Consider the following 57671-nt stretch of genomic DNA (forward strand, 5'->3'; position numbering starts at 1 on the left):
TCGACCTCCCGGAACGACCCCGCATCCAGCAACAGCTCGATCCGCTCACGCGCGGTCAGCTTGCCCTTGGCATGCTGCGCCTCGGTCGCACGGTCGCTGGGCCCGCGCCGCGCCTGCTCACGAAGGGCGTGCAGCTCGGCCACTCGCCCTCGTGCGTCTGTCGGCTCGCCTGCGGTCTCGTCCAAAACGGTCATGTACGAACCCTACGGAGCCGACTATAAAAAACCTGCCGTTGACTTCGTACAGTCTCGCGCCGGTTCTGCTGTCAGCCCCGAACAGAACCTTTCCGTACTGCAGGCGAAGTGCCAGTTGGAGACCGCATCGAATTGTCGGTATCCAACAAGAACGTCAACCGGTGGTCATCTCACAGCCATGTACGGCTCCAGACGTGCCCGGAGTGACCCGAAGCCGCAGCGTACGCCCGGTGGCGAGCACCTCGACGGACGGATCGTGACGGACGACCCGGCGGACCGGCCGGTCCCAGGTCAGCTCCAGGGGCTGCCCGGAACGCATGGGTTCAGCGATGCGGATCGCAGCGGTCCGGTCGCGCCGGCGCACCAGCACGCTCGCCGGAGCGGTGACAGTGAGCGCACCCACCGTACCGGCCTGCCAGAAGTTCGCGGCGGTGAGGCCGAGGGCGCGCACGGAGACGGACTGGCACACCGCGGAGTTGTCGAGGACCTCCAGCCACCGGAGGTCGGCGGCACGGGCCGCGATGGTCCGCCGGGAGGCCCCGGGCATCAGGACATACACATAGGAACAGTTCACCGGATCGGTCCCGTGGTCGAGCCACAGGGTCTGGTAGTGACGGGTCCGCCGTTCCGTGGTGCTGGTGGTGTTGATGTCCCTCCAGGCTCCGGTGCGGGCCTCGCGCAGGGTGCGCAGCGAGGCGGTCCCGCCGGGGAAGATCCAGCCGCCGTGGCCTTCGAGGTGGGCCCAGCGGGACCGGCGGCCGACGGTGAAGGCGGCCGTCGCGGCCGTCGTGCCCGCTCCGAGGTTGCGGTTGTCGACGATCGTCTCGACGGGTACGCCGTCGGTACTGGTGATGCCGGCCCCGAGACAGATGACCGCGTCGTCGGCGCAGAACCACGACTTGCGCGCTTCCAGCGTCGAGCCGAGCCCCTTGAGATGCTGGCCGACGGCGGCGTACTCGCCGTCGGTCGCCCCGCCGACCCACTTCACGGCGGGCTTCGGCTCACCCCACTCGCCGCCCTCTTTGTCGGCGAGCCGCTTTGTCGACACGGTTGTCCCCGGCAGCCGGTACCAGTCGACGGTCGGCCAGAACCAGTCGGTGTACTGGTCGCCGTGGTCCCTGCCGGGCCACCAGTAGAGCATTCCGGCGCCGGTGTGCCAGCCGCGCGGGTTCTCGCCGTTGCCGCACTCGTAGGACGAGATCCGCTCCGACGCCATCGAGATGTTCGCGGCCCAGTCGGGGCGCCGGTGCACGGCCCGGTCCATGGAGGCGAACAGCTTGTGCGCGACGGGCTCGGGTGCGGCCGGTACGGGCGCCTCCGCGACCGCGTGCAACCGGGCCAGATCGGCCACGCCGAACTGCTTGCCGGTCAGGACCGGAGTGACGGTGTCCCGCTCGATCCAGCCCTTGATCATGGACTGCCAGCGGGTCCGCTCGGCGGTGGAGGCGCCGCCCGCGAGCAGCGCGATCGCCGCGATCAGGCCCTGGCCGTGGAAGTGGTCGCTGCGCATGACCTTGCGGGCGTCGCCGGCGAGCAGGCCGCGGCTGATGGCCCGGCCGTTGACGCTGTCCATCATCAGCCCGTTGTAGATCAGCGGGGCGTAGGCGTTCTCGACGCTGTCGAGGATGATCTGCCGGTTCGGGTCGGTGACGTCCCAGGTGGAGCCCGCGAGGAGGGCGAAGAGCCGGCCGAGCCCGTCGAGCATGACCTGTCCGTACGTACCCGAGTACGCGACCCAGGTGTGCTGGACGAACGAGCCGTCGGCGTAGAGGCCGTCGCCCTTGGTGACGTACGGGAAGACGGGCGAGAGCGCGTCGCGGGCGAGCTCGATCTTGGCGGGTGCGGCGCCGAGGATGCCGCGCAGGACGACGGACCGGCACAGGTCGACGCGGTTGGCGCCGGTGCTCGTCCCCGTGTACGAGCCCAGCATCGAGTCCGGGATGAAATGGTCGACGGCGGCGCACGCCGCCTGGCGCCGGGCGTCGGTGAGCTTGTCGTGGAGGGCGGCGACGATGTCCATGAGGAGGCGGGGGCTGCCGATCTGCCACTCCCACCAGTTGCCGTAGCGGGTGGTGGAGGGGTTGTAGATCCGCGCGGAGAGATGGTCGAGCCCCCGGATGACGTCGGCGAGCAGCGTCTCGTCCCCGGTGAGGCCGGTGCCCGGCTGGCGGTAGGCCTGGGTCATGGTCCACAGCCGGCTGTAGCTGCTGGTGATGCCGGACGGCGGGTCGAAGCGGAGGCCGGGCCAGAGGGAGTCGTCGGCGGGGGCCATGGACGCGCGGACGGTGCGGGCGAGTCGGCCGGTCTCGGCGAGCCGGGTGGCGTAGGGCTCGGTGGCCGGGTCGAAGCCGGTGCCGAGCTGGATCTCCAGCCAGCGCCGGCGCAGCGTGGCGTACTCGTCGTCGGCGGGGGCGGCCGTGGCGCGCGTGTGCTGCGCCAGGGTGAGAGCGCTTGCGCCGAAGGCGAGCAGGAAGGCACGTCGGGACCAGGCGGACAGCAGCACCACGAAAGCCTCCAGAAGGGGTGGCGTGGACCGGCTCGGGTGAACTGAACTGTGCGGGCGCGCCTTTGAAGCCTGCCCGGCGTTCGAGGGCGGACACCCCGGGTGCCCCGACACGGAACGGCATGCCACGCCCGCTCGGCGGTCCGGGGTGCGAGGTGCCGTCGTCGCACCCCGCACCCCGGCCGGTCGTCAGCCTCCGCAGTGGAACCGCGCGTTGCCCCAGTCCGCGTGGTCGTTGCCGTTCCCGTCGCCGCCGTCGGTGACGGTCAGATCGACATACTGGGCGCCGGTGAGCTCCGCGGTCAGCTGCCACGCCGCGTCCGCCGCCCGCAGCACCGGCGACTTCACCTTCTCCGCGCCGTCCGCCACGACGGCGAACTGCACGCTGCCGCGCGACGTCTGGACGTCGTCGACACCCACCTCCGCGGTGAACGAGGTGCACCGGCCGCCCAGGTAGTAGCGGACCTTCGCCGGGGCATGTGTCCCGAGGCCCTTCGCGTACGCCACTCCCCCGATCCTCATCGGGCTGCCGTCGCCGGTGCCCGTCTCACCGTTGGAGAGATCGCGCTCGACCGGACCCCAGCCGTTCTCGGCGGACGTCCAGTCCAGATCGCTCGCCCACGCGTCCGCGGTGGGCGGCGGCGGCAGGGTCCGTACGCTCGTCCCCGCGCCGAGCGTGCGGCTCCCGCCGGCGACGGTGTACGTGGCCGACGCGCCGATCTCGTACGCCTTGTACTCGGCGGCCACGGGCGGCGTCACCTGCCAGGTGGCGGTGGCCTTGTCCCCCGGCGCGACCGACTCGAAGGCGACAGGGCCCGCGGGCTCGGCCGCCCATCCCTGGGGCAGCGCCAGGCTCACCGTCACCCCGGTCGCGGCCGTCGCCTCGTCGTTCGTGAAGACGGCCTTGACCTCGTTCCCACGCCCCGGTTCCAGCGTCTCGGCGGCCGCGGCCACGCTGAGCGTCCCGCATGCGGACCGGGCCGGGGCCTGCCCGAGGTCGGTCACGGTGAAGCCGTCGAGCACGAAGTCCGCCCCTTCCGGAGCGTCGGCACGCTTCCGCAGCCCGGTCCAGGTGTCCCCGCAGCCCGCCGTGACGGTCTCGGTGAAGTGCCCGGTGGTCCGCTGGGCGCCGATCGGGGTACGGCGGGTCTCCACCGAGCCGCCGGTACTCCGGTCGTAGCCCGTGACCCACTCGTACGCACCCGCGTGGCTCGACTGGTAGTCGTACTCGACCCGGTAGCTGTGCCCGTCCTTCATCGGCACGGTCCACGGTGCGGTCCGGTACACCAGTCCGCTGTTCTCGTCGTGCGCCTTCAGGGACTCCGCCCCGCCGAGCACGTCGTCGACGAGCTTGCCGTTCCACCCGGCCTGCGTGTACGGCGCGTGCAACTGGCTCACATGGGTGCGCGGGTCCGTCACGCCCCCCGCGTCGCCCTTGAGGAACGGTCCCCAGCCCTGGTCGACGGCTTCGAAGTCCTCGTACACGACCGTGCCGTCCCTGACCGCGGGCGCGTTCTGCACCAGGCGTACGTCGTCGACCCGTACCGCGGCCGACGGTCCCTGTGCGGCGTCGATCCGGAGGGTCACCGCACCGTCGGCCGGGGCCGTGAAGTTCACCTTGGCGCGCTGGAAGGAGGTGGAGTGCCAGTCGGAGGCCGCGACCTGGTTCCTGGCGGTGGATCGTTCGACGGTGACGGACCGTCCGCCGGCGGAGAGGACCGTACGGCGCGAGGCCCCCGGCTCGACCTCGATCCATGCCGAGGCGGTGTACCGCTTGGCCGCCGTGAGGCCGGTGATCCGCTGCGCGAGCGAGGCCGCGGCGGTGCCGGTCAGCTCGGCGCTGCTCCTCCCCTGGTCGTCGGTGTCGCGTGCGACCGTGCCGGTCTTCGTCCAGGACCCGAGCCGTGCGTCGTTGAAGCCGGGGTCCTTGACCTTGCCGCCCTCACCCCACCGCGGGTCCTGCGGCGCGCGTGCGCGGTCCGGGTGGAGGACGTACGGCTGCCCGGCGTCCGCGGTGAGGGTGATCTTCCCGTCGACGGGCCGCACGGTCCCGGTCTTCACCCGGCCGTTGTCGGTGAGCCTGTACACGGTGTAGGCACTGGTGCCCGGAACGGCCCAACTGCTGCTGCCACCCGTCTTGTTGTAGTGGTACAGCTTCATGCCGCCGTCCCACGGCAGCAGATAGCGGTCACCGTCGAGGACCTTGCGGCCGTCGTCGTAGAACGTACGGCGGCCGTCCTCGACCGTTCCGCGCAGCCCGCCCGTGAACGCGATCTCGTTTCCGTTCCAGCGGGTGATCTTCTCCTGCTGCAGGAACTTCGCGGGCAGGTTCCGCTGCCAGATGTTCGTGTAGAAGGCGTTCCAGTCGGTCTCGCCGGTCCAGCCCTCGAAGTCCTCCAGGGCGGTCTGGCCGAGCACCGGGTGGTTGTTCCAGATGTCCTTCTCGCCGTTCCGGATGAACCGGATGATCTGGGAGTTGAGTCCCTTGTTGGTGGCGCCGCCGTAGTCCAGGTCGTTGGCCCAGTGCGACCAGAGCGAGGCGCGCTCGAACTTGTCGGACCATTCGGTACCGACGTTCCAGCCCTGTCGCTGCACGGCCTGCACGGTCCTGTCGGCGATCCAGCCGTGCGAGTAGTAGACGTCGATGTACAGGAAGCTCAGATTGCGGTCGGTCTCGTCGCGCAGCTGCTGGAATCTGCGGGCGAGATCACCGCTGTTGATGTCGCGCCGCTGGTCGATGTAATAGCTCTGATTGAGCCAGTTCCAGCCGGGTTTGGTCTTGTCGACGAGGGTCTCGCTGAAGTTCTTGGCCTCGGGGTACGACTCGGTGGCGTTGACGTGCACGCCGAAGGTGGCGCCCCACTCCTTTCCCGCCTTCAGCAGCTTGTTGAGGTCCTGGAGCCCGCCGGCGCGCTTGTTGTAGTTGCCGCCGTAGTCGGGGTGGGCGGAGTCGTGCCCCTCGGAGCCGTATCCCTTGAGCACCGCCAGCTGCCCGAGCCCGTCGGTCGCGAGCGAGATCCGCTTGACGTCGTCGAGGGTGCGCAGGAAGGGGTGGGTGGCCTGGCTGGCGAAGTTGAACGGAATGTGGGTGACGACCCGGTCGGGGGTCTCGTCGCTGCCGGGCGCCTTGACCCCGATCGTGCGGAAGGCGAGGGCGCCGTCCTGCCAGTCCGTCTTCCCGTCGGCGTTGGCGTCGGGGGTGACGACGACCTTGGCCCAGGGCAGGTTCGCCCCGCTCTCGGGCTGCGGCGCGCCGGCTCCCCGGTATGTCCACTGCCCCGACCACACCCCGACCCGTACGGACCCGTCGTCCGCCTTGCGGGCCTGGTGCCAGAAGCGGGCGTCGTCGCCACCGGTGGCACCGGAGGGCTTGTCGTAGCTGGAGTTCGACTCGACGGCCGCGGCGAGGGAGCCCGTGTTGACCAGGGCGTACGAGGCCCCGACCGGCGCGGTCCCGGCCGGGGTCGCGTCGGTGACCTGGGCGAAGACGTCGGCGGTCTTCGTCGAGTCGGGATCGAGCCGGGTGAACGCGGTCGCGGCTCCGGCCTCCGTGCTCCCGACCGAGACCAGGTCGTGCCCGGCGATGTCGATGGTCCCGACCCGGAACGTCTCGGTGTCCCGTACCGCCGTCACCTTGAACGTGGTGGCGCGGCCGGACACCGAGAGCGTCGCGTCGATCTCGACGCCCGGGAGACCGGGGAAGGTCAGCGTGTACGCGGCGATCGCGCCCTGGACGACGGGTGCGGCTTTCGCCTTCACGGGGTGCGCGGTGCCGTTGAGGGTGACCTCCGTGACGGGGCTCGTACTGCCGAGCAGGCGGGCACCGGTGGCGCGGTCGGTGTACGAGAGGACGCGCGGGAAGTCGTCGGCGACGGCGACGGCGAGCTGTCCGGAGGTGAGGACGGCGGCGGCTCCCGGGGCGGCGGGCGCGGCGACGTCCGGGGCGGCGGGCGCGGGCCCGGCCGCGTAGGCGAGGCCCGCCAGCGATACGACGACGGCCGTGGCGGCGGCGACCACGCACGCGGTGCGGCTGCGGGGTCCTGTGGTGAGCGACATGGGGACTGGGTAGCCGGGGCGCGTCGGCACCGTCAACGAAGTCGTACGGGAGCGGCACGGCCAGTCCAACAACCCTGTTCCGTAAGTCCAAGTCGGCTCCCGTGGGGCCGACTTCTGAACGCGGAAAGATCCCGAGAGCGCTCTCAGTCACAAGTATTGACGCCTTCTGCGCGCGCTACGAGAGTGGAGCGCACCCCCACATCCCCCACCCCAGGAGTGCTTTCGTGATCTCACGACGCCTCTTCCTCACCGGCACCGCCGCCGCGGCAGCCGTCTCCGCCATGGCGCTGCCGCTCGGCAGCCGCGCTTCAGCAGCTCCCCCCACCTGTGAACTCGCCCTGGAGAACCGCTCCTTGCCGGGCACGGTGCACGCCTATGTCACCGGCCACGAGCAGAGCACCGGCCGATGGATCCTGCTGCGCCCGGACGGCGGCGTGTACCGCCCCGAGTCCCCGTCCGCGCCGCAGACCCCACTCCCGGTCGACTGCGCGATTCCGCTGCGGCCCGCCGGCTCCGGGCCGGTGGTCCTGACTCTTCCTCAGATGTTCGGCGCCCGCGTCTACTTCGTGCGCGACGACAAGCTGGCTTTCTTCCTGAACCCCGGACCCGCGCTCGTGGAGCCGGCCTTCGCGACGCCCACCGATCCCAACTACGGCCGCACCTGGTCGTTCTGCGAGTTCACCTTCGACCCGCAGCAGTTGTTCGCCAACCTCAGCTATGTCGACCTGCTGACCGCTCTGCCCATCGGCATCACGCTCACCGGCGACGCGACGCACACCGTCGCCCCGCTGCCGTCCGGCGCGCTCCAGCGCATCGCCGACGGTCTCACCGCACAGGCCGGCACGGACGGGCAGCCCTGGGACAAGCTGGTGATCCGCGGCTCCGGCGGCGGTGTGCTCCGGGTGATCTCGCCCCAGAACCTGATGGCGCCGTACTTCGACCGGCCGTCCGAGATGCCCTTCCGGAACCACTTCGACAGCTACATCGACCAGGTCTGGCAGAAGTACCGCAGCACCGACCTGCGGATCGATCTCCAGGGCGGGCGCGGTGTGCGCACCGGGCGGGTCAGCGGCGACATCCTCACCTTCACCGGTGGCCACACCTTCACCAGGCCCACCTCGAAGGACATCTTCACCTGCAACCACGGGCCCTTCGCCAACGACCCGGGCGACCCGGACGACAAGAAGGGCCTGCTGGCCCGCCTCGCCGCCGGGTTCAACCGCAGCATCATGCTGACGCACCCGGACCAGCCGAACGGCCTCACCTCCGCCGACTACTACCGCGGCCCGGTGACCAACCACTTCGCGCGTGTGGTGCACGCGAACACGCCGATCGGTTACGCGTTCCCTTACGACGACGTGCGCCCCGACGGGCAGCCCGACGTATCGGGCGCGGCGCACGACGGAAATCCGCGGCGCTTCACGGTGACGGTCGGCTCCTGAGGCAGGCGCCGAGCGACGAGTAACGAGTGACGGGTGCCCTGGCCGAGCCGGCCCGGGGCACCCGTTCTCCATGCGGCCGCCGCGCGTCCGCCGGAGGTGCGCCGGCGCCGTTCGATTGAATCCGGCGAAACCCGCCCCGAAGATGTTGAATCCTTAACGGAATAGGTCTACGGTAGGTCTCGTTGAAGATTCAACGAATGGCGAGGAGCCTCGCCCCCACCTTCGAGGAGTAGCCATGGGCCTGTTCAACCGTAAGAACGACACCGCCACCGCCACCGCCGTGCGCGCCGCCGCCCCCGCGGTCGACCCCACTCTCGCCGCGCTGACCGGCGAATACACCATCGACCCGGCCCACAGCAGCATCGGTTTCACCGTCCGTCACGCGATGGTCACCAATGTGCGCGGCACGTTCGGTGAGCACGAGGGCACGCTGAGCCTGGACGGCTCCGACCCGGGCGCATCCGCCGCGGTCATCGACATCAAGATCGCCAGCATCGACACCGGGATCGCCGACCGCGACGGCCACCTGCGCAGCGGCGACTTCTTCGACGCCGAGAAGTTCCCGCTGATGTCCTTCCGCTCGACGAAGGCCGAGCAGCTGGGCGGCGACAAGTACCGCATCACCGGCGACCTCACCATCAAGGACGTCACCCGCCCGCTCTCCATCGACCTGGAGTTCAACGGCACGGCGACCGACGTCTACGGCAACGAGCGCGTCGGCTTCGAGGGCAGCGCCCAGATCCTGCGCTCCGACTGGGGTCTGACCTGGAACGCGGCGCTGGAGACGGGCGGTGTCATGGTCAGTGACAAGGTGAAGCTGAACTTCGACATCTCCGCGATCAAGGCTGCCGCCTGACCCTCAGCACCTCGGCGCGTCAGCACCTCGGCGCACTCAGCACAGGGAGGCCGGCGAACCCCCGTCCGTGAGGACGGGGGTTCGGCATGTGCTCGGCACATGTTCGGCATGTGCTCTGCATGTGCTCTGCATGTCTGCGACATGGGTGACGAGGTCAGAGCCGCAGCGAAGCAGGGCGCACCGACCGCCACAGTTCGTGGACCTCGGCGGCACTCTCTTCACGGTCTCGGGGGACGCCCCAGACATGCACCGCCCCGGAAGGCTTGGTGAGCGGGGCCCAGCCCGGATCGCCGGTGGCCGCGAATCCGGCCCAGGCGCGGACCATACGCCGGGAGAGCTCCCGGTCCTCCTCGTCGACGGGTCCGGTGAGGAAGTCGACCCCCGCCGCGTCCAGGGTGCCGAAGGCAAAGGGAACATCCGCGGCATGCCACGCCCGCACCGGACGGCCGTCGTCTCGTGTGCGGCGCCGGTCGAACCTGGACAGGTACGTGCGTCCGCCCTCGCGAGCCCGGGCGTGGGGATCGGTGTGGGGATCGGCGTGGGCGTGGGCGTGGGCGTGGGTGTGGGTGTGGGCGTGGGCTTCGGCGAGGCGGACGCTGTGTGTGGTGAAGACCGCATCACTGGCGATGGCGAGAGAGACATCCAGGACCGACGCGTGCGGCATCAGCGCGCGGTAGCCGGCGACGAGTTCCGCCGGAAGCCCGAAGTCGCCGGCGAAGCGGGCCAGACCGTCCTCGGTGGTGACCGGCGGCATGCTGCCCACCTCGCGCATCAGCCAGTACTCCTCCGTGGTGTGGCACACCAGGAGATCCACCGCCCGCCCCGCGCCCCCGGTCACGGCCTCGACCGGGTCGGCCGGCAGCACGTCCCCGTCGAGGACGGGCCCGTAGATGACGGTGTCGTAGTGCAGCGGCCCCGATTCCGGGTCCGTGGCGTACTCCGCGACCACCCGGTCCGACGCGTCGACCAGGGCCTGCGGGGTGGCGGACAGCAGTCCCTCCGCGGTGGGGGCGACGCCGGCGGCCCCGGCCACCTTGCGGGCCAGCCCCGCGGCGAGATCCGGCGGGAAGTAGGCGTCGGGGACGCTGTGCGCGATGGCCCGCCGGAACAGTCCACGAGCCCGCTCGCTCGCCATCAGACAGGCGATCGAACCCGCCCCGGCGGACTGCCCGGCCACGGTGACGTTGTGCGGGTCGCCGCCGAAAGCCGCAACGTTGTCCCGGACCCAGCGCAGCGCGGCGATCTGGTCGAGGAGGCCACGGTTGTCCGGGAACCCGGGAACATGGCCGAAGCCCTCGAAACCGAGCCGGTAGTTGCACGTCACCACCACCAGGCCGGCGCGCGCCAACGCGGATCCGTCGTAGTCGGGCTGGGCCGACGACCCGAAGGTGTAGGCGCCGCCGTGAATCCAGAACAGCACCGGCAGCGGACCGGAAGCGTCCACCGGGGACCAGATGTTGACGCTGAGAACGTCCTCCCGGTCCGGAGACCAGACCGGGGCACCGGGCAGCTCCGCGGACTGCGGCGCGACCGGCCCGAAACGTGTGCAGTCCCGCACACCGTCCCAGGCGGCCGCGGGGCGGGGCGCCCCGAACCGGCCGGCGGCACCGAACGGCGGCGCCGCGTAAGGGATCCCGAGCGTGACGCGGAGCCCATCGACGATCGTGCCCCGTACGCGGCCGCTCTCCGTCGCGACGATCCCGACGGTCACGATCCCGGCGGTCACCGTCCCGACGGTCCCGACGGCTCCAACGATCCCATCGGTCCTGTCGGCCCCGCCGGTCCCATCGGCCCCATCGGCCCCGCCGGTCGCTGAGGCACCCATGGTCAGACCTCCCTGTTCGCGCCGCCGACCTCTCCGGCGGGCAGTACAGGCTCCCACGGTGCCACGGCCCGGCGATCTTCAGGATCCTCCGGCGGTCCGGCTACAGCGGAATGTGAATGTCCAGAACCGGTCCGCCGGCGCAGGTGGGCGGCGCGTCGAGGCTCTCCAGGACGTGCAGCATCGGTGTGTTGCTCGCAACGACCGCCGCCGTCAGGGTGTGGTGTCCGTCCCGGCGGGCCACATCGGCGGCGTGTGCGGCGAGTCCCGTACCCAGCCCCTTGGACTGCCACGCGTCCTCGATCAGCACGGCGAGTTCGCCGACTCCTTGCTGATCCGTGCGCATGACGTTGGTCATGGCGATGATGCGGTCGGTGTGCTGGGCGGTGGTGGTGACCAGGGTGGTGCCGCGCTCCGGGTCGGACAGCACCCGCCATCCGGCCCGGGACAGCTCGGGCTTGCCCGTGTGATAACGCAAGGCCCGGCTGAACGACGAGCATCGACGGTGCAGCTCCTGGATCGGTCCCAGGTCGGCCGGGGTCACTTCCCGGGTCCGAGTGGTCGTACCGTCGATCAGCGTGATCGGGTGTCCGGTGCCTCCAGCGCCGGCGTCCGGCATGCCACGGCCTCCTCACAGTGCGGGCAAACGGGTTGGTGCGCCGCAAAGCCCGGTCCGGGCGTTGCTCCCCGTGGCACACGAGAAGTCTTTTGCCACGCACCGGTCGGCTCAAGAACGGTTCTCGCCAAATCGACTACGCTTCGCGCATTCGGCGTCACCTAAAGTTGCCACCTCGCGTGGTGTCAATAGCGTCCGCACCTCGCCGCGCGGAATACCCCCCGATGCACCGCAGTTGGCTCCTGATGACCGTACGAAGACGATCATCAGGGGGGCACACATGTCAGCACAGGAAGCACAGGCACACAGGCAGGTGCAGGTGCAGGGCACCACGGCGCCGGGCTTCGAGTCCGTACGGGAGGAGTTCGCCGCTGTCGTCGCCGAGGAAGCGCACTCCCCCGAGGCACAGCTCGTCGCGTACGTGGACGGGCAGTTGACGGTCGACCTGTGGGCCGGGGAGGGGACCACAGGTGACACGCTCAGCGGGGTCTATTCCATCACCAAGGGCGCCGCGCATCTGGTCGTGGCGCTGCTCGTACAGGACGGCGTGCTGGATCTCGACCGGGAAGTGGCCTCGTACTGGCCGGAGTTCGCGGCCCAGGGGAAGGACCGGCTGACCCTGCGCGAGCTGCTCGCGCACAAGGCCGGGCTGATCGGCACCGACGAGGGGTTCACCATCGAGGAGCTGGCCGACGACCGGCTCGTCGCCGCGCGGCTGGCGGGGCAGCGGCCGTACTGGGAGCCCGGATCGGCGTACGGCTACCACGCGTTCGTGATCGGCGCGCTGACCGGCGAGGTGGTGCGGCGGGCGACCGGGCGGTCGATCCAGGAGCTGTACGAGGAGCGGATCCGTGCCCCGTACGGCCTGGACTTCCACCTCGGCCTGCCCGAGGCGCTCGAAGCCCGGTACGCCCCGATCCTGCCGATGCTGCCGACGCCCGAGCAGGCCGCGGAGATGGCGGCGGCCCCGCCGGCCCCGGACAGCCTGCTGGCCATCGCCTTCAACTGGCACACCCAGCCGCCGATGGACCTGGTGGAGTTCGCCAACCACCCGCGCGTGAAGGCCCTGGGCTCTGCCTCGGCGGGCGGCGTCGGGAGCGCGCGTGGCGTCGCCCGGATGTACGCGGCGGTCATCAGCGAGCTGGACGGCCGGGCGCCGCTGCTGAAGCCGGACACGGCAGCCGAGTTCGCCCTGCTCCACAGCGCCGGCACCGACCTCGTCACCGGCGGGGAGGACCACTTCGGCATCGGCTTCGAACTCCAGGCCGCCGGTCCGGCCGCCATCGGCCACTGCGGCGCGGCCGGAGCCCAGTCCTGGGCCGACCCCTCGACCGGCGTCGCCTACGCCTACACCCGTCGCCGCTTCGCCTACCCGGGCGGCGCGGCGCCGGAGAACGAGCGTCTGACGGCAGCCGTGATCCGGGCGGCGAAGGCGGTGAGCACGACCGCCTGACAGCCACCCGGCGGCCGCCTCGCAGGACGCGGCGACGCCTCGCCGCACGGACGGCCCGGGGAGAGACGCCTCGCCGCACGGGTGACCCGGGGAGACGCCTCGCCGCACGGGTGACCCGGGGAGACGCCTCGCCGCACGGGTGGCCCTGTGCGGCGACGCGTTGCCTGGCCGCTCGGCTACGCCTCCCGCAGCCGTGCCACCCGGTCGCCCGTCATCGCCTCGATCTCCGCCGCCGCCTCGTGGAGGAGCTCATGGGTCACGCCGCTCAGCGCCCGCGCCACGGCCAGTTCGTCGCCGATGTGGGGGACGTCCGGGTCGGTGCGGTTGCGGTGGGCCGTGCCCTCGCCGACGAAGAGTTCGGCGTTCTGGCCGCGGAGCCGGGCCTCGGCCTGGGTGGTCCGGTCGCTCTCGGTGATGACGATCTCGACGTTCCACTTCTTGGTGCGCATCAGAAACCACCGCCTGCGTCGAAGCCGCCTCCGCCGCCCCAGTCGCCGCCGCCGAAGCCGCCGCCACCGAAGTCGGAGGAGCTGAAGTCGGCGCCGGAGAAGTCGCCGCCGCTGAAGTCGCCGCCGCCGTACTCAGCTGCGTACGCCGGGGTCGAGAGGGCGCTGCCGAGCAGGGTGCCCACCAGCAGGCCGGGCAGCAGGCCGCCGCCGAAGTACCCGCCGGCCCAGGGGCCGTAGGCGGGGCCGGCCTCCCAGTAGGGGCGAGGGCCGGATTCGGTCGCGACGTTGCGGGCGAGCGGGTCCTTGCCTTCCTGGAGGCGGGTGGCGTCGGCGGCGCAGACCGGCACCTCGCGGGGGGTGCCGCCGGACGGGGTCCAGGTCATGTCGGTCGTGGAGGGGCCGTGGCGCGGGTCGAAGAAGCAGGGCGAGCGGCGCTCCGGGAGCGGGGCGTGCTCGCGGCGCGCGGCGAGGACCGCGAGGGAGAAGCGGCCCTCCTCCAGGGCTTCGGTGACCGGGCGGACGTCGTGCGGGCGCTCGGCCGAAGCCATGGCGCTCTTGGCGTCGTCGTACGAGTCCAGGGCTCGTTCGTAGTCGGCGCGCATCGCGTCGTCGGCGCCCGGCTCGGACGGGTGGAAGTCGAGCCTGTCGAGCTCCTCGCCGTACGCGGTGATGTCCTCGTCCACGACGACCCGGAGCTTCTCCAGGGCGGCCCGCTCCTCCTCGACACGCAGCCGGCGCTTGCGGCGGACCACGGCGTACGCGCCCGCGCCGCCCGCGACGAGGACGGTACCGACCGCGATCAGCGAGCCGATGGAGGCGCCGTCGTTCGCGGCGCCGGTGCTCCAGGAGGCCGGGGCAGTGCCGCGGACGGTCGGCAGGGCCTGGTCGACGAAGTTGTTGAGCTGGGTGGCGGCGTCGACGCCGGGGGCCTTCACCCCGGCCACGATGTTCTGCACGGCGTTGGCGGGCATGACCGCCCGGTCCGCGCCCGCGTTGAAGCCGTCACCGAGGCGGATTCCGTACAGCCCGGTGATCCCGGTCGCGGTCCGCAGGTCGCGCAGGACGCTGTCCGCGGGGAATTGCGATCCTGCGGGCAGTACCGCGACGAATACGGGTTTGTCCGCGTCCTCGATCTTCTGCGCGAGGGCCTTCTCGTCGGCCTCGGAGAGCTGGGACCGGGCGCCCGGGTCGACGTAGACCGGACCCTGCTTCAGGGCTTGGGCCGCGTCGGAGATGCCCGTGGCCTTGGCGCCCACGCCAGGAGCCAGGGCCAGCAGCAGGAAGAGCGTCAGCCCGGCGAGGGCAGACAGGAAGGAAAACGGCCTGGTCCTCATAGCATCGAAGCTACCCGAACGGCCCGAAATGGGACATAGTTCCTGGTCGGGAACCCGGCCCCGAGCATGCCGCTGCGGTGCGGACCTCCGTCCGGACTACCACCTCCGTCCGCAGCCCACCCGCTCGTCCGCCCCCGGCGCGCGCGGGCACGGCGCCCGGCAGGACCGCGCGGGAGCCGCCAACCAGAAGTGGCGGCTCCAGAACTGAGACGCCGGGGGTCCGGGCCGGCGGGGCCTACTCCGCCGGCTCGACCCCCGCCCGCAGCAGTCCGTAGGTGTACGCGTCCTCCAGCGCCTGCCACGACGCCGCGATCACGTTGTCCGCGACGCCGACCGTCGACCAGTCGCCGCTGCCGTCGCTCGTCGTGATCAGCACGCGGGTGGTGGACTCGGTGCCGTGGCGGCCTTCGAGGATTCGGACCTTGTAGTCGACCAGCTCCAGCTTCGCGAGCTGCGGATAGATCCGCTCCAGGCCCACCCGCATCGCCAGGTCGAGGGCGTGGACCGGGCCGTTGCCCTCGGCGGTCGCGACGATCCGCTCGCCCTTTGCCCACAGCTTCACCGTGGCCTCGTTGGCATGGGTTCCGTCGGGACGGTCCTCGACGATCGCGCGCCACGACTCGGTACGGAAGTACGTACGCGGCCGGCCCACTTCCTCCCCACGCAGCTCCTGCCGCAGCAGCAGCTCGAACGACGCGTCGGCGGCCTCGTACGTGTAGCCCCTGAGCTCGCGCTCCTTGACCCGCTCGACGACACGGCCGACGAGCTCACGGTCGCCGCCCAGGTCGACACCGAGCTCCTTGCCCTTGAGTTCGATGGAGGCGCGGCCCGCCATGTCGGAGACGAGCATCCGCATGGTGTTGCCGACCTGCTCGGGGTCGATGTGCTGGTACAGGTCCGGGTCGACCTTGATCGCGGAGGCGTGGAGTCCGGCCTTGTGGGCGAAGGCGGAAACACCCACGTACGGCTGATGGGTGGAGGGCGTGAGGTTGACGACCTCGGCGATGGCGTGCGAGATCCGGGTCATCTCCTGGAGGGCGCCCGCGGGCAGCACCTTCCTGCCGTACTTCAGCTCCAGCGCGGCGACGACCGGGAACAGGTTGGCGTTGCCGACACGCTCGCCGTAGCCGTTGGCGGTGCACTGGACATGCGTGGCGCCCGCGTCGACGGCGGCGAGGGTGTTGGCGACGGCGCAGCCCGTGTCGTCCTGGGCGTGGATGCCGAGGCGGGCGCCGGTGTCGGCGAGCACGGTGGCGACGACGGCCTGGACCTGGGCCGGCAGCATGCCGCCGTTGGTGTCGCAGAGGATGACGACATCGGCGCCGGCCTCGGAGGCGGCCCGGACGACGGCCTTCGCGTACTCCGGGTTGGCCCGGTATCCGTCGAAGAAGTGCTCGCAGTCGACGAAGACCCTGCGGCCTTGGGAGCGGAGGTAGGAGACGGTGTCGCGGACCATCTCCAGGTTCTCGTCCAGCGTGGTGCGCAGGGCGAGTTCGACATGGCGGTCGTGGGACTTGGCGACCAGCGTGATGACCGGAGCGCCGGAGTCGAGCAGCGCCCTGACCTGCGGGTCCTCGGCAGCCTTGGCGCCGGCCCGGCGGGTGGCACCGAACGCGACGAGCTTGGCGTTCTTGAGCTCGATCTCCTGTCGGGCCCGGGCGAAGAACTCGGTGTCCCGGGGGTTGGCACCGGGCCAGCCGCCCTCGATGAAGCCCACGCCGAACTCGTCCAGGTGCCGCGCGATGGTCAGCTTGTCCGCGACGGTGAGGTTGATGCCTTCGCGCTGGGCGCCGTCGCGCAGCGTGGTGTCGAAGACGTGGAAGCCGTCGTCGGTGCCGTACCTGTCGGTGTCCGTGGCCTCGGTGGTCATGGCTGTGGTGACTCCTGTCGGATGAGTGGCTCCGGAATGTCTGGATCCACTTGCCCCCATCTTCGCGCGCCTCGCGTCCGGCCGGGGTGGGGCCGTAAAACGAAAAAACCCCTCGCGGGTGCGAGAGGTCTGCGCGCGGGTCTGGGGCACGGTGCCGCTGTCGTGGGGTTTGCCGTCCACGGGTCAGCGGTCACTGCGGACCGGCGCGCCGCTGCCGATAATCATGGCGAATGCGAGCACAGAGGCAGTGTGCCACATGCGTACGTCCGCATGGACATCGGTCTCACCATGCGGGCGCGCTGCGCCGGCTGCCGGAGCCGGCCGGCCGCGGACCGCCTCTGCACCCGATCGGCCTCTGTACCCGATCGGCGGGCGGAGAGCACCGGTGTCCGGTGGTAGGGGAACTGTGTGAGTTCACAGCCCCCTTCAGGACCGCCGTCCGGCCCCCTGTCGTCACCCGGGTCCGGCCAGGGCCCCGAACGCCCTCAGCCGTTCACGGGCCAAGGCCCGTCCCGCAAGCGCCCCAGCCGGAATCAAGTGCTGATCATCAGTGGGGCGGCATTGGCGCTGGCACTCGCGGTCGTGCTGATCGTGGTGCTGCAGGGCGGTGGCGGCAAGGGTGGCAAGGGCGGCGACGGGAGTGCTTCTCCTTCGCCCTCGCCCGCCGATACGGCGACCGATGTGGCGGCGGCCCACGCCGTCGCGACGAAGGTGGCGCTGACCCCCGCGGACTGGGCACCCGGTTATGTGCAGGGCGATCCCTACGAAACCGACCCCTCGCCCGAAGCCGTGGTGCTGCCGACCTGCGAGTACTCCAGCCGCTTCAGTCGGGGCGGCACGCTGGCCGCCCTGCTGCGCAACGTCCAGAACCCGACGACCGGGTTCACCGGATCGTCCGAGGTGAGGGTGTACAACCGCGCCGCCACAGCAGAGCAGTACCTGGGTGACGTGCGGGACGAGATCCACCGCTGTCCGAGCCAGCACAGCGGAAAGGCCCGTTGGAACAACGTGCGCGAGGCGATCCCTCCGAACGTGCCCGGCCTCGACGAGCTGGTGTCCGAGGAGGGACGACAGGTCGTCGCCGACGACGGAACGAAGGTGAACTTCGTGTACGTCCTCCTCACAGGGCGGACGGGCGACACCATTCTGGCTTCCTACGTGATCGGGGAGGCGGCGCAGGAGGCGCAGATCCGCACGACCGCGACGGATGCCCTCAAGAAGATGCAACAGCGCCTCAAGACGCAGTCGGGAGCGATCGCCACCCGGTGACCGCTGTGCACGGCGCACGGCGGTCACCGGCCGCGGGTGCCCTCGTCGGGGGCACCCGGCCGGGACCTTCACCGGCCCGTACTCCCCCGCGGGCGTACGTGCGTGCGTCGCACTCGGGCGCCGCTACAGGAGCGCGTCCTCGATGAACTCCCGTACATGGGCCAGGACCTGGGCGCGGCTCGTGCCGGGTATGCCGACCGCCACATGGACGCTGAAGCCGTCCAGGAGCGCACGCAGCCGGGCCGCGAAACGGTCCGGGTCGACGGCGCGGAACTCGCCGCGCGAGATGCCCGCGGCGAGCAGCGCGACCAGGTCACGGTGCCAGGCCCCCTCGATCGCGGCCTGCCGGGCGCGGGCGTCGTCGTCCGCGTTCTGCGAGCGGTTCCAGACCTCCAGCCAGAGCGTCCAGTGCGGGTCGCGGGGGCCGTCGGGCACGTAGAGGTCGACGTACGCGTCGAGGCATTCGCGGGCCGGCGCCTGGCGGGACAGCAGCGCGCTGCGTTCGGTGCCGAGGCGGCCCTCGCTCCACTCCAGGGTCTGCAGCAGCAGCTCGTCCTTGGTGCGGAAGTAGTAGAGCAGGTGGCCGCTGCTCATCCCGACCTCACGGCCCAGCCCGGCCATGGTGAGCCCGTCGAGCCCGCGCTCGGCGATGGTGGCCATGGCAGCGGCGAGGAGCTCCTCACGGGGCGGGGCGGTGTTGCGGCGGCGGGGGGTGGATGCGGTCACCCGTACGTTGTACCCGATCCGGGTGCCGCCCTGCGGGCGGGCCGCGACGAGCCCGGGACCGTCCGGTTGGCCCGGGTGTCCGTCCTCGAACGCCGGTCGGGCTCCGAAAGGAGCCTCGCCGGCGTTCGAGGCGCGGTGGTCCGGGGGCAGAGACCCCGGACCACCGCCGCAGGCGCCGCCACGGCCCCGGGGCTGCGCCTGCGCAAGGGCCGTCAGACCTTCGGCTGCTGCTGCGTGATGCAGTGGACACCGCCCCCGCCGGCGAAGATCGCGCGCGCGTCCACCAGCGTCACCGTGCGCTCCGGGAAGAGGCGCCGGAAGATGCCGGCCGCGATCTCGTCGTTCGGGTCGTCGAACGCGCACAGCACCACACCGCCGTTGCACAGGTAGTGGTTGATGTACGAGTAGTCGACCCAGTCGCCCTCCTCGTCCTTGAGGACGGTCGGGGCCGGGACCTCGACGACCTCCAGGGCGCGGCCGCGGGCGTCGGTCCGGCCGCGGAGGAGGTCCACGTACATCCGCGAGCGCTCGTAGTCGGGGTGGGCCGGGTCCTGCTGGCTGTGGACGACCACGACGCCCGGCCCGGCGAAGGCGGCGACGATGTCGACATGGCCCTGGGTGCCGTACATGCCGTAGTCGCCGCTCAGGCCGTGCGGCAGCCAGATCGCCTTCTCGGTGCCGAGCTTGGCGTGGATCTCGGCCTCGACCTGCTCACGGGTCCAGTCGGGGTTGCGGCCCGCACCCAGCTGGACGGTGTCGGTCAGCAGGACGGTGCCCTCGCCGTCGACGTGGATCGCGCCGCCCTCGTTGACCAGACCCGAGGAGTGGACGGGGACGTCCACGAGGTCCGCGACATGGCGGGCGATCTTGGAGTCGTGCTCCCAGCGCGCCCAGTCCTGGCCGCCCCAGCCGTTGAAGACCCAGTCGACGGCCGCGAGGCCGCCCTGGCCGTCGGTGACGAAGGTGGGGCCGATGTCACGCATCCACCCGTCGTCGAGCTCCTGCTCCACGATGACGATGTCGTCGCCGAGCAGTTCACGGGCGTCCCTGCTCTGGCCCGGGCCGACGACCATGGTGACCGGCTCGAAGCGGCGTACGGCGCGGGCGACGCCGGCCCAGGCCGCGCGGGCCTCGGCGAGCTCCTCGTCGTTGGTGAAGGTCGGGTTGGGGCCGGGCCAGGCCATCCAGGTGCGCTCGTGGGGGGCCCACTCGGGCGGCATACGGAACGTCATCGCAGGTCCTTGGGTAGGGAGATCAGAGGAAGTAGAGGCGGTTCAGGGACATGGACTCGACCGGGTTCGAGCGGAGCGGATCGCCGTCGAGGGTGACCAGTCCGCTGTGCGCGTCCACGGACACGCTGCCCACCCGGGAGTTGAGGAGCAGGTCCTTGGGGCCGATGCCCCGGGTGCCGCGCACGCCGACCCGGCGGCGCCGCGTGGGCATCTTGTCGTTGCCGAGAGCCGCGGCGGCCTGGGACACGAACGCCACGGAGATGTCAGCGGGGGTCGAGCCGTGGGCGCCGATCTGCGGGCCCAGGACGAGGGGTTCGCAGGTGTCGGTCGCCGCGTTCGGGTCGCCGGTGACTCCGTACGCCGGGAAGCCGGCCTTCAGCACGAGCTGCGGCTTCGCGCCGAAGAACTGCGGCTTCCACAGCACGATGTCGGCGAGCTTGCCGTTCTCGATGGAGCCGATCTCGTGGGCGAGACCATGGGCGATCGCGGGGTTGAGGGTCAGCTTGGCCATGTAGCGCAGCACACGCGCGTTGTCGTCGTGCGCGCCGTCGCCCTCCATGGGGCCCAGCTCGGCCTTCATCTTCCCGGCCATGGCGAAGGTGCGGCGCACGGTCTCACCGGCGCGGCCCATGCCCTGGGCGTCGGAGGAGGTGATGCCGATCGCGCCCAGGTCGTGCAGCACGTCCTCGGCGCCCATCGTGCCGGCGCGGATGCGGTCCCGGGCCATGGCGGCGTCGCCGGGCAGATCGGTCTTGAGGTCGTGGACGGAGACGATCATTCCGTAGTGTTCGGCGACGGCGTCCCGGCCGAAGGGCAGCGTCGGGTTGGTGGACGAGCCGATGACGTTCGGCACGCCCGCCATCTTGAGCACGTTCGGTACGTGTCCGCCGCCGCAGCCTTCGATGTGGAAGGCGTGGATCGTGCGGCCGTCGAGGACCTTCAGGGTGTCCTCGACCGACAGGCACTCGTTGAGGCCGTCGCTGTGCAGCGCGACCTGGACGTCGTACTCCTCGGCGACCCGCAGCGCGGTGTCGAGGGCGCGGGTGTGCGCACCCATGTCCTCGTGGACCTTGAAGCCGGAGGCGCCGCCCTCGGCGAGCGCCTCGACGAGCGGGGCGTCGCCGGAGGACGAGCCACGGGCCAGGAAGCCGATGTTGACGGGCCAGGCGTCGAAGGCGTTGAAGGCATGCTTGAGGGCCCATGGCGAGTTGACGCCAACCCCCCAGACAGGGCCGAACTCCTGCCCGATGATCGTCGTGACGCCCGATGCGAGGGAGGCTTCCATGATGCGGGGGGACAGAAGGTGGACGTGTGTGTCCACGGCGCCGGCGGTGGCGATGAGGCCCTCGCCGGAGACGATCGACGTGCCGGTGCCGACGACGACGTCCACACCGTCGAGGGTGTCCGGGTTCCCCGCGCGCCCGATTCCGGCGATACGGCCCTCGCGAATACCGACGGACACCTTGCGGATGCCCTGAACGGCGTCGATGACCAGGACGTTGCTGATCACGACGTCGCAGGTCTCGCGGACGGCGGAGGCCTTGAGGTGCAGTCCGTCGCGGGCGGTCTTGCCGAAGCCGGCGAGGAACTCGTCGCCGGGCTTCTGCGAGTCGGACTCGACGCGGACGACGAGGCCGGAGTCGCCGAGGACGACACGGTCCCCGGCGCGCGGGCCGTGAACGCTCGCGTACTCGTGCGGATCGATGCCGGTCACTGGTCCTCCTCCGTAGGCGTACGTCCGTGGTCCGTAGGCGCCTGGCCGTCGTCCGTAGGCATCTGGTCCTGACCCGGGACTGCGCGGGCCCCTTCAGCGGCTTCAGCGGCTTCAGCGGCTTCAGCGGCGGCACCGAGGTAGCCGCAGGCAGCGGCCCTGCGCAGCGCCTCCGACCTGGCGCCCGGGGCGTCGAGCGGGCCGTCGACCAGGCCCGCGAAACCGATGGCGACGCGGTCGCCGCCGATGGGCACGAGGCCCACCTCCGCCTCGCCGCCCGGGTCGAAGCGGACGGACGAGCCGGCCGGCACGCACAGGCGCATGCCGTAGGCCGCTGCCCGGTCGAAGTCGAGACGAGGGTTGGCCTCGAAGAAGTGGAAGTGGGAGGTGACGCTGACGGGCACGGCCGCGGTGTTGCGCACGGTCAGGCGCAGTGCGGGCTCGGGCTCGGGGTCCGCGGGTCCGGGCAGTACGGCACCGGGCGCCTGGTCCCCGAGGCCGCCGCCCCCGATGGGGTCGGAGACCACGGCGAGCCGGGATCCGTCGTCGAAGACGGCCTCGACATGGACCTCGGTGACCACGTCGGCGACGCCGGGAAGGACGTCGTCGGGGCCGAGGACGGCGCGGGCCGCTGCGATGGCCTCGGCGAGCCTGCGCCCGTCCCGGGCCGCTTCGCAGACGGTGTCGGCGATCAGCGCGGTCGCCTCGGGGACATTGAGCCTGAGCCCGCGGGCGCGCCGCGCCCGGGCCAGCTCGGCCGCGCCGAACAGCAGCAGCCGGTCCCGCTCGGTCGGGGTCAGTCGCACGTCACCATGCCTCCCTTTACGTACACCGCGGCCTCCCGATGGGTGCACCGCGCCGGAATCTCTGAATCCGATTCCAGATGTTTGAACGACACTCTAACGCTCACTTTCCCTTGCTGGAAGCATTGACGACAGCCAGAAGCTGGGTTCACATAGAGCAGCACTCAAATTGCCGGCGGCGTAACAGGGAGAGCCCGATGCCGATTGAACAGCGCGGAGTCGACACCATCCCCGAAGCGGAACGGACCAGCGGTCCACGCGACCTCTTGGCGATCCTGCTCGGCTCAAACCTCTGCCTCGGCGTGATCGTCTTCGGCTGGCTGCCGGTCTCCTTCGGCCTCGGCCTGTGGGGCGCGGTCACCTCGGTCGTCGCCGGCACCATCGCCGGTGTGATCGTGACGGCACCGCTCGCGCTCGTCTCGTTGCGCACGGCGACCAATCTCTCCACGTCCAGCGGAGCCTTCTTCGGCGTACGCGGACGACTCGTCGGCTCGATCGTCGGCCTCCTGCTGTCGCTCGGCTACACGGCGCTGACCCTGTGGATCGGCGGCGACGTGATGGTCGGCACGCTCGCCCGGATCATCGGCCTGCCGACCGGCGACGCGACCCATGCACTGGTCTACGCCCTGCTGGCCGCCGTCACCGTGATCGGCGCGGTCTTCGGGTACCGGCTGCTGCTGCGCATGAGCAAGGTCCTGGCCCTCGGGATGATCGTGCTGCTCGCGACAGGCCTGGTGGCGTACGCTCCCGACTTCACCACCGCCGCGCCGTCCGACGCCCCGTATCCGCTGGGCTCCTTCTGGCCCACGTGGGCGCTCTCCGCCGTGGCCGCGGGGCTGAGCGGACCGATCGCCTTCATCACCCTGCTCGGTGACTACACCCGCTACATCTCGCCGCAGCGGCACAACCCGCGCGCGGTGCTGAAGGCCACCTGTCTGGGCCTGTTCGCCGGACTGCTCATCCCCCAGCTGTTCGGCACCTTCACCGCGCTCGCCGCCCGTGCCTCGGTCGACTACGCAGGGCCGCTGGTCGACGCGTCCCCCACCTGGTACCTGATACCGCTGCTGCTCGCCGCCGCGGCCGGCTCGGTCGGCAACGCCGGACTGATGCTCTACTCGATGGGCCTGGACCTCGACGCGATCGTGCCCAGGGCCAGCCGGACCGTGGCCACCGTGATCGTCGCGGTCGTGGCCACCGCCTTCGTCTTCCTCGGGCACTTCGCCTGGGACGCCCAGTCGGCGATGACCTCGTTCGTGCTGCTGCTCACCGCGATCGGCACCCCGTGGGCGGTGATCACCCTCATCGGTCATGTGCGGTGTCGCGGCGCGTACGACGCGGAGGCGCTGCAGGTCTACAACCGGCGCGCCCGGGGCGGCATCTACTGGTTCCGGGCGGGCTGGGAGCCGCGCGCCACGGTCGCCTGGGTGCTCGGCGCGGCCGTCGGTCTGGTCTCCGTCTCGACCCCGTTCTACGAAGGCCCGCTGCTCGCCCTGACCGGCGGCGTGGACTGCAGCTTCGTCCTGTCGGGTGTGGTGGGCGGTGTCGTGTACGCCGTACTGACGCCGCGTGGCGCCCGTACGGCCCCCGAGGCCATGGAGACGGTGCAGGCCGCGGCCGGCCGGCAGGAGCCGGAAGCGGCCGTGGTGTCCTGACCCGGCCCGAACACGACGGAACCGCGCGGGTCCCCCGGAAAGGGATCCCGCGCGGTTCCGCGTGGTGCGTATCTGCGTGGTGCTTGCCCGCGTGCTGCGTATCCGGGCCCGGGGTCAGCCGAGCTCGTGCATCCAGCCGTGGGGGTCCTCGGCGACGCCGGTCTGGATGTCCAGCAGCGACTTCCGCAGCTCCATCGTGACCTTGCCGGGCTCGCCGTTCGCCTGCGTCCATTCGCCTGCGGCGGACTTGACCGTGCCGACGGGGGTGATGACGGCGGCGGTGCCGCAGGCGAAGACCTCGGTGAGCGTGCCGTTCTCGGTGTCACGCTTCCACTGGTCGGTGGTGATCCGGCCCTCCTCGGCCTCGTAGCCGAGGTCGCGGGCGAGCTTGAGCAGCGAGTCGCGGGTGATACCGGCGAGAAGCGAGCCGGTGAGCTCGGGCGTGACGATCCTGTCCCCGTACACGAAGTACAGGTTCATGCCGCCCATTTCCTCCACGGTCTTGTGCTCCAGGGCGTCGAGCCAGACGACCTGGTCGCAGCCCTTGGCAGCCGCCTCGGCCTGCGCCAGGAGGGAGGCGGCGTAGTTGCCGCCGGTCTTGGCGAAGCCGATGCCGCCGGGAACGGCGCGGACGTAGTTCTCGGAGAGCCAGACCGAGACGGGCTTGACGCCACCGGGGAAGTACGGGCCGGCCGGGGACGCGATGACGATGAAGAGGTACTCGTTGGCCGGCCTCACACCGAGACCGACCTCGTTGGCGAACATGAACGGGCGCAGATAGAGCGAGGCCTCGCCGCCGTGCGCCGGGACCCATGCCTTGTCCTGCTGGACCAGGGCGTCACACGCCGCGATGAACGTCTCGACCGGAAGCTCGGGCATGGCGAGGCGGCGGGCGGAGATCTGGAAGCGCTTGGCGTTGGCGTCAGGCCGGAACGTGGCGACCGAGCCGTCGGGCCGACGGTAGGCCTTCAGCCCCTCGAAGATCTCCTGCGCGTAGTGCAGCGTCATGTTGGCCGGGTCGATGGACAGCGGCGCGTACGGAGTGAGCTCCGCGTCGTGCCAGCCCCGCCCCTCCGTCCACTTGATCGTCACCATGTGGTCGGTGAAGTGGCGGCCGAATCCGGGGTTGGCCAGGATCGCCTCGCGCTCCGCATCGGACAGCGGGGTCGAGGAGGGCTTGAGCTCGATCGTGGGCGTCGTCATGTCTGCGTGTCCTTCACCGTGTGTTTGTGACGGACCGCGCTCACATCTGAACGTCTGCACGCCCTGAGTACACCTGTACTAGGACGTCCGAGCTTTCCCGCATGATGCGGCCCCACATCCAATTATCGCAGTGCGTGGGAGCCGGAGCAGAACAGTGTGAATTGCGGCCCATGGCTGATGGTGGCACCCGGGGGCCGCATAGGAGAAGCCGCCGGGCGCGGATGCGACCCGGCGGCTTCGAGGTTTCGAGCCTGGGGGTCCCCCCAGGCCTTTGGGCTCTGGGGGAGGGTCAGCCCGCTACTCGTACGGCGAGCGCGTCGCCGATCACGTCGGTCGTGCGGGCGGTGCCGTCCCGCTCCGCCAGATCGGCGGCGACGGCGTCCTCGATGCGGACGGCCTCGGTCTCGTAGCCGAGGTGGCGCAGGAGGAGGGCGACGGACAGGATCGTGGCCGTCGGGTCGGCCTTGCCCTGGCCCGCGATGTCGGGCGCGGAGCCGTGGACGGGCTCGAACATGGACGGGAACTCGCCCGTCGGGTTGATGTTGCCGGAGGCGGCCAGGCCGATGCCGCCGGTCACGGCAGCGGCGAGGTCGGTGAGGATGTCGCCGAAGAGGTTGTCGGTGACGATGACGTCGAAGCGCTCCGGCTGGGTGACGAAGAAGATCGTCGCGGCGTCGACGTGCAGATAGTCGGTGGTGACCTCGGGGTACTCCTGGCCGACCTTGTCGAAGATGTTCTTCCACATGTGGCCCGCGTAGACGAGGACGTTGTTCTTGTGAACCAGCGTCAGCTTCTTGCGGGGGCGGGAGTTGGCTCGCTCGTAGGCGTCACGGACGACCCGCTCCACGCCGTACGCCGTGTTGACGCTGACCTCGGTAGCGACCTCGGCGGGCGTACCGGTGCGCAGGGAACCGCCGTTGCCCGTGTACGGACCCTCGGTGCCTTCGCGGACGACGACGAAGTCGATGTCGGGGCGGCCGGCAAGGGGGGTCGCGGTGTTGGGGAACAGCTTCGACGGACGCAGGTTCACATAGTGGTCGAAGGCGAACCGAAGCTTCAGCAGCAGCCCGCGCTCCAGGACCCCGGACGGCACCGACGGGTCACCGATCGCGCCGAGCAGGATCGCGTCGTGGTTCTTGAGGGAGTCGAGCTCCGCGTCCGGGAGGGTCTCTCCGGTGCGGTGCCAGCGCTGGGCGCCGAGGTCGTACTCCTTGGTCTCCAGCTTCACATCCTGCGGAAGCACGGCGGAGAGGACCTTGAGGCCCTGGGCCACGACCTCCTGGCCGATGCCGTCACCAGGGATTACTGCGAGATTGATGCTGCGAGACATATTCGCACCGTACTCCCCGTCCCAGCGAATGACACTGATTGTCCACCATGCGGACGCGCTTCGCGCCGGAGAGTCACCGGGGTTCGCACGCAGTTTCGTTGAACTTCGTTCATCCGGAGTCTGGCCCTCGGTCGTAAGTTACTGGCAAGTTACCCCGCATGACCGATGACACCCCACGGGTCGGGATCCCCGATCAGCTCGCGCGTGGCATGAGCATGCCCGAGCAGCACGAGTATCTGCGCGCCCGGCATGCACGCCCGAAGATCTCCCGGCGCGGAGCGCTGACCGGAGGGCTCGCGGGCGGTCTCGCCGCGGCCGGCGGCGGCCTGCTGGCCGGGCGGGCGACCGCAGCCCAGGCCTCCCCGACGCTGGTGACGACGCCTGCCACGGCCACGGTCGACGGCTCACTCGTCGCCCCGTTCGGCCGCCATCTCGCATTCGGGGCCGACCCGAAGACACAGATGCGGATCTCCTGGCAGGTGCCGTTCGCGGTACAGCGGCCGTATCTGCGGGTCGGGCTGGAACCGTGGGAGCTCAGCCGGAAGATCGAGGCGGAGGTGCGTCCGCTGCACACGCCCTCGCTGTCGCGGAAGCTGCCCGCCGTCGACCAGTACTACCTGCACGTGGGGCTCGACGGGCTCAAGCCCGGGACGACGTACTACTACGGGGTCGGCCACGACGGCTTCGACCCGGCGGACGCCTCCCGGATGTCGACGATCGGGTCGTTCCGTACGGCGCCGGCCACGCCCGAGAAATTCGTCTTCACGGCCTTCGGTGACCAGGGCGTGAGTTACGACGCCCTCGCCAACGACCAGTTGATCCTCGGTCAGAACCCTTCGTTCCATCTGCACGCGGGCGACATCTGCTACGCCGACAGCAGCGGGCACGGCAAGGAGTCGGACACGTACGACGCTCGGGTGTGGGACCAGTTCCTCGCCCAGACGGAAAGCGTCGCCTCACGGGTGCCGTGGATGGTGACCACCGGAAACCACGACATGGAGGCGTGGTACTCGCCGAACGGCTACGGCGGCCAGTCCGCGCGCTGGTCGCTCCCCGAGAACGGGCCCGACGCCTCGAACGCCCCCGGAATCTACTCGTTCACGTACGGCAACGTGGGCGTCGTGGCGCTGGACGCGAACGACGTCTCGTACGAGATTCCCGCCAACAAGGGCTACACGGGCGGCGCACAGACGGCCTGGCTGGACAAGCGGCTCGGCGAGCTGCGGGCGCGGCCGGAAATCGACTTCGTGGTCGTCTTCTTCCACCACTGCATGTACTCGACGTCGACGCACGCCTCGGACGGCGGTCCGCGCGACGCATGGCTGCCGCTCTTCACCAAGCACCAGGTGGACCTGGTGATCAACGGACACAACCACGTCTACGAGCGCACGGACGCCATCAAGGGCGGCGAGGTCGGCAGGCCCGTACCCATCGGGGCGACGACCGACCCGACGCGGGACGGCATCGTGTACGTCACGGCGGGCGGCGCGGGTGCGGATCTGTACGGCTTCGGGCTCGGGGTGGAGGACAGCTACGAGGGCAACGTCCATGACCACGACCACATCGTGACGTTCCACTGGACGAAGCTGCGGCTGCCCGACCCGGACACGGTCGAATGGTCGCGTGTCCGGTACACCGGCTTCTCCTTCCTCGCGGTGGAGGCGGAGACGGGTGCGGGCGCGAAGCTGAAGGTCTCCGCGCTCGCCGAGAGCGGCGAGCGCATCGACTACTTCGAGATCAAGCGTTCTGCCTAGGGCCGGTCGGACAGGCCCTAGTGGCTGTGGCCGGTCTCGCCGCCGTTGTCCCTGCGGTCGAGGGCTCGCTGCAGGGCGGCGGCGGCGTTCTTCCGGTCGGACTCGCTCGTGCGGGGCGTGTGCCGGACGCGGCGGGGGAGGGTCGTCTCGGGCATGGTGATCGACTCCTTGAGATCTGGTGCCAGGCGGCGAGGCCGCATGACGTATCTACGAGGGGCCGGAAGGGGCGGGGAGCGGGCCGCAGGGGTTGCCTGCTTGGGGCACCGGCTCACAATCGCCATTCGCTGGATCGAGCGAGACGTTCGGCTACTACAAAGTTAAGGGAGCAGGGCCGCGCTGTCTCCACAATTAGTCGGACTTCCTACTATCTGAGACGCGATCTTGGAGCGGCGCTGGTGGGAGCGCTCTGAGCTCGCGGATCAGCGCGCGTACGGCGAGGGTTCCGGCCTGCTCGGGAGTGGTGACGTAGCCGACGGAGCGCGTCGGACGGTCCGGTCCGAGATCGGAGATCTCGACGGTGTCCGGTACTCCGATCAGGGACAGCTGCGGCATGACCGCCATGCCGAAGCCCCTGCTCACCATCGAGAGCACCGCTCCGTCGTCCTCGGTACGGACCGTGGCGGGCGGCAGCCATTCCTGGCGCTTCCACCAGTCGCGCGTGTACGAGGTGCAGTTCTCCGTCCAGTCGACGAGCGGCAGTGAACGCGGCGACGCATGCCCGGCCGGGTGCACCAGGAAGTACCCCTCCTCGACCAGCACTCCTCCGATCAGTTCCGGCGGCACCGGCGAACTCGTCCCGATCGTCGCGATGGCCAGATCCGCCCGCCCGTCCAGGACCTCGCCCGCGGTGCCGCGCCCCACTTCCCGGACGATGCGCACTTCCGGCACGATCTCCGGATGCCGCTCGGCGAGCTTCTTCAGGGCCTGCGGCAGCAGATTGAGCGCGGCGCTGCGGAAGGCCGCGATGCGCAGCGGCCCGCGTACCGTGCCGGTCGCCGCCCCGCGTGCCTCCGTGCCCAGCACGGCGAGCAGCCGCAGGATGCGCCGGGCGTGGGCGACGGCCCGCGCTCCGGCGGCGGTGGGAGTCGCGCCCTTGCGGCCCCGCTCGAAGAGGACGGCCCCGACCTTGCTCTCGCTGACGCGCACCGAATGCGAGACGGCGGACTGGGTCATGCCGAGGGAGGCGGCCGCGGCCGAGAAGCCACCCTCGCGCTCCACGGCGACGATGACGCGTAGTTCGCCGACTTCAAGGTCCGCCATCGGGGCTCCTACCTGGTTGTATGAGGGCCGCTCATGGATACGGCCATTCCATCGACCGAACCCTCTGCCCGGCCTTCGCATTCCTCCGTACGGTCCTGCGCATGACGACTCGTACCTCCCTCACCGTCCAGCAGACTGCGCGTCCCCACGGCTTTCCTTCATCGGATCAGTTCGCCTTCGTCGAGGGCCCCGTTCCGGCTCCCGCGCCCGGCACCGCCCTGGTCGAGAACCTGCTCTGGTCCGTGGACCCCTATCACCGCGGCGCGATGGACAGCGACGAGCTGTGGACGCTCGGCTCCCCCATGGAGGGCCGCACCATCGGCCGCGTCATCGGCTCCCGCGACCCCCGCTTCAAGGACGGCGACCTGGTCTTCCACCGGCACGGCTGGCGCACGCACGCGCTGGTGACGCCCGGCGAGTACGGGACGCGGAAGATCCGTACGTACGCGGGCGTCCCGCTCACCGCCCATCTCAGCATCCTCGGCGGCACCGGCCTGACCGCCTACGCCGCCCTCACGCGGACGCTGCGGCTCCAGGCGGGCGAGGACCTCTTCGTCTCGTCCGCCGCGGGCGGCGTGGGCACGGCGGCCGGCCGCATCGCCCGGCTGCTCGGCGCGGACCGGATCGTCGGCAGCGCGGGATCCCCGGCCAAGGTTGCGTATCTGACCGAACACGTCGGCTACGACGCGGCCTTCGACTACCACGACGGGGCGGTTGAGCAGCTGCTGGCGAAGGCGGCGCCCGACGGCATCGACGCCTACGTCGACAACGTGGGCGGTGACCATCTGGCGGCCGCGATCGCGGCGCTGCGCGATTTCGGGCGGATCGCCTGGGTCGGCGCGGTGGCCCAGTACAACAGCGCCGAGCCCCCGGCCGCGCCGCGCAACCTGTTCGAGATCAACCACAAGAGTCTGCGGCTGGAAGGAGTTCTGGTCCGCAACCACACCGATCTGCAGGAGGAGTTCGAGGACTTCCTCGTACCGCACCTGCAGAGCGGGCGGGTCGGGCAGGACGTGACGGTGGTGGACGGCTTCGAGCGGATCGTGGAGGCGTTCCTCGGAATGCTGCGCGGCGAGAACGTGGGAAAGATGCTGGTGGCCCGGGCGGACGTGCAGACGGCACTTTGAACGACCTGACGGTGCCGGTCGGAGCCCGTCGCCTTCGCGCCGGCGGAGAGCAGCACCCGCACCGGACCGCCCGCGCCTCGCCGGCAACGCACGCACACCGGATCGCTTCACTCGTCGACGACTTCCTGAGCCGGAAACGCAGCGGCCAGGACACAGCGCAACCCCGGGCCTGAAGGGCCGGGGGCACCGCTGACGTCCAACGTGTGTCTAGGCCGTGGCCTCGTCGAGCTTCCTGGCGACCCGGCCCACCCAGTCGGTGAACTCCTCCCGGTGGTGCGCCTCGCCCCCGCACAACGCCGCGACCTGCGGATCCGTGATCCTGTTCGGTCCGGACACGGCCAGCAGACGGCCCATCTCCTTCATCACGGTGGCCAGCCGCTGCGCGTCGAGGTGGTCGATCACGTCGACCCCGTGGCCCGCACCGAGAGTCGTGGAACCAGGCATGTCATCCCTCCTCGCCGGTCTCCCTCACCCAGCCCCCTCCCAGCAGCGTAAGCCCGCCGAACGTGAGCCGCCCCCGGCCGGTCTTGGGGGGACCGGCGGGGGGCGGTGTTCACGGGACGGGCCGTGTGGCCCGGGGAGGGCGTCAGCCCATGTGCGGGTAGCCGTACTCGGTCGGCGGAACCAGCGTCTCCTTGATCGCGCGGGTCAGCGTCCAGCGCATCAGGTTCTGCGGGGCGCCCGCCTTGTCGTTCGTGCCGGACGCGCGGCCGCCGCCGAAGGGCTGCTGGCCGACGACGGCGCCGGTCGACTTGTCGTTGATGTAGAAGTTGCCCGCGGCGTAGCGGAGCTTGTCCATCGTGTACGCGGTCGCCGCGCGGTCACCGGAGATGACCGAGCCGGTCAGCGCGTACGCGGACACCGACTCCATCTGCTCCAGCACGGCCTCGTACTGGTCGTCCTCGTACACGTGCACCGCGAGGATCGGGCCGAAGTACTCGGTCGTGAAGACCTCGTTCTCCGGGTCGGTGCACTCGACGACGGTCGGGCGGACGAAGTAGCCGACCGAGTCGTCGTACGTACCGCCGGCGACGATCGTGCAGGTCGCGTCTTCCTTCGCGCGGTCGATCGCGGCCTTGTTCTTGGCGAAGGCGCGCTCGTCGATGACGGCGCCGATGAAGTTCGTCAGGTCGGTGACGTCACCCATCGTGATGCCGTCGACCTCGGCCGCGAACTCCTCCTTGAAGCCCGAGTTCCAGATGGAGGCCGGGATGTACGCACGCGAGGACGCGGAGCACTTCTGGCCCTGGAACTCGAACGAACCGCGGGTCAGCGCGGTCTTGAGGATCGCGCGGTCGGCGCTCGGGTGGGCGACGACGAAGTCCTTGCCGCCCGTCTCGCCGACGATGCGCGGGTAGGAGCGGTACTTCTCGATGTTGTTGCCGACCGTCTTCCACAGGTGCTGGAAGGTCCTGGTCGAACCGGTGAAGTGGATACCGGCCAGGTCGGGGTGGTTCAGCGCCACCTCGGAGACGGCGATGCCGTCGCCCGTGACCAGGTTGATGACGCCCTTGGGCAGGCCCGCCTCCTCCAGGAGCTGCATCAGCAGGACGGCGGAGTGGGTCTGCGTCGGGGACGGCTTCCAGACCACCACGTTGCCCATGAGGGCGGGGGCGGTGGGCAGGTTGCCCGCGATGGCCGTGAAGTTGAACGGCGTGATCGCGTAGACGAAGCCCTCGAGCGGGCGGTGGTCGAGGCGGTTCCACACACCCGGGGAGTTGGCCGGCGGCTGCTCGGCCAGGATCTGGCGGGCGTAGGAGACGTTGAAGCGCCAGAAGTCGACGAGCTCGCACGGGGTGTCGATCTCGGCCTGCTGCGCGGTCTTCGACTGGCCCAGCATGGTGGAGGCGGCCAGCGTCTCGCGCCAGGGACCGGCCAGCAGCTCGGCGGCGCGCAGGATGATCGCGGCGCGGTCGTCGAACGACATCGCGCGCCACGCCGGGGCGGCGGCGAGGGCAGCGTCGATCGCGTCCTGCGCGTCCTGCTGCGTGGCGCCGGCGAAGGTGCCGATGACGGCCCGGTGGTTGTGCGGCTGTACGACGTCCACGCGCTCGCCGCCGCCCATCCGCTTCACACCGTTGATGGTCATCGGGAGGTCGATGGGGTTCTCGGCCAGCTCCTTGAGCTTGGCCTCGAGGCGGGCACGCTCGGCCGAGCCGGGGGCGTAGCCGTGCACCGGCTCATTGACCGGGGCGGGGACCTGGGTCACAGCATCCATGAGTTACCTCTTCCGAGTGAATCCCTTGCTTCAGCCGACAGGAGCTGAAGTGGTGACGTACGTTGAGCCGTGGTCAGGGCTTGACCGTCACGAGCTCGCTGCGGTGAGTAAGTGAGAAGCCCCAATGGGGCGGAGTCACGAGTTCCTTGACTCCTTTCGGGAGATCGGAACTGGGGCCGACTCAGTCGGCCGAAGGGCGGTGGTTGTCACCACCCAGCATGGGTCTGGGTGGTGACAACCACCGCTCGCCAACCAAGTCAGTTCTTGGTGATCATCGACCGGACGCTGTGCTTGCCCGGGGGACGACCCCCGGACCCCCGGCAGAAGCACCGGGGCAGCCGTAGCGCGTCAGCCACGAGTCACCATGCTCCTCAGGAAGAAGAGCAGGTTGGCCGGCTTCTCGGCGAGGCGGCGCATGAAGTAGCCGTACCAGTCGGTTCCGTACGCGGTGTACACGCGCATCCGGTGGCCCTCGGCCGCCAGCCGCACGTGCTCGTCGCTGCGGATGCCGTACAGCATCTGGAACTCGTACTCATCCAGTTTGCGCCCTGCGCGACGGGCGAGCTCCTGGCTGACGGAGATGAGACGCGGGTCGTGGGACCCGATCATCGGGTAACCCTCGCCCTCCATCAGGATCTTCAGGATGCGGACGTACGCCTTGTCGATCTCGGCCTTGTCCTGGATCGCGACCTCGGCGGGCTCCTTGTAGGCGCCCTTCACGATGCGTACGCGGCTGCCGTTCGCGGCCAGGCGGCGGGCGTCGTCCTCGGTGCGGAACAGATACGCCTGGATCACACATCCGGTCTGCGGGAAGTCCTTCCGCAGCTCCTCGTGGATGGCGAACATCGAGTCGAGGGTGGTGTGGTCCTCCGCGTCCAGAGTCACCGTGGTGCCGATCGCTGCGGCGGCCTCGACGACCGGGCGGACATTGGCGAGCGCCAGCTCGTGACCGCCCGCCCGTCGCCCACCACCACCCTCAACCGAGAGCCCTGCGGGCTCGCCCGCCTCGATCTCCAGCGACTGGCCGAACATCGACAGCTTGACCGACATCTCGGCCTTCGTGCCCAGGCCGAGGTCCTTCAGGTGCTCGATCAGCTCCAGATAGGCGTCGCGGGCCGCGGCGGCCTGCTCGCGCGTGGTGATGTCCTCGCCCACCACGTCCAGGGTGACCTCGAGCCCCTTGCCGATGGTGTCCTCGACGATCGGGATGACCTGGTCGACCGTCTCACCGGCGATGAACCGGGCGACGACCTGCTTCGTCCCCGGAGCGGCCGACACGAAACGGCGCATCTTGTCGCTGCGGGACGCGGCGAGGATCACGGGACCCAGCACGGGGCACCTCCACGGAACACGGGTTGAAGGGGGCCGTAACCGAACGATCCGGGAACAGCACGGAGAACCACCGTGAAACCTAAATATCGCTCCGATGCTCGGCCATCGACAGCTGTCACGCATCCGCGACCACCTCTTCAGACATATGTCTGAAGAGGTGCCCGACCAGTGCGAGAATGTCCGCGTGAAGGGCGATTACCAGGAACTGGTGGACGAGATCTCCGGGCTGCTGGGCGCCCCGGCGACGCTGGAGAACCGGGACTTCGGACTGATCGCCTTCGGCGCGCACGACAGCGAGGACGACAGCGCCATGGACCCGGTCCGTACACGCTCGATCCTGACCAGGAAGTCCACGCCCGCGGTACGCACCTGGTTCGAGGGTTTCGGCATCGCCCGGGCGACCGGCCCGGTGCGGATCCCGGCGGCCCCGGAGGCCGGAGTCTTCCGCGACCGCATCTGCCTTCCGGTCCGCCATCGCGGGGTCGTCCTCGGATACGTATGGCTGCTCGACGCCGACCCGGGTCCCACGCACGCCCAGCTGACCGCGGCCATGGAGGTGGCCGGGCGGATCGGCGGCCTGCTCGCGGACGAGGAGCGCGCGGGCACGGATCTGTCACGGGAGTTCCGCGCGGTGCTCACGGCCGAGCGGGGCTGGCAGTACGACATGGCTCTCGCGGCCCTGCGGACGGCCCTGGGCCCGGCGGCGGACGGGCTGCACGCGGCGGTGTGCGTGGCCCCCTGGCCGTCCGGTGACGCTCCCTCCGCGCGCACGGTCCCCGGGGCGTCGGCGCTGTGCACGCTCCCGTGGACGGGTAACGCGCCGGGCGGGCGTGGCACGGGGAAGGCGGCCGGTACCGGCGCCTCGGACACCGCTCCCCGCGAGGACGCCCCGGACACCGGAGCGCACGCGCTCGCCGTGCTCGTACGGCTCCGGTCGGCCGACGCCCTCGGCCCCGCGCATTCCGCGGCGACACGGCTCGGCGGCGCCGCGGCCGGTGTCGCACTCCCCCGCCGCGGCATCGGCGAGCTCGACGTCTCCTGGCGGGAGGCCACGGCCGCCGCGCGCGCCGCCCTGGCCGAGCCCCGGCTCGGCACGGTGGCCGACTGGTCCTCGATCGGCCCGTACCGGCTGCTGACGTCGCTCGCTCCGGCGCCCTCCCCCGACCCCGCGGCCGCTCCCCTGCTCGCCCCCGCACATGCCGAACTGGCCCGTACCGCGGAGGTGTTCCTGGACTGTGCGGGCCAGGCGGGGCGCGCGGCGTCGGCCCTGGGCATCCACCGTCAGACGCTCTACTACCGGCTGTCCCGCGTCGAGCAGCTGACCGGACTCGACCTGGACGAGGGTGAGGACCGCCTGCTGCTGCACATAGCGCTCAAGGCAGCCCGGCTGTGACCCACCAAGCGGCCACCTCATGGGGCCGTGACCTGCAGAAACGCTCCTTCCGGCAGGTCTCGCACCCCTTCGGGTGAATGACGCATGGCACCGATCGGCGCAGGGCAGCTTGACCGTGCCTTCCCGTCGATCACGAACGGGACCTTCCACCACATCCCGGGAGTCCTCATGCTCCGCAGGCTCGCCATGTCCGCCGCCGTGCTCACCGCCCTCGCCCCCGCCCTCCTGCCCACCCCGGCGGCCGGCGCCGCGCAGTCGGGGTCCGCCACCGGGCGGGGCCCCGGACAGGTGTGCTTCTGGACCGGCACCGGGCAGCACGGAGACGGATGGTGCTACGGCCCACCGGGCTACGCCGACGTCCCCGAGTTCCTCCACGACCGGGCCGCCTCGTTCCGCTCGGACGTGAACCGCGATCTGTACGCGATCGACTGGGGCCGTGACGCCTGTTACCACCGGCTGATCCGGGCGTACGACTTCAGCGACAACTGGTCCTGGGGCTCCCGTATCGACGGGGTCGCCGACACCCCCATGGGCTGCGAGGTCAGCTGAGCGTGCGCGCTCTCCACGCGGCGTGCGTCCTTGTCGCGGCGCTCGTCCTGTCGGGCTGTGCCGCGGCGCCCACGGGACGCGCGCTGCCCACGACCGAGCGATCCAGGGACAACCTCATCCGATCCGCCGAGCAGGCGCTGGTCACCCGGTGTCTCGCGAGCCAGGGGCTCACCACCGCGCCCGAGCCGGCCACCCCCGCCGAGAACAGACGGCTCCAGGCCGCCCTCTTCGGCAGCGGGCCCAGTGAACTGTCCCTGACCCTTCCCACCGGCTACACCGTCACCGCTCACACCGACGGCTGCCTCGCCTCGGCCCAGCGCACCCTCTACGGCGACCAGCGCCGCTGGTTCCGGGCCCAGGTGACCGTCAACAACCTGCGCGCGGAGGCCGGGGCCCGGATGCGGACGGATCCCGCCCACCGCACCGTTTTCGCGCGGTACACCCGTTGCCTGTCCGGCCGTTCGCCTCGGCAGCCGGAGCAGGCCGCCGCCAACCGGTGCGCCCGTGAGAGCGGGCTGACCGCCGTCGAGGCCCGGCTCGAACCGGCCCGGCTGGCCGAGGTGCGCGCCCTGCGGCGCGAACAGCTCACCGCATACGCGCAGTTGCGCACCCGCGCACTGCACCGCGCGGCGGAACTCGCCCCCGCGCGACCTCAGGGGAACACGACAGAGAAAGGCACCCTCACTCCATGACTCCGAAGCGCATCCTTGCCTCCGCCGCGACGGCCGTGCTCCTGCTCACCGGCGGGCTCGCCGCGGCCGCGGCCCCGGCCGGTGCCGCCGACTGTCCGAGCGGCCATTTCTGCACCTGGACGGACGTCGACTACGGCGGCCAGCGGGCCAACTGGTCGGGCGACGACCACTGGTGGGAGAGCTGGATCGCCGATGAGGACTCCTCATGGGCGAACCACGGCATCTCCGGGCCAGGCGTCAAGGACCACGTCCAGGTGTACTCAGCAGCCCAACTGGGTGGGCACATGACGATCTGTCTGGCCCCGGGCCAGGAGGTCAACTACAACGCCGCGGCCAATGACGACGGCGACTCCCACACCTGGACGATGGGCTGCTGACCATCGCCACACCCCGCGGCCCTCGCCCGCCATCACGGCCGCAGGGCCGCACCCTGTCGCCGCCTATTCCATGATCGCCTTGAGGCCGTCGGTGAGATCCTTCGCGGACGGAGCCGTCTCGGGGTCCACCATCCACTGGATCATCACGCCCGCCACCAGCGCCTGGTAGAGCAGCCCCGCCGCGCGGGCCTTCTCCGGATCGGCCTCGGGGTCGATCCCGAGGAAGGCCTCCGCAATGCCGAGCCGCCCCTCCCGTTGGGGCTCCTTGACCGCCTCCCGGAGCACCTCGTCGTCGTCGAGCCGGGTGACCACCTCCAGCTGGAGCTTCCAGACCTTGCGGCTCTCGTCGAAGGCCGCGATGACCTTCTCCCAGACGCCCTCGAAGCGTGCGTACGGATCAGCCGACGCGCCACCCCCGCTCTCGGCCCGAGCGGGTCCGACGGCCTCTCCCCACTCCTCCGTCAGCGCCAGAAAGGCCTGCTGGAGCAGAGCGTCCTTGGAGCCGTAGTGGTAGCCGATGGAGGCCAGGTTCGTACCGGAGGCGGCGACGATGTCACGGGCGGTCGTCCGGCCGTACCCCTTCTCCAGCAGGCAGCGCTTGGCGCCTTCGAGCAGATCTTCGCGGTGTCCCATGAAAGCAGCGTACCCGCCCCTTAGACGCTTGTGTAAGACGAGCGTCTAAGGGGCGGGTACGCGAGAGCGGTCCGCGATACCGGATCAGTCGATCAGGTTCACCGAACGGGCCGACGTCGCGCCGATCTCCTCGGCGATCTCGTTCAGCACGGGCTGCGGCACGGTGTCGTCGACCGTGAGCACGACCAGCGCCTCGCCGCCCTCCTCCTGGCGCGAGACCTGCATGCCCGCGATGTTCAGCCCGGCCTCGCCGAGGATCCGGCCGACGGTGCCGACGACGCCCGGACGGTCCTCGTAGCGCGCCACGACCATGTGGTCGGCGAGCGCCAGGTCGATGTCGTAGTCGCCCACGGCCACGATCTTCTGGAGGTGCTTGGGGCCGGCCAGGGTGCCGGAGACCGCGACCTCCTCGCCGTCGGAGAGCGTGCCGCGCACGGTCACCACATTGCGGTGGTCCGGGGACTCCGAGCTGGTGGTCAGACGGACCTCGACGCCGCGCTCCTGCGCGAACAGCGGCGCGTTCACGTACGACACGGTCTCGTCGACCACGTCTTCGAACACGCCCTTCAGCGCGGACAGTTCGAGCACCTTCACGTCGTGCTGGGTGATCTCGCCGTACACCTCGACATCGAGCCGGACCGCGACCTCGCCCGCCAGCGCGGTGAAGATCCGGCCGAGCTTCTCGGCGAGCGGCAGACCCGGGCGCACGTCCTCGGCGATGACACCGCCCTGGACGTTGACCGCGTCCGGCACCAGCTCGCCGGCGAGCGCGAGGCGCACCGACTTGGCGACCGAGATACCGGCCTTCTCCTGGGCCTCGTCCGTGGACGCGCCGAGGTGCGGGGTGCAGACGACCTGGTCGAACTCGAACAGCGGGGAATCCGTGCAGGGCTCCTTCGCGTACACGTCGAGACCCGCGCCCGCGACCCGGCCCTCCTTGAGGGCGCTGGCCAGCGCGCTCTCGTCGACGATGCCGCCACGCGCGGCGTTGACGATGCGGACGGTCGGCTTGACCTTGTGCAGCGCCTCGTCACCGATCAGGCCGAGCGTCTCCGGGGTCTTCGGGAGGTGGACGGTGATGAAGTCCGAGACCTCCAGCAGCTCGTCCAGCGAGAGCAGCTTGACGCCCATCTGCGCGGCTCGCGCGGGCTGGACGTAGGGGTCGTACGCGACGATCTTCATGCCGAAGGCGGACATCCGCTGGGCGACCAGCACACCGATGCGGCCGAGGCCGACGACGCCGAGGATCTTCTCGCTCAGCTCCACGCCCGTGTACTTGGAGCGCTTCCACTCGCCGTTCTTCAGGGCGGTGTTGGCCTGCGGGATGTTCCGCGCGGTGGCGACGAGCAGACCGCAGGCGAGCTCGGCCGCGGTCACGATGTTGGAGGTCGGGGCGTTGACGACCATCACGCCGGCCTTGGTGGCGGCGGAAACGTCCACGTTGTCCAGGCCGACACCGGCGCGGGCGACGACCTTCAGCTTGCGCGCTGCGGCGATCGCCTCGGCGTCGACCTTGGTGGCGGAACGTACGAGGATCGCGTCCACGTCGGTGATGGCGGGGAGAAGCTCGGCGCGATCCGCGCCGTTGCAGTGCCGGATGTCGAAGTCCGGACCGAGCGCGTCCACGGTCGCGGGCGACAGCTCTTCAGCGATGAGTACAACGGGTTTACGGGGCGCAGTGCTCACGTGAGTCCTCACTGGTCCAATGCGGACGGCCGTCCCGACGGCCGCAGGCGGAGGGGCTAGCCGCGTGGAAGACGCACGACGCTGTGGGCCTGAACGCGAATCTGTTGACCACTCTAGTGGTCTTGGAGGGCTGGTTTTCCGCCTTGGCGGAAGGATCACCCGTCCGTGGTTGGACTTGTTGTCCAACGGAGTGCGGCGGGCCCTTCCGGACCCGCCGCACCGAGGCTTACGCCTCCTCGTTGTCGACCCAGCTCATGAGCTTGCGCAGCTCCTTGCCGGTGGTCTCCAGCAGGTGGTTCTCGTCCTGCGTCTTGTACTCGTTGTACTTCTTCAGACCGCCGTGGTACTCGTCCATCCAGTTCTTGGCGAACGTGCCGTCCTGGATCTCGGCGAGGACCTTCTTCATCTCGGCCTTGGTCTGGTCCGTGATGATGCGCGGACCGGTCACGTAGTCGCCCCACTCGGCGGTCTCGGAGACCGACCAGCGCATCTTCTCCAGGCCGCCCTCGTACATGAGGTCCACGATCAGCTTCAGCTCGTGGAGGCACTCGAAGTACGCGATCTCCGGCTGGTAGCCGGCCTCGACCAGGGTCTCGAAGCCCGCCTTGACGAGCGCCGAGGCACCACCGCACAGCACGGCCTGCTCACCGAACAGGTCGGTCTCGGTCTCCTCGGTGAAGGTCGTCTTGATGACACCGGCGCGGGTGCCGCCGATGGCCTTGGCGTACGAGAGCGCCAGCGCGAAGGCACTGCCGGTCGCGTCCTGCTCGACGGCGGCGATGGCCGGAACGCCGCGGCCCTCCTCGTACTGACGGCGGACCAGGTGGCCCGGGCCCTTGGGAGCGACCAGGGCGACGTCGACACCGGCCGGCGGCTTGATGAGGCCGAAGCGGATGTTGAAACCGTGGGCGAAGAACAGCGCGTCGCCGTCCTTCAGGTTGTCCTTGATGGACTCCTCGTACACCTGGGCCTGGATCGGGTCCGGGATGAGGATCATGATGACGTCGGCCTCGGCGGCGGCCTCCGACGGCGTCACCACGCGCAGGCCCTGCTCCTCGGCCTTGGCCTTGGACTTGGACCCCTCGTGCAGACCGACGCGGACGTCCACACCAGAGTCGCGGAGCGACAGCGCGTGGGCGTGGCCCTGGCTGCCGTAGCCGATGACCGCGACCTTGCGGCCCTGGATGATGGACAGGTCGGCGTCGTCGTCGTAGAACAGCTCGGCCACTGGTTTTCTCCTTGTTGACTGGTCTTGCCGGTGTTGCGTCCCACCGTACGGCGGGGAGCGATGAGGGGCTCGGGGGTCTCGGTATCCGGGCGGAAGTGCCGTTACGCGCTGCGGTCGAGGGCGCGCAGGCTGCGGTCCGTGATGGACCGGGCGCCACGCCCTATGGCGATCGTGCCGGACTGGACCAGCTCCTTGATGCCGAACTGCTCCAGCATCTTCAGCATGGCGTCGAGCTTGTCACTCGATCCGGTGGCCTCGATCGTGACGGCCTCGGGCGAGACGTCGACGGTCTTGGCGCGGAACAGCTGGACGATCTCGACGATCTGGGAGCGGGTCTCGTTGTCGGCGCGGACCTTCACCAGGACGAGCTCGCGCTGGATCGCGGCGCTTGGCTCGAGCTCGACGATCTTCAGGACGTTGACCAGCTTGTTGAGCTGCTTGGTCACCTGCTCCAGCGGCAGGTCCTCGACCTGGACCACGATCGTGATGCGGGAGATGTCGGGGTGCTCGGTGACGCCGACGGCGAGCGAGTCGATGTTGAAACCGCGGCGGGAGAACAGAGCGGCGATCCTGGCCAGGATGCCCGGGGTGTTCTCCACCAGGACGGAGAGCGTGTGCTTGGACATGATTCGTTACGTCTCTCTCTACTCTCGCTGCTCGCTCAGTCGTCTTCGTTGTCGCCGAAGTCCGGGCGGACGCCGCGGGCGGCCATGACCTCGTCGTTGGAGGTGCCTGCGGCGACCATCGGCCACACCATGGCGTCCTCGTGGACGATGAAGTCGATGACGACGGGACGGTCGTTGATCGCGTTGGCCTCGGCGATGACCTTGTCCAGGTCGGCCGGGTCCTCGCAGCGCAGGGCGACACAGCCCATGGCCTCGGACAGCTTCACGAAGTCCGGGACGCGGGTGCCCTTGCGGGGCGCCGTGCTCGCGCCGAGCTGGGAGCCGGTCGTGTGGTGGCCGGTCTCGTCGGCGTGCAGGACGGTGCTGGAGTAACGCTCGTTGTAGAACAGGGTCTGCCACTGACGGACCATGCCCAGCGCGCCGTTGTTGATGATCGCGACCTTGATCGGGATGTTGTTCAGCGCGCAGGTGACCAGCTCCTGGTTGGTCATCTGGAAGCAGCCGTCTCCGTCGATCGCCCAGACGGTACGGTCCGGCATTCCGGCCTTGGCTCCCATGGCGGCCGGGACGGCGTAGCCCATGGTCCCGGCGCCGCCGGAGTTCAGCCAGGTGGCCGGCTTCTCGTAGTCGATGAAGTGGGCGGCCCACATCTGGTGCTGGCCGACACCGGCCGCGAAGATCGTGCCCTCCGGGGCGAGCCGGCCGATCCGCTGGATGACCTGCTGCGGGGCGAGGCTGCCGTCGTCCGGCGTCTCGTAGCCGAGCGGGTAGGTCTCGCGCCAGCGGTTGAGGTCGTTCCACCAGGCGGCGTAGTCGCCGGTGTTGCCCTCGTTGTGCTCGGCCTGGACGGCCTGGACCAGATCGGCGATGACCTCGCGGGCGTCACCGACGATCGGGACGTCGGCGGCGCGGTTCTTGCCGATCTCGGCCGGGTCGATGTCGGCGTGGACGATCTTGGCGTACGGGGCGAAGCTGTCCAGCTTTCCGGTGACGCGGTCGTCGAAACGGGCGCCGAGGGCGACGATCAGGTCGGCCTTCTGCAGCGCGGTGACGGCGGTGACCGCACCGTGCATGCCCGGCATTCCCACGTGCAGCGGGTGGCTGTCGGGGAACGCGCCCAGCGCCATCAGGGTGGTGGTGACGGGGGCGCCCGTGAGCTCCGCCAGGACCTTCAGCTCGGCCGTGGCCCCGGCCTTGAGGACACCGCCTCCGACGTACAGGACGGGGCGCTTGGCCTGCGTGATCAGCTTGGCGGCCTCGCGGATCTGCTTGGCGTGCGGCTTGGTCACCGGGCGGTAGCCGGGCAGTTCGGTCTGCGGCGGCCAGCTGAAGGTGGTCTGTGCCTGCAGGGCGTCCTTGGCGATGTCGACCAGGACCGGTCCCGGGCGGCCGGTGGAGGCGATGTGGAAGGCCTCGGCGATCGTCCTCGGGATGTCGTCGGCCTTGGTGACCAGGAAGTTGTGCTTGGTGATCGGCATCGTGATGCCGCAGATGTCCGCCTCCTGGAAGGCGTCCGTGCCGATGGCCTTGCTGGCCACCTGGCCGGTGATCGCGACCAGCGGGACGGAGTCCATGTGGGCGTCGGCGATCGGCGTGACCAGGTTCGTGGCACCCGGCCCGGAGGTGGCCATGCACACGCCGACCTTGCCGGTGGCCTGCGCGTAGCCGGTGGCGGCGTGGCCCGCGCCCTGCTCGTGGCGGACCAGGATGTGACGGACCCGGGAGGAGTCCATCAGCGGGTCGTACGCGGGGAGGATGGCACCGCCCGGGATGCCGAACACGGTCTCGGCCCCGACTTCCTCGAGAGAGCGGATGAGGGACTGCGCGCCCGTGACGTGCTCAACGGTGGCGGAGGTCTGTCCGCCGGTGCGGGCCCGCGGCTGCGGATGGTGGGCCCCGGTGGCCTGCTCGGTCATCGGCATTCTCTTCTCGAAGCTGAGGGTTTTTGCGGGTCTCGAAGCTGGGTGTTTTGCGGGGATTTAGTAAGTACCAGTGCAACAAAAAACCCCTCGTGCCGTGAGGCAAGCGAGGGGAGCGCGCCGGTGCGGTCTGCAGAGCCCGTGCAGGGCCCTGCTTCAGCCGACGCGCTTTCCAAGTACGAGAATTCGGGTGCGCATGGCACTGACCCTCTCCCCGGCGCACTACCACTGTCAAGTGGGTGGGACAGGCGTCTCATTATTTGAGCGCATCGAGGGATGCCCGAACACCTCCGGTGGGGCCGCCTGGCGCCGCCCGGGCAGGGAACGGCCGGAGAGGACCGGCAGCGCGGCTCCGCCGGGCACCGGATACTCGCCACGCACCAGGGCACGGCGCAGCCGGTACTCGTCGATCGGTCCCGAGAACGCCATCCCCTGGCCGTGGGTGCAGCCCATGGCGCGCAGAGCCAGCACCTGCTCGGGCACGTCCACACCGTCCGCCACGGAGTGCATGCCGAGGTCGCAGGCGATACGGAGCAGCCCGCTGGTGATCTTGTGCAGTCTGGCCGACTCGACGACGCCCTCGACCAGGCCGCGGTCGAGTTTCAGTACGTCGACGGGGAGCCGGCGCAGTGCGTTGATCGCGGCGTAGCCGCTGCCGAAGCCGTCCAGGGCGATCCGTACTCCGAGTCGCCGCAGCGCGACGAGGCGCTGCTCCAGCTCGTCGAAGGAGATCCGCGGGTCGCTGTCGGCGAGCTCGATCACCAGGGAACCGGAGGGCAGCCCATGGCGGGTGAGGAGCCCCTCGATGGAGCCGAGCGGCACGGACCGGTCCAGCAGCCGACGGGCGGGGAGCCGGATGGACACGGGCACCTGGTGTCCGAGTCGGCTGCGCTCCGCGGCCTGCTCGACGGCCTCCTCCAGCAGCCAGCGGCCGAGCTCGGCGGTGCGGTCGCTGTCCTCGGCGACCCGCAGGAATTCGGCGGGCGTGAAGAGGATGCCCTGGGCCGATCTCCAGCGGGCCTGCGCGGCGACGGCGCTGATACGGCCGTCGTCGAGGCCGACGACGGGCTGGTGGAGCAGCGCGAACTCACCGTCGTGGAGCGCGGCGCGCAGCCGGCCGGCCAGCTCGCTGCGACGGACGACCTCTGCCTGCATCTGGGGTGCGTACAGCTCGACCCGGTTCTTGCCGCCCGCCTTGGCCCGGTACATGGCCAGGTCGGCGTTGCGCAGCAGCTCGCCCGCAGTGATGCCGGACTCGGCGAAGGCGACGCCGATGGACGCGGCGACCCGCACCTCGTTGCCCCCCACCCGGTACGGCTGGGAGAGCATGAGCCGCAGCCGGTCGGCGATGTCGTGCACCGTGAACTCGCGGGCGGACTGATCGCGGGAGCCGTCGCCGAGGATGAGGGCGGCGAATTCGTCACCGCCCAGCCGGGCCGCGGTGTCACCCGCGCGTACGGACTCCTGGAGACGGCGGGCGGCCTGGATCAGCAGCTCGTCGCCGGCCTGGTGACCGAGGCGGTCGTTCACCCCCTTGAAGCCGTCCAGGTCGATGAAGAGCACGGCCGTGCCCTGGTCGCCGGCGCGGCGGCCGCCGAGGGCCTGGCGTACCCGCTCGGTGAACAGTGCACGGTTGGGCAGGTCGGTGAGCGGGTCGTGCTCGGCGTTGTGCTGCAGCTGGGCCTGGAGGCGCACCCGCTCGGTGACATCCCTGCTGTTGAAGATCAGCCCGCCCTGGTGGCGGTTGACCGTGGACTCGACATTGAGCCACTGGCCGGTACCGGATCTGAAACGGCACTCGATGCGGGTCGTGGGCTCCTCCGAAGGAGGAGCGGCCAGAAACCGGCGCACTTCGTGGACAACGCGCCCCAGATCCTCGGGGTGGATGAGGGATGCCAGCTCGGAGCCGATGAGCTCGTCCGCGTCGCGGCCGTACACACCGGCGGCGGCCGGGCTGACGTAGCGGAGTATGCCTGTGGGCGCGGCGATCATGATGACGTCACTGGAGCCCTGAACCAGGGATCGGAAGTGGTTCTCCTTCTGGGCCAGTTCATGAGTGAGGGCGATGTTGTCGAGCAGCATGATGCCCTGCCTGACGACCAGGGCGAGGACGACCATGCAGCCGGTGAAGACCACCACCCGGTCGACCCGGCGGTCCTCGATGACGTTGTAGAGGATGCCGAGCGTGCAGACGGCTGCCGCCAGATACGGAGTGAGGGCGGCGAGGGAGCCGGCAATGGGGCGGACCGCGGGCCGGGATCCGCGGGGATGCCCGGCGCTCGCCTCCAGTCGGCGCACTCCCCAGGGCGCGTACGCGAGGAGGAGCGAGCCGGCGAACCATCCGGCGTCCAGCAGCTGCCCGGAGTGGTAGTTGTCCCGCAGCAGCGGTGAGGTGAACAGGGCGTCGCACAGCACGGTCAGGGCGAGCGCGGCGATGGCGGTGTTGATCGCCGACCGGTTCAGGTTCGACCGCCGGAAGTGCAGGGCGAGCACCATGCTGACGAGAACGATGTCAAGCAGCGGATAGGCGAGGGACAGTGCCGCCTCGGCCACGCTCTCGCCCTCGAAGTGCGCGGTGTGCGCGAGGGCGAGGCTCCAGGAGAGCGTGAGCAGGGAGCCGCCGATCAGCCAGGCGTCGAGGGCGAGGCAGACCCAGCCGGCCCGGGTGACGGGCCGCTTGGCCAGGACGAGCAGCCCCACGATGGCCGGCGGCGCGAAGCAGAGGAAGAACAGATCGGCGAGGCACGGGCTCGGCACGGCCTGGCCGAGCACCACCTCGTACCAGCCCCAGACCGCGTTTCCGCACGCCGCCATGGCGGACGAGACCGCGAAGAGCATCCAGGCGGGCCGGAAGCGGTTGCCGCGCGCACGTGCGTAGACGAAGCAGGAGACCGCTGCGAGCAGGGCGGCGAGACTGAGCCCGAAATCACCCATGATCAGCGCCAGTTGCTCGGATCCCCAGCCGAAGGCGGCACCGACGGCATAACCGCCGCTGGCGAGACCGAGCAGGACCTTCGGCATCATCCCCGTCCCGGCGCCGTCCTGGACCGACCGGGGCGCGAGGAGCGCTCCCAGGGCGCTCACCGGACCGCTCCTGACAGCGCTTTCAGCCGACTCCGCCTGCGGGGCCGGCTGTGCGGGCTCCCCGGGCTCCGCCCGCGAGGGCCGGGCGCTGTGCCCGGTCTCGCCGGGGCCGCGGGTCCGGGCATCGGAGCGCGCGAGGGTCGTCGGCGGCGCTCCCGCCGCGTCGGATCGTTGGTCCATTGGCCGTGCATCGCCCGTCGCCCCCCTCGAAGTCTGATCGCTCCGCCACGCCGCTCTCGTACACGACGCAGCCCCCAAGTCGGGACGATACACCAGTCTCGTCACTCAGGGACATAGGTTCTCTACTCACAGTGACCGAGAGGGGGATCATCGACACACGATGCATCCGGACGACTCCGCAGAGTGCCCGGCGCGCTCCAGTGTGGCGTCTACTCGGTCGTGAGGACCACGTTTCGCAGCGGCTCTCCTGCCACGTACCGGGTGAGCTGTCCGGCCAGCAGGCGCTTGGCGCGGGGCAGGAAGGCCGAAGTGGAGCCGCCGACGTGAGGACTGATCAGGACGCCCTGGGCGTGCCAGAGCGGGTGGCCGACGGGCAGCGGCTCGGGGTCGGTGACGTCGAGGGCTGCGGTGATCCGGCCGCTCTCGACCTCCGTGAGCAGCGCTTTAGTGTCGACGACCGGTCCGCGCGCGACGTTCACCAGCAGGGCGCCGTCCTTCATCCGGGCCAGGAAATCGGCGTTGGCGAGATGGTGGGTGGCCGGTGTGAGCGGGGTGGAGAGGATCACCACATCGGATTCGGCGAGCAGCGCCGGGAGTTCGGTGAGTGCGTGCACTTCGCCGCGCTCAGTGGTACGTGCGGAGCGCGCGACGCGCGCCACCCGCGCACATTCAAACGGCACGAGCCGGTCCTCGATGGCGGCGCCGATCGAGCCGTACCCGACGATGAGCACGGACTTGTCGGCGAGCGCCGGATAGAAGCCTGACCTCCACTCCTCCTGACGCTGGCCCTCCACGAAGCGGGGAATGCCGCGCAGGGAGGCGAGGATCAGGGCGAGGGTGAGCTCGGCGGTGCTCGCCTCGTGAACTCCCTGGGCGTTGCAGAGGCGTACGCCGGCATGCAGCGAGCCGAGCCCGGGTTCGACGTGGTCGATTCCGGCCGACAGGGTCTGGACGACCCGGACGTTCCTCATGGCGGCCAGCGGCCGTACCGCGACCCCCGTGCCCTTCATGTACGGGACGACGTAGAAGGCGCAGTCGGCGGGGTCGGCCGGATAGTCCTCGTCGCCGTCCCAGAAGCGGTAGCTGAGCCCGGACTCCGCGGCAGCGGGGAGCCCTTCGATCTCGTCTGCCGGAATGGGAAGCCAAACGTCAGAAGTCATGGTCAGGAGGCTATGCGAAGCGCGGCGGGAGGCAGAGGTTAGTTTGGGGAGCGGCACAGGGAGGGGTACGCGCAGGTGGACCGCAGGACAATCGGTGCGGCGGCGCTCGAAGTGGGCGCGATCGGCCTCGGCTGTATGCCGATGAGCTGGGCGTACACCAGCTCGCAGCAGCGCGGTGACCGCTCGTTGCGCACAGTGCACGCGGCGCTCGACACGGGGGTGAATCTGCTCGACACGGCCGACATGTACGGCCCGTTCACCAATGAACTGCTGCTCGGCAGGGTCCTCAAGGAGCGGCGGGGCGAGGCGTTCGTCTCGACGAAGGTCGGACTGCTCGTCGGCGATCAGCACATCGTCGCCAATGGGCGGCCGGGCTATGTGCGGCGGGCGTGCGACGCGTCGCTGCGGCGGCTCGGGATCGATGTCATCGACCTGTACCAGCTCCACCGCGCGGACCCGGAGGTCCCGGTGGAGGAGACCTGGGGCGCGATGGCGGAGCTCGTGTCCGCGGGAAAGGTGCGCGCGCTGGGGCTTTGCGCGGTGGGGGCGCGGGCGTCGCGCAGAGCGGGTGCGGGGGTGTACGACGGAACGATTCGGCAGCTGGAGCGGGTGCAGCAGGTCTTTCCGGTCAGCGCGGTGGAGGCGGAGCTGTCGGTGTGGTCGCCCGAGTCGCTCGACGCGCTGCTGCCGTGGTGCGAAGCGCGTGGCGTGGGTTTCCTGGCGGCGATGCCGCTGGGCAACGGATTCCTCACGGGCACCCTGACCCCCGGGCAGGGCTTCGAGCCCGATGATCTGCGGGCCAGGCACCCGCGGTTCACGGCGGAGATGATGGCGGCGAACCAGCCGGTGGTCGCGGGACTGCGGCGGGTCGCGGAGCGGCACGGTCCCGGTACGACTCCGGCGCAGGTGGCGCTGGCGTGGGTACTGGGGCGCGGACGTCATGTCGTGCCGGTGCCGGGGGCCAAACGGGAGCGGTGGGCCGTGGAGAACGCGGCGGCGGCGCGGCTGGAGCTGACCGTGCGGGACGTCGCCGAGATCGCGGGACTGCCGCCGGCCAGGGGATCCTGGGACTAGGCCGTGTTTGAGAACTCCCGCCTGGCTCGCGACGCCTGGCACGCACTCCCCCGTAGCCCTTCGGGCACGGGAGGTGCCCCCACGCTGCGTTGTCGGAGTCATCCAAGTACGTCCAGTACGAGGATGATCTCCCCCAGAGCTGCGCCTGGGAGGTGTCCCCACCGCCTTGCGATTGCACGCACCGGACGCCGCGAGCCCCGCCCTACGGGCGGACGGCGCTAGTTCTGAAACACGGCCTAGGGCCTGTCCGGAGCGTGTCCGGGATCCCGGGACCGGTCTGCCCGCGAAATCATCTGCGGAGATCGGGAACCTGGAGCGGGGCTGCGGTGTAAGAACTGTAGACGTGCGGCTCGTACGGCTCACGCGACCCGCTCACCCGGCGAAGGGACATGAATCGTGCAACGTCCAGGTGTAACGGCCGTGCTGGCCGCTGCCGCGCTGCTGTTCGTCGCCGGGTGCTCGTCCGGCGGCGGACAGGAGCGGGCGGACGGGCGCCAAGGCGCCCCCTCGGGCCAGGTCAGCCCCTCAGCCCCGGGCAGCGGTACCTCCCCGGCCGCGCCGCCGGCGAAGGGCTCGGTGAAGGTGACGGCCACGCTGACCCAGGACCTGAAGTCTCCCTGGGGCCTGGCCGCCCTGCCCGACGGCGACCTGCTGGTCTCGTCGCGCGACGAGGGCACGATCACGCGCGTCGCCGCCGACAGCGGCAAGAAGACGGAGATAGGCGCGGTGCCGGGCGTCGCCCCGGCCGGTGAGGGGGGCCTGATGGGCCTCGCCGTCTCCCCGTCGTTCGCCTCGGACCACCTGGTGTATGCGTACTTCACGACCGAGTCGGACAACCGCATCGCCCGCATGCTGTACGACGAGAAGAAGCCGGCCGGGCAGCAGCTCGGCGCTCCCGACACCGTCCTGCGGGGCATCCCCAAGGGCCGTATCCACAACGGCGGACGGATCGCCTTCGGCCCGGACAAGATGCTCTACGCGGGCACGGGCGAAACGGGCGACACGGGACTGGCGCAGGACAAGGAATCCTTGGGCGGCAAGATCCTCCGGATGACCCCGGACGGGGAGCCTGTGCACGGGAATCCGTCGGCGGATTCCGTGGTCTATTCGTACGGCCACCGCAATGTGCAGGGCCTCGCCTGGGACTCCGAAAAGCGGCTGTGGGCCGCCGAGTTCGGGCAGCACACCTGGGACGAGCTGAATCTCATCGAACCCGGCAAGAACTACGGCTGGCCCGAGGTGGAGGGCAAGGGCGGCAGGCCCGGCTTTGTGGACCCGGTGGCTCAGTGGCGGACGGACGAGGCGTCTCCGAGCGGGATCGCCTACGCCAAGGGCTCGATATGGATGGCGGGCCTGAGGGGCGAGCGCCTGTGGCGGATTCCGCTGGCCGGTGCGGAACCTTCCGCGGATCCCCAGGCGTTCCTCGAAGGACAGTACGGCAGGCTGCGTACGGTCCTGCCGGTCGGCGGGGCGGGCGGCGGCTCGGCCGTCTGGCTGGTCACCAGCGAGACGGACACCAGAGGCACACCTGAGCCGGGGGACGACAGGATCCTGCGGCTGGAGGTGAAGTGAGAGGTGAGCGGCTTGTGTTCAATCTGATCGAGGAGCTCTTCGCGCCCGGCCGCAAGCACACCGAGGACGAGAGGAACCGGCTGCAGCTGACGCGGGTGGACGTCGGCGACGGCGATCCGGCGCACGGCGAGATAGACCTGTCTTCCGGGAAGGTCGTCATACGCACGCCTCGCGAGGACCCGCAGGCCTGAGGCGTCAGCACCTGCCCCTGCGGGCGCCCGCAGGGGCAGGGGGTGGTCAGGCGGTCGCCGGGAAGAGCTGGAGACGGTGGGCCAGCGCGGCGGCCTCGCCGCGGCCTGCGACGCCGAGCTTCGCCAGGATGTTGGAGACGTGGACGCTCGCGGTCTTGGGTGAGATGTAGAGCTCCTCGGCGATCTGGCGGTTGGTGCGGCCGGCGGCGACCAGGCGCAGGACGTCCTGCTCCCGCGGGGTCAGTCCAAGGTCCTCGGCGGGGGCGGGGACGGGTTCGGGCGCGGGCTCGGGGGTGGTGAGGCCGACACGGGCTCGCTGGGCGAGCTGGGCGACGGCCTGGGCGAGCGGGCGGGCTCCGAGGGCCTCGGCGGTCCGGTGGGCCTGGCGCAGGAGGTCGACCGCAGGTTCGCGTTCCCCGGCCGCCAGCAGCGACTCGGCCGTGCGATGGCGGACCCGGGCCACGTCGTAAGGGCGCTCCACGGAGGCGAAGGCGGCCAGCACAGCGGCCCAGGTGTCCCGGGTGTCCTGACCCTCGGCGCGGCGCAGTTCCGCCCGTACCCACTCCTCGTAGGCGTTCCAGACCGGTGCGGAGGTGGGGAGTGCCTTGGCGCCGTGGCGGATGCGGGAGAGCGCCTCGGCACGCCCGGCCTCGGCGGCGGGCAGACCGCGGACGTCGGCCTCCGCGGTGGCCGCGGCGAGCAGCAGCGGCCAGGCATAGCGCTGGGTGCCCGGCGGAAAGCCGGGGGCCACGGCGCGGTCGAGTTCTGCACGGGCGTCAGCGATACGGCCCTCGCCCGCGGCGACGCCGACGGCGATACGGGCCAAGGGTATTGACTGCTGCGGAATGGGGTCGTGGGTGCCGTAGTAGTCGTGCGCGGCGGCGAGCTGTCTGGCGGCCTCGGCCATCTCGCCCCGGGCGAGGGCGAGATAGGCGTGCCGGGAGGCTCCGGCGCCGCGCGGCCTGGCGCTCTGTCCGATGCGCTGGGCCTGGGCGGCGGCCTCGGCCGCCTCGTCCCAGCGGCCGAGGGCGTACAGCGACTCGGACAGGTTGCCCCACAGCCAGGCTTCGGAGTCCAGCAGTCCGTACTTCCTGGACAGCTCGAGCCCTTTCTCGAGAACGGACACGGCCTCGGCGGAGCGACCGACGCCTTCCAGGACGGAGGGGAGGTTCACATGGCTGCGGCCCACAGCGGCGGGGATGCCCATGTCGGTCACCCGGTCCTTGACCGTGTACATCTCGGCGAGTCCGGCCTCGACGTCGCCCGCGTCGACCATCAGGCCTCCGAGGGTGAGCCGCGCGTGCATCTCGATGTCGGGGGCGCCGACCATCTGCGCGTACGTGACGGCGCGTTCGGCCGCGGCCAGCGCGTCGGGCCCGGGGTTGTGCAGCATGGACCAGGCGGCGACGCTGGCGAGCACGTCGGCGTGGACCTCGGACGGAGGCAGTCCGCGCACGAGCTCCTGCGCGGTGGCGAGTTCCTTCCAGCCGTCGCCGCGGCCCTGGCTCTGCGTCAGGCGAGAGCGCTGGACCCAGAACCAGGCGGAGCGCAGGGCGTCGTTCTCCTCGTCCAGGATCCGCAGCGCCCGCTTGGTGATCTTCAGGGCGCGTTCCCGTTCGCCGCAGAGACGGCCTGCGACGGCAGCCTCGGCCATGAGGTCGAGATAGTGCAGCGGGGTGGTGGCCGGGTCGCAGCCGCACGGAGGGTAGACCTCGGCGTAGTCTGCGGGGCGCAGCTCGGCCCGTACGTCCTCGGGGGCGTCGTCCCACAGCTCCATCGCCCGTTCCAGCAGCCGGAGTTGCTCGGAGTAGGCGTGCCGGCGACGGGCCTCGACGGCGGCGTCCAGCACGGCGGGGAGGGCCTTCGCGGCGTCGTGGGCGTGGTACCAGTAGCTGGCGAGGCGGGCGGCGCGTTCGTCGGCGCGGACGAGCGCGGGACCGGCCTCCAGGGCTTCGGCGTAGCGGCGGTTGAGCCGGGAGCGTTCGCCGGGCAGCAGATCGTCGCTGACGGCCTCGCGGACCAGGGAGTGGCGGAAGCGGTAGCCGTCGCCGTCCGGGGTGGGGGTGAGGATGTTGGCGCCCACGGCGGACCGCAGGGCCTCGATGAGTTCGTCCTCGGGGAGCCCGGCGACGGCGGCGAGCAGGTCGTACTCGACGGTGGACCCACCCTCGGCGACGATCCTGGCGACCCGCTGGGCGTGGTCGGGCAGTCCTTCGACACGGACGAGCAGGAGATCCCGGAGCGAGTCGGTGAGACCGGTGCAGCAGCCCCCCTCGTGGGCGGCGACGGCGAGTTCCTCGACGAAGAAGGCGTTGCCGTCGGAGCGTTCGAAGATGTCGTCGACGAGGGCCGGGGCGGGTTCCGTGGCGAGGATTCCGGCCATCTGGCGGGCGACCTCGTCGCGACTCAAGCGGGGCAGCTCGACGCGCTGGAGGGTCCGCAGCCGGTCGAGTTCGGCGAGGAGGGGCCGCAGCGGGTGGCGGCGGTGGATGTCGTCGGCACGGTAGGTGGCGACGACGACGAGGCGGCCGCGGCGCAGGGTGCGCAGGAGGTAGGCGAGGAGGTGGCGGGTGGAGGCGTCGGCCCAGTGAAGGTCCTCCAGGACGACGACGACCGTGCGGTCGGCGGCCAGGCGTTCCAGGAGGCGGACGGTGAGTTCGAAGAGCCGGGCGACGCTCTCCTCATCGGGCCGGCCCTGCCGGCTGCGCGCGGTCTGGACCAACTCGGGCAGCAGTCGGGCCAGTTCCTCCTCCTGCCCGGCCGCCGCCGCTGCGAACTCCTCGGGCAGCCGCCGCCGCAGGCTGCGCAGCGCGGTGGAGAACGGGGCGAACGGCAGCCCGTCGGCACCGATCTCGACACAGCCGCCGATGGCGGAGACGGCGCCCCTGCGGCAGGCCTCGTCGTGGAACTCCTCCATGAGACGGGTCTTGCCCACTCCGGCCTCGCCGCCGACGAGCAACGCCTGTGGCTCTCCCGCGGTGGCGCGGGAGAGCGCGTGTGCAAGGGTGTTCAGTTCGCCGGTGCGGCCGACGAAGACGGGGCTGACGGACCGGGTCTCCACGCCGCCGAGCATCGCACAGCCGTCCGGGCCGGCGGCACTGGGTATTGGCACGACCGTCATGGCCCGGCCCCGTCATGCAGCCCGGGCGAACCGGCCGTGGCCACTCACCTGCCCCTCCGGTTCGTCCTTGGCGGACGGGGTGCCGGCGGGGCGGGCGGCACGGCGGGCGACGCGCAACCGCCGGGCCAGCCGCTCGTTGTCGGCCCGGCGGATCATCTCGGCGTGCTGAATCTTCTGGAGTTCGTACGCGAACACGGGGTTCTCCCTGGTGACGAGGTGTTGGCGACTCGTTCGAGCCTTCGCTTCCGCGATGTCTCAACTCTCGTCCCCCAGGGGGTGCGGCCACATCGGGAGAGTGCCGCATCTTCTCGGCCCGGGGTCCTTAGACGTCGGCCCAGGTCCGCCGATCCCCCTCTAAGGCACCCCGATCAGGGCTCAGGAACACCGGTCTCAGGAACGGCGGTCTCAGAAACGGCGGTCCAGGGGACGGCGGTCCCGGAAAGGGTGTCCCGGGAAGGGTGGGGCCAGGCTCAGGAACGGCTGCCGGCCGCGCGCCGTTCGCGCCACTCCGGGGCCAGCACGGACCAGACCTCCATGTCATGGCGGATGCCCTGCCACGGGAAGAGCTCGCGCAGGACGCCGTCGCGGGTCATGCCGAGCCGCTTCGCCACACCGATGGAGCGGTGGTTGAGGGACGAGGCGAGCCATTCGACGCGGTGCATGCCGCGCTCGTCCACGGCCCAGTCGATGAGGTGCTCGACGGCCCGGGTGATCAGTCCGCGACCGGCGGCGGACGGCTCCAGCCAGACGCCGACCTCGCACGACTCTGTCTCGGTGTCGAAGACCCGGAAGAGCACACCGCCGACGATGGTGCCGTCCAGCCGGATCACGTACAGCCGGCCGGTGTCGGCCGCCTGCTTGTCGGCGTAGCTCTGGAGCAAGGTGCGGGCGGAATCGACGTCCTTCACATTGACCGTCATGGGCACCCAGGGACCCGCGTACTCCCGCGCCCGGTCGATGTGGTCGAGGAACTCCTCGGCCTGCCAGGGCTCGATGGGCCGGAGCTCGGCGCCGTCCCCCAGGGATATCGCGAACATCCCGCTCCTTCACGGTCTCTCTGGACTTCTCGGTGTCTCTGGACTTGTTCGTGTCGCTCGACTTGTTCGTGTCGCTCGACTTGTTCGTGTCGCTCGACTTCTCGGTGTCTCCCGCTACCGCGCGAGCGGGCTGTCCTCGCTCACACGCTGCTCCGGGATCTTCGCATGTGTGCGGGTTCGGCTCACGGGAGTTTCGATGCTGATCCGTGGCAGCCACCGGTCCAGTCGGCGCGGCAGCCACCAGTTGGCGGCGCCCAGCAAGTGCATGAGCGCGGGCACCAGGAGCGTACGGAGGACGAAGGCGTCCAGCGCGACGGCCGCGGCGAGTCCGATGCCGAACATCGCGATGACACGGTCGCCGCTGAGGACGAACGCGAGGAAGACGGAGATCATGATGACCGCCGCGGAGTTGATCACGCGACTCGTCTCGGCGAGGCCGATCCGGACGGCGCGCCGGTTGTCCCCGGTCGCCAGCCACTCCTCGTACATCCGGCTGACCAGGAAGACCTGGTAGTCCATGGAGAGTCCGAAGAGCACCGAGACCATGATGACGGGCAGGAAGGGCTCGATCGGTCCCGCGCTGCCGAGTCCGAGCAGTTCACTCCCCCAGCCCCACTGGAAGATCGCGACGACGACGCCGAAGGCGGAGGCGACGGCCGCCACGTTCATCAGGGCGGCCTTGAGCGGGATGCCGAGGGAGCGGAAGGCGAGCAGGAGAAGCAGACAGCCGAGCGCGATGACGACGCCGACGAAGAGCGGCAGCTTGCCGACGATCACCGCGGCGAAGTCGTCGTAGCTCGCGGTCACACCTCCGACGTGGACGTGCAGCGAGGTGCCGCTCACGGCGGTGGGCAGGACGGTGTCGCGGAGGCGGTCGACGAGTTCGCTGGTCTCCTTGGACTGTGGCGAGGACTCCGGCACGACGGTGAGCACGGCGGTGTCGGCGCTGCGGTTGTAGGTCACGGGGCTGACGGAGGCGACGCCCTTGGTGTCCCTCAGGGTGCGGGGCAGCTTCTGCAGTGCCCGCCGGTCGTCGGCGCCGTCGAGTTCGGCGACCAGAGTGAGAGGGCCGTTGGCGCCGGGGCCGAAGCCCTCGGCGATCAGGTCGTACGCCTTTCGGGTGGTGCTGGACGCCGGGTTGTTGCCCTGGTCGGACGTGCCGAGGTGGAGCGAGAGCGTCGGCAGCGCCAGCACGGCCATCACCACCGCGGCGACAGCCCCGAGCAGCTTCGGGCGGCGTTCGACGAAGACGGACCAGCGGGCGGCCCAACCGGTCGGGAGCTCGGGCCGGGGACCGCGCCTGGCGAGCCTGCGGCGCTCGGGGCGGCCGAGTGCCCGCATTCCGATGAAGGACAGCAGCGCGGGCAGCAGAGTCACGGAGGCGGCGACGGTGAGGAGGACCGTGAGACAGGCGGCGATCGCCACTCCGTTGAGGAAGGAGAGTCGCAGGGTCAGCATGCCGAGCAGGGCGATGCACACGGTGAGGCCGGCGAAGACGACGGCGCGCCCGGTGGTCGCCACGGCGGTCTCGGCGGCCTCGGCGACGGCCAGTCCCCGTCTGAGCCCCTTGCGGTGCCGGGTGACGATGAACAGGGCGTAGTCGATCCCGACGCCGAGTCCGATCAGCAGACCGAGCATGGGCGCGAAGTCGGCGACGTCCATGGCGTGGCCGAGCAGCACGATGCCCGAGTACGCGGCGCCGACGCTGACGAGCGCGGTGGCGATGGGCAGCAGGCTGGCGGCGAGCGAGCCGAAGGCGAGGAAGAGGACGACCGCGGCGACGGCCACGCCGACGATCTCGGCGATGTGTGAGGAGGGCGCCTCGGTCAGGGCGGTGGCGCTGCCGCCGAGTTCGACCTGGAGCCCGTCGCCGGCGGCCGCCCGGGCCGTGTCGACGACGGCCTGTGCCTGCGCTTCGGTGATGTCCTCGGCCTTCGCGTCGAAGACGACCGTGGCGTAGGCGGTGTGGCCGTCCTCGCTGATCTGTGCGGCGCCGTCCGGGACGGAGACTCCGCCGTTGCCGCCCGGGGCGGCGCTGTCGTCGTCCTTGCCGTTGCCGGCCTTGGCTGTGGCTTTGGCCTTGGCCTTGGCTGCGTCCCTGGCCTTCGCCTCGGTCCCGGGTTCGTCCTTCGCCTCGGCCTCGGCCTTGGCCTTGGCCTTGGCCTTGGCCTTGGCCTTGGACGCGTTCTTGCCCGAGGGCTTGGGCACCTGTGCGGCGGGGGGCTTCGAGGAGGTGTCGTACGGCCCCGTTACTGAGGCGACGCCGTCCAGGCGCGCGACCTTCTTGAGCATCGCGGTCGTGCGCTGCTTGACGGCGGCCGCCCGTACGCTGCCGTGCTCGCTGTGCCAGACGATCGTCTCTCCGGCGCCGCCCTGGCCGTGGAACCCGTCCTGGAGGAGTTCGGTGGCTCGGCCCGATTCCGTGCCGGGAACGTCGTAGTCGGTGGAGTACGCGGTGCCCGCGAAGCCTGCCGCGGCCGAGACACCGCCGAGAGCGAGGAGCCAGAGCATGACGGCGACAAGGCGGTGCTTGATACACCACCGGGCGATGACGGCCAACGGACGAGCTCCCTGTTGGTTTGTGGATCTTTAGAGGGAACTGCCCACAAAGAACACATGACCTTCAGGACATCACTCTGTCAGGTGATAGTGATCGTTGGGGCCCCTTCGCCCGGTTCGTGGTCATACTCACAGGGCTGCACGGAATTCGGGGCCGACATCCTCGAATTCCGTGCGCCCCGAAGGACCGCTTATGTTCGGTTATGTCACCCGGAGACGCTGGGGCGCCCGTTCTCGATGTGGCCCATCAGGCGCCGGCGGAAGCCGCTGTCGCCGTCCGCGGTCACCTCGATGTCGTACCAGCCGTGGGCGTCGGCGGCGGAGTGGACGACGGTGCGGCTGCGGCCGGGCTTCACCGTGATCTCCCGGGTCCAGTCG

45 protein-coding genes (1 of these 45 running past the window's edge) are annotated in these 57671 nt (G+C 70.5%); 14 read left to right on the top strand and 31 right to left on the bottom strand.

Features of this window, described 5'->3' with window-relative positions:
• The 3 genes from ACZ6ZQ_RS14030 to ACZ6ZQ_RS14040 all read right to left on the bottom strand — a co-directional run.
• Window positions 1-194 (bottom strand): carboxyl transferase domain-containing protein (locus ACZ6ZQ_RS14030; RefSeq protein WP_469768784.1); only part of this gene is annotated, 194 nt, incomplete at its 3' end.
• 154 nt (window positions 195-348) lie between these two features.
• Window positions 349-2700, bottom strand: a complete 2352-nt coding sequence (locus ACZ6ZQ_RS14035) for a polysaccharide lyase 8 family protein (protein ID WP_469768785.1) — start codon at window positions 2698-2700, stop codon at window positions 349-351.
• A gap of 186 nt (window positions 2701-2886) precedes the next feature.
• Entirely contained in the window at window positions 2887-6753 is a 3867-nt protein-coding gene (locus ACZ6ZQ_RS14040; protein WP_469768786.1) for an endo-alpha-N-acetylgalactosaminidase family protein, read from the bottom strand.
• A gap of 224 nt (window positions 6754-6977) precedes the next feature.
• On the opposite strand from ACZ6ZQ_RS14040, the gene ACZ6ZQ_RS14045 reads away from it, so the two are divergent.
• Window positions 6978-8195 (top strand): glycoside hydrolase family 64 protein, encoded by a 1218-nt coding sequence (locus ACZ6ZQ_RS14045; protein WP_469768787.1) that lies wholly within the window; start codon window positions 6978-6980, stop codon window positions 8193-8195.
• 235 nt (window positions 8196-8430) lie between these two features.
• Entirely contained in the window at window positions 8431-9051 is a 621-nt protein-coding gene (locus tag ACZ6ZQ_RS14050) for a YceI family protein (protein WP_469768788.1), read from the top strand.
• Window positions 9052-9205: 154 nt separating this feature from the next.
• Here the strand turns inward: ACZ6ZQ_RS14050 and ACZ6ZQ_RS14055 are convergent, their stop codons facing one another.
• On the bottom strand, window positions 9206-10777 hold the full coding sequence (locus ACZ6ZQ_RS14055) for a carboxylesterase/lipase family protein (protein ID WP_469768789.1): 1572 nt from the start codon (window positions 10775-10777) through the stop codon (window positions 9206-9208).
• 199 nt (window positions 10778-10976) lie between these two features.
• Window positions 10977-11492 (bottom strand): GNAT family N-acetyltransferase, encoded by a 516-nt coding sequence (locus ACZ6ZQ_RS14060; RefSeq protein WP_469768790.1) that lies wholly within the window; start codon window positions 11490-11492, stop codon window positions 10977-10979.
• Window positions 11493-11769: 277 nt separating this feature from the next.
• Here ACZ6ZQ_RS14060 and ACZ6ZQ_RS14065 point away from each other — a divergent pair, with 277 nt between their 5' ends.
• Complete coding sequence (locus tag ACZ6ZQ_RS14065) at window positions 11770-12942, top strand: serine hydrolase domain-containing protein (protein WP_469768791.1); 1173 nt, start codon at window positions 11770-11772, stop codon at window positions 12940-12942.
• Window positions 12943-13118: 176 nt separating this feature from the next.
• Here ACZ6ZQ_RS14065 and ACZ6ZQ_RS14070 read toward each other — a convergent pair whose 3' ends face one another.
• The 3 genes from ACZ6ZQ_RS14070 to cimA form a co-directional block, all read right to left on the bottom strand.
• Window positions 13119-13391 carry a DUF1876 domain-containing protein gene (locus ACZ6ZQ_RS14070; protein WP_469768792.1) on the bottom strand — a complete coding sequence of 91 codons (273 nt, stop codon included), beginning with the start codon at window positions 13389-13391 and terminating at the stop codon, window positions 13119-13121.
• A complete protein-coding gene (locus tag ACZ6ZQ_RS14075; protein ID WP_469768793.1) occupies window positions 13391-14725 on the bottom strand; it encodes a hypothetical protein in 1335 nt (444 codons plus the stop codon). The genes ACZ6ZQ_RS14070 and ACZ6ZQ_RS14075 overlap by 1 nt, the downstream gene beginning before the upstream one ends.
• A 235-nt stretch (window positions 14726-14960) precedes the next feature.
• Window positions 14961-16595, bottom strand: coding sequence for a citramalate synthase (gene cimA, locus ACZ6ZQ_RS14080; RefSeq protein WP_469768794.1), 1635 nt, complete (start codon window positions 16593-16595; stop codon window positions 14961-14963).
• 537 nt (window positions 16596-17132) lie between these two features.
• Here cimA and ACZ6ZQ_RS14085 point away from each other — a divergent pair.
• Window positions 17133-17864, top strand: coding sequence for a hypothetical protein (locus ACZ6ZQ_RS14085; protein WP_469768795.1), 732 nt, complete (start codon window positions 17133-17135; stop codon window positions 17862-17864).
• A 123-nt stretch (window positions 17865-17987) separates the two neighbouring features.
• Here ACZ6ZQ_RS14085 and ACZ6ZQ_RS14090 read toward each other — a convergent pair whose 3' ends face one another.
• The 4 genes from ACZ6ZQ_RS14090 to ureA all read right to left on the bottom strand — a co-directional run bounded on the left by ACZ6ZQ_RS14090 (window position 17988) and on the right by ureA (window position 22339).
• Window positions 17988-18590 carry a TetR/AcrR family transcriptional regulator gene (locus ACZ6ZQ_RS14090; RefSeq protein WP_469768796.1) on the bottom strand — a complete coding sequence of 201 codons (603 nt, stop codon included), beginning with the start codon at window positions 18588-18590 and terminating at the stop codon, window positions 17988-17990.
• A gap of 212 nt (window positions 18591-18802) precedes the next feature.
• Window positions 18803-19822, bottom strand: coding sequence for an agmatine deiminase family protein (locus ACZ6ZQ_RS14095; protein WP_469768797.1), 1020 nt, complete (start codon window positions 19820-19822; stop codon window positions 18803-18805).
• Window positions 19823-19844: 22 nt separating this feature from the next.
• The gene (locus ACZ6ZQ_RS14100; RefSeq protein WP_469768985.1) at window positions 19845-21527 is read right to left on the bottom strand and encodes an urease subunit alpha; all 1683 of its coding nucleotides are present in this window, start codon (window positions 21525-21527) and stop codon (window positions 19845-19847) included.
• Window positions 21528-21532: 5 nt separating this feature from the next.
• A complete protein-coding gene (gene ureA / locus ACZ6ZQ_RS14105) occupies window positions 21533-22339 on the bottom strand; it encodes an urease subunit gamma (RefSeq protein ID WP_469768798.1) in 807 nt (268 codons plus the stop codon).
• A gap of 194 nt (window positions 22340-22533) precedes the next feature.
• Here ureA and ACZ6ZQ_RS14110 point away from each other — a divergent pair, with 194 nt between their 5' ends.
• A complete protein-coding gene (locus ACZ6ZQ_RS14110) occupies window positions 22534-23988 on the top strand; it encodes a cytosine permease (protein ID WP_469768799.1) in 1455 nt (484 codons plus the stop codon).
• A gap of 114 nt (window positions 23989-24102) precedes the next feature.
• On the opposite strand, the gene ACZ6ZQ_RS14115 is transcribed toward ACZ6ZQ_RS14110, so the two are convergent.
• Both ACZ6ZQ_RS14115 and ACZ6ZQ_RS14120 read right to left on the bottom strand, forming a co-directional pair.
• Window positions 24103-25191, bottom strand: a complete 1089-nt coding sequence (locus ACZ6ZQ_RS14115; protein ID WP_469768800.1) for a branched-chain amino acid aminotransferase — start codon at window positions 25189-25191, stop codon at window positions 24103-24105.
• A 289-nt stretch (window positions 25192-25480) separates the two neighbouring features.
• Window positions 25481-26521: a 3-isopropylmalate dehydrogenase gene (locus ACZ6ZQ_RS14120; RefSeq protein WP_469768801.1), complete on the bottom strand. Its 1041-nt coding sequence runs from the start codon at window positions 26519-26521 to the stop codon at window positions 25481-25483.
• Between the two features lie 158 nt (window positions 26522-26679).
• On the opposite strand from ACZ6ZQ_RS14120, the gene ACZ6ZQ_RS14125 reads away from it, so the two are divergent.
• Window positions 26680-28275: a purple acid phosphatase family protein gene (locus tag ACZ6ZQ_RS14125; protein ID WP_469768802.1), complete on the top strand. Its 1596-nt coding sequence runs from the start codon at window positions 26680-26682 to the stop codon at window positions 28273-28275.
• A gap of 17 nt (window positions 28276-28292) precedes the next feature.
• On the opposite strand, the gene ACZ6ZQ_RS14130 is transcribed toward ACZ6ZQ_RS14125, so the two are convergent.
• Entirely contained in the window at window positions 28293-28430 is a 138-nt protein-coding gene (locus ACZ6ZQ_RS14130; protein ID WP_453667942.1) for a hypothetical protein, read from the bottom strand.
• A gap of 193 nt (window positions 28431-28623) precedes the next feature.
• Window positions 28624-29535, bottom strand: coding sequence for a LysR family transcriptional regulator (locus ACZ6ZQ_RS14135; protein ID WP_469768803.1), 912 nt, complete (start codon window positions 29533-29535; stop codon window positions 28624-28626).
• Between the two features lie 101 nt (window positions 29536-29636).
• Here ACZ6ZQ_RS14135 and ACZ6ZQ_RS14140 point away from each other — a divergent pair, with 101 nt between their 5' ends.
• Window positions 29637-30662 carry an NADP-dependent oxidoreductase gene (locus ACZ6ZQ_RS14140; protein WP_469768804.1) on the top strand — a complete coding sequence of 342 codons (1026 nt, stop codon included), beginning with the start codon at window positions 29637-29639 and terminating at the stop codon, window positions 30660-30662.
• A 207-nt stretch (window positions 30663-30869) separates the two neighbouring features.
• Here the strand turns inward: ACZ6ZQ_RS14140 and ACZ6ZQ_RS14145 are convergent, their stop codons facing one another.
• The 3 genes from ACZ6ZQ_RS14145 to ACZ6ZQ_RS14155 all read right to left on the bottom strand — a co-directional run bounded on the left by ACZ6ZQ_RS14145 (window position 30870) and on the right by ACZ6ZQ_RS14155 (window position 34212).
• Entirely contained in the window at window positions 30870-31106 is a 237-nt protein-coding gene (locus ACZ6ZQ_RS14145) for a hypothetical protein (RefSeq protein ID WP_469768805.1), read from the bottom strand.
• Between the two features lie 142 nt (window positions 31107-31248).
• Window positions 31249-32880 (bottom strand): L-glutamate gamma-semialdehyde dehydrogenase, encoded by a 1632-nt coding sequence (gene pruA / locus ACZ6ZQ_RS14150; protein ID WP_469768806.1) that lies wholly within the window; start codon window positions 32878-32880, stop codon window positions 31249-31251.
• 348 nt (window positions 32881-33228) lie between these two features.
• Window positions 33229-34212, bottom strand: coding sequence for a proline dehydrogenase family protein (locus ACZ6ZQ_RS14155; RefSeq protein WP_469768807.1), 984 nt, complete (start codon window positions 34210-34212; stop codon window positions 33229-33231).
• A 184-nt stretch (window positions 34213-34396) separates the two neighbouring features.
• On the opposite strand from ACZ6ZQ_RS14155, the gene ACZ6ZQ_RS14160 reads away from it, so the two are divergent.
• The 4 genes from ACZ6ZQ_RS14160 to ACZ6ZQ_RS14175 all read left to right on the top strand — a co-directional run bounded on the left by ACZ6ZQ_RS14160 (window position 34397) and on the right by ACZ6ZQ_RS14175 (window position 37223).
• Window positions 34397-35605, top strand: a complete 1209-nt coding sequence (locus ACZ6ZQ_RS14160; protein ID WP_469768808.1) for a PucR family transcriptional regulator — start codon at window positions 34397-34399, stop codon at window positions 35603-35605.
• 84 nt (window positions 35606-35689) lie between these two features.
• Window positions 35690-36154, top strand: coding sequence for a hypothetical protein (locus tag ACZ6ZQ_RS14165; RefSeq protein WP_469768809.1), 465 nt, complete (start codon window positions 35690-35692; stop codon window positions 36152-36154).
• 2 nt (window positions 36155-36156) lie between these two features.
• Window positions 36157-36846: a hypothetical protein gene (locus ACZ6ZQ_RS14170; RefSeq protein ID WP_469768810.1), complete on the top strand. Its 690-nt coding sequence runs from the start codon at window positions 36157-36159 to the stop codon at window positions 36844-36846.
• Entirely contained in the window at window positions 36843-37223 is a 381-nt protein-coding gene (locus ACZ6ZQ_RS14175) for a peptidase inhibitor family I36 protein (protein WP_469768811.1), read from the top strand. The genes ACZ6ZQ_RS14170 and ACZ6ZQ_RS14175 overlap by 4 nt, the downstream gene beginning before the upstream one ends.
• A 63-nt stretch (window positions 37224-37286) precedes the next feature.
• Here the strand turns inward: ACZ6ZQ_RS14175 and ACZ6ZQ_RS14180 are convergent, their stop codons facing one another.
• The 7 genes from ACZ6ZQ_RS14180 to ACZ6ZQ_RS14210 form a co-directional block, all read right to left on the bottom strand.
• Entirely contained in the window at window positions 37287-37856 is a 570-nt protein-coding gene (locus tag ACZ6ZQ_RS14180) for a TetR/AcrR family transcriptional regulator (RefSeq protein WP_469768812.1), read from the bottom strand.
• 84 nt (window positions 37857-37940) lie between these two features.
• Window positions 37941-39542 carry a phosphoglycerate dehydrogenase gene (serA, locus tag ACZ6ZQ_RS14185; RefSeq protein ID WP_469768813.1) on the bottom strand — a complete coding sequence of 534 codons (1602 nt, stop codon included), beginning with the start codon at window positions 39540-39542 and terminating at the stop codon, window positions 37941-37943.
• A gap of 226 nt (window positions 39543-39768) precedes the next feature.
• Complete coding sequence (ilvC, locus tag ACZ6ZQ_RS14190; RefSeq protein ID WP_453660906.1) at window positions 39769-40770, bottom strand: ketol-acid reductoisomerase; 1002 nt, start codon at window positions 40768-40770, stop codon at window positions 39769-39771.
• A 101-nt stretch (window positions 40771-40871) separates the two neighbouring features.
• A complete protein-coding gene (gene ilvN, locus ACZ6ZQ_RS14195; RefSeq protein WP_453660908.1) occupies window positions 40872-41396 on the bottom strand; it encodes an acetolactate synthase small subunit in 525 nt (174 codons plus the stop codon).
• 35 nt (window positions 41397-41431) lie between these two features.
• Window positions 41432-43318: an acetolactate synthase large subunit gene (locus ACZ6ZQ_RS14200; protein ID WP_469768814.1), complete on the bottom strand. Its 1887-nt coding sequence runs from the start codon at window positions 43316-43318 to the stop codon at window positions 41432-41434.
• Window positions 43319-43546: 228 nt separating this feature from the next.
• Window positions 43547-46399: a putative bifunctional diguanylate cyclase/phosphodiesterase gene (locus ACZ6ZQ_RS14205; RefSeq protein WP_469768815.1), complete on the bottom strand. Its 2853-nt coding sequence runs from the start codon at window positions 46397-46399 to the stop codon at window positions 43547-43549.
• Window positions 46400-46788: 389 nt separating this feature from the next.
• Entirely contained in the window at window positions 46789-47739 is a 951-nt protein-coding gene (locus tag ACZ6ZQ_RS14210) for a 2-hydroxyacid dehydrogenase (protein ID WP_469768816.1), read from the bottom strand.
• Between the two features lie 75 nt (window positions 47740-47814).
• Here ACZ6ZQ_RS14210 and ACZ6ZQ_RS14215 point away from each other — a divergent pair, with 75 nt between their 5' ends.
• The 3 genes from ACZ6ZQ_RS14215 (at window position 47815) to ACZ6ZQ_RS14225 (ending at window position 50576) form a co-directional block, all read left to right on the top strand.
• Window positions 47815-48813, top strand: a complete 999-nt coding sequence (locus ACZ6ZQ_RS14215; RefSeq protein ID WP_469768817.1) for an aldo/keto reductase — start codon at window positions 47815-47817, stop codon at window positions 48811-48813.
• 396 nt (window positions 48814-49209) lie between these two features.
• Window positions 49210-50385 (top strand): PQQ-dependent sugar dehydrogenase, encoded by a 1176-nt coding sequence (locus ACZ6ZQ_RS14220; protein ID WP_469768818.1) that lies wholly within the window; start codon window positions 49210-49212, stop codon window positions 50383-50385.
• A 14-nt stretch (window positions 50386-50399) separates the two neighbouring features.
• Complete coding sequence (locus ACZ6ZQ_RS14225) at window positions 50400-50576, top strand: DUF6191 domain-containing protein (protein ID WP_453660913.1); 177 nt, start codon at window positions 50400-50402, stop codon at window positions 50574-50576.
• Between the two features lie 46 nt (window positions 50577-50622).
• Here ACZ6ZQ_RS14225 and ACZ6ZQ_RS14230 read toward each other — a convergent pair whose 3' ends face one another.
• From ACZ6ZQ_RS14230 to ACZ6ZQ_RS14250, 5 genes are all read right to left on the bottom strand, one after another.
• A complete protein-coding gene (locus ACZ6ZQ_RS14230) occupies window positions 50623-53649 on the bottom strand; it encodes a helix-turn-helix transcriptional regulator (protein ID WP_469768986.1) in 3027 nt (1008 codons plus the stop codon).
• 60 nt (window positions 53650-53709) lie between these two features.
• The gene (locus ACZ6ZQ_RS14235) at window positions 53710-53892 is read right to left on the bottom strand and encodes a hypothetical protein (RefSeq protein WP_469768819.1); all 183 of its coding nucleotides are present in this window, start codon (window positions 53890-53892) and stop codon (window positions 53710-53712) included.
• A gap of 275 nt (window positions 53893-54167) precedes the next feature.
• Window positions 54168-54734, bottom strand: coding sequence for a GNAT family N-acetyltransferase (locus ACZ6ZQ_RS14240; protein ID WP_469768820.1), 567 nt, complete (start codon window positions 54732-54734; stop codon window positions 54168-54170).
• Window positions 54735-54848: 114 nt separating this feature from the next.
• Window positions 54849-57245, bottom strand: coding sequence for an MMPL family transporter (locus tag ACZ6ZQ_RS14245; RefSeq protein ID WP_469768987.1), 2397 nt, complete (start codon window positions 57243-57245; stop codon window positions 54849-54851).
• 254 nt (window positions 57246-57499) lie between these two features.
• Window positions 57500-57671 carry the 3' portion of a phosphocholine-specific phospholipase C gene (locus ACZ6ZQ_RS14250; protein WP_469768821.1) on the bottom strand. It continues 1922 nt past the right edge of the window, so the window shows 172 of its 2094 coding nt (coding positions 1923-2094); its start codon lies off the right edge, out of view; its stop codon occupies window positions 57500-57502.

The organism is Streptomyces sp. NPDC053673, from assembly GCF_055585225.1.

What these genes read in the sequence shown, in the direction of transcription:
- ACZ6ZQ_RS14040 (WP_469768786.1), bottom strand. Translation starts at nt 6,753, where the DNA reads ATGTCGCTCACCACAGGACCCCGCAGCCGCACCGCGTGCGTGGTCGCC.
- ACZ6ZQ_RS14050 (WP_469768788.1), top strand. Translation starts at nt 8,431, where the DNA reads ATGGGCCTGTTCAACCGTAAGAACGACACCGCCACCGCCACCGCCGTG.
- ACZ6ZQ_RS14060 (WP_469768790.1), bottom strand. Translation starts at nt 11,492, where the DNA reads ATGCCGGACGCCGGCGCTGGAGGCACCGGACACCCGATCACGCTGATC.
- ACZ6ZQ_RS14065 (WP_469768791.1), top strand. Translation starts at nt 11,770, where the DNA reads ATGTCAGCACAGGAAGCACAGGCACACAGGCAGGTGCAGGTGCAGGGC.
- ACZ6ZQ_RS14070 (WP_469768792.1), bottom strand. Translation starts at nt 13,391, where the DNA reads ATGCGCACCAAGAAGTGGAACGTCGAGATCGTCATCACCGAGAGCGAC.
- ACZ6ZQ_RS14075 (WP_469768793.1), bottom strand. Translation starts at nt 14,725, where the DNA reads ATGAGGACCAGGCCGTTTTCCTTCCTGTCTGCCCTCGCCGGGCTGACG.
- cimA (WP_469768794.1), bottom strand. Translation starts at nt 16,595, where the DNA reads ATGACCACCGAGGCCACGGACACCGACAGGTACGGCACCGACGACGGC.
- ACZ6ZQ_RS14095 (WP_469768797.1), bottom strand. Translation starts at nt 19,822, where the DNA reads ATGACGTTCCGTATGCCGCCCGAGTGGGCCCCCCACGAGCGCACCTGG.
- ACZ6ZQ_RS14110 (WP_469768799.1), top strand. Translation starts at nt 22,534, where the DNA reads ATGCCGATTGAACAGCGCGGAGTCGACACCATCCCCGAAGCGGAACGG.
- ACZ6ZQ_RS14115 (WP_469768800.1), bottom strand. Translation starts at nt 25,191, where the DNA reads ATGACGACGCCCACGATCGAGCTCAAGCCCTCCTCGACCCCGCTGTCC.
- ACZ6ZQ_RS14120 (WP_469768801.1), bottom strand. Translation starts at nt 26,521, where the DNA reads ATGTCTCGCAGCATCAATCTCGCAGTAATCCCTGGTGACGGCATCGGC.
- ACZ6ZQ_RS14125 (WP_469768802.1), top strand. Translation starts at nt 26,680, where the DNA reads ATGACCGATGACACCCCACGGGTCGGGATCCCCGATCAGCTCGCGCGT.
- ACZ6ZQ_RS14130 (WP_453667942.1), bottom strand. Translation starts at nt 28,430, where the DNA reads ATGCCCGAGACGACCCTCCCCCGCCGCGTCCGGCACACGCCCCGCACG.
- ACZ6ZQ_RS14135 (WP_469768803.1), bottom strand. Translation starts at nt 29,535, where the DNA reads ATGGCGGACCTTGAAGTCGGCGAACTACGCGTCATCGTCGCCGTGGAG.
- ACZ6ZQ_RS14140 (WP_469768804.1), top strand. Translation starts at nt 29,637, where the DNA reads ATGACGACTCGTACCTCCCTCACCGTCCAGCAGACTGCGCGTCCCCAC.
- ACZ6ZQ_RS14145 (WP_469768805.1), bottom strand. Translation starts at nt 31,106, where the DNA reads ATGCCTGGTTCCACGACTCTCGGTGCGGGCCACGGGGTCGACGTGATC.
- pruA (WP_469768806.1), bottom strand. Translation starts at nt 32,880, where the DNA reads ATGGATGCTGTGACCCAGGTCCCCGCCCCGGTCAATGAGCCGGTGCAC.
- ACZ6ZQ_RS14165 (WP_469768809.1), top strand. Translation starts at nt 35,690, where the DNA reads ATGGCACCGATCGGCGCAGGGCAGCTTGACCGTGCCTTCCCGTCGATC.
- ACZ6ZQ_RS14175 (WP_469768811.1), top strand. Translation starts at nt 36,843, where the DNA reads ATGACTCCGAAGCGCATCCTTGCCTCCGCCGCGACGGCCGTGCTCCTG.
- ACZ6ZQ_RS14180 (WP_469768812.1), bottom strand. Translation starts at nt 37,856, where the DNA reads ATGGGACACCGCGAAGATCTGCTCGAAGGCGCCAAGCGCTGCCTGCTG.
- ilvN (WP_453660908.1), bottom strand. Translation starts at nt 41,396, where the DNA reads ATGTCCAAGCACACGCTCTCCGTCCTGGTGGAGAACACCCCGGGCATC.
- ACZ6ZQ_RS14200 (WP_469768814.1), bottom strand. Translation starts at nt 43,318, where the DNA reads ATGCCGATGACCGAGCAGGCCACCGGGGCCCACCATCCGCAGCCGCGG.
- ACZ6ZQ_RS14210 (WP_469768816.1), bottom strand. Translation starts at nt 47,739, where the DNA reads ATGACTTCTGACGTTTGGCTTCCCATTCCGGCAGACGAGATCGAAGGG.
- ACZ6ZQ_RS14230 (WP_469768986.1), bottom strand. Translation starts at nt 53,649, where the DNA reads ATGCTCGGCGGCGTGGAGACCCGGTCCGTCAGCCCCGTCTTCGTCGGC.
- ACZ6ZQ_RS14240 (WP_469768820.1), bottom strand. Translation starts at nt 54,734, where the DNA reads ATGTTCGCGATATCCCTGGGGGACGGCGCCGAGCTCCGGCCCATCGAG.
- ACZ6ZQ_RS14245 (WP_469768987.1), bottom strand. Translation starts at nt 57,245, where the DNA reads ATGCTCTGGCTCCTCGCTCTCGGCGGTGTCTCGGCCGCGGCAGGCTTC.